The sequence below is a fragment of the Pseudomonas sp. 58 R 3 genome, from assembly GCF_900006605.1.
In the GTDB taxonomy this organism is placed as follows: Bacteria; Pseudomonadota; Gammaproteobacteria; order Pseudomonadales; family Pseudomonadaceae; genus Aquipseudomonas; species Aquipseudomonas salomonii.
The window spans coordinates 1-55,122 of sequence record NZ_CVTT01000032.1; the positions used below are offsets into that span (position 1 = coordinate 1).

General features: G+C 61.6%; 58 protein-coding genes and 2 pseudogenes (1 of these 60 only partly in view). 26 read left to right on the forward strand and 34 right to left on the reverse strand.

The window, feature by feature from the left end; translation table 11 throughout:
* Window positions 1-387 (forward strand): annotated as a pseudogene (locus tag BFP92_RS04505) (DEAD/DEAH box helicase); the annotation flags it as partial.
* Between the two features lie 61 nt (window positions 388-448).
* On the opposite strand, the gene BFP92_RS04510 reads toward BFP92_RS04505, so the two are convergent.
* Window positions 449-823 (reverse strand): nuclear transport factor 2 family protein, encoded by a 375-nt coding sequence (locus BFP92_RS04510; RefSeq protein WP_065912160.1) that lies wholly within the window; start codon window positions 821-823, stop codon window positions 449-451.
* A gap of 127 nt (window positions 824-950) precedes the next feature.
* On the opposite strand from BFP92_RS04510, the gene BFP92_RS04515 reads away from it, so the two are divergent.
* Window positions 951-1,835, forward strand: coding sequence for a LysR substrate-binding domain-containing protein (locus BFP92_RS04515; protein ID WP_065912162.1), 885 nt, complete (start codon window positions 951-953; stop codon window positions 1,833-1,835).
* A gap of 61 nt (window positions 1,836-1,896) precedes the next feature.
* Here BFP92_RS04515 and BFP92_RS04520 read toward each other — a convergent pair whose 3' ends face one another.
* Both BFP92_RS04520 and BFP92_RS04525 read right to left on the reverse strand, forming a co-directional pair.
* A complete protein-coding gene (locus BFP92_RS04520; protein WP_065912164.1) occupies window positions 1,897-2,493 on the reverse strand; it encodes a YceI family protein in 597 nt (198 codons plus the stop codon).
* A 32-nt stretch (window positions 2,494-2,525) separates the two neighbouring features.
* Window positions 2,526-3,077: a cytochrome b gene (locus BFP92_RS04525; RefSeq protein WP_065912166.1), complete on the reverse strand. Its 552-nt coding sequence runs from the start codon at window positions 3,075-3,077 to the stop codon at window positions 2,526-2,528.
* Window positions 3,078-3,350: 273 nt separating this feature from the next.
* Between BFP92_RS04525 and BFP92_RS04530 the strand changes: the two genes are divergently transcribed.
* Both BFP92_RS04530 and BFP92_RS04535 read left to right on the forward strand, forming a co-directional pair.
* The gene (locus BFP92_RS04530; protein WP_065912168.1) at window positions 3,351-4,757 is read left to right on the forward strand and encodes an adenosylmethionine--8-amino-7-oxononanoate transaminase; all 1,407 of its coding nucleotides are present in this window, start codon (window positions 3,351-3,353) and stop codon (window positions 4,755-4,757) included.
* A 153-nt stretch (window positions 4,758-4,910) separates the two neighbouring features.
* Window positions 4,911-5,630, forward strand: coding sequence for a 16S rRNA (uracil(1498)-N(3))-methyltransferase (locus tag BFP92_RS04535; RefSeq protein ID WP_065912170.1), 720 nt, complete (start codon window positions 4,911-4,913; stop codon window positions 5,628-5,630).
* A 131-nt stretch (window positions 5,631-5,761) separates the two neighbouring features.
* Here the strand turns inward: BFP92_RS04535 and BFP92_RS04540 are convergent, their stop codons facing one another.
* From BFP92_RS04540 to BFP92_RS04550, 3 genes are read right to left on the reverse strand one after another with little or no spacing between them, the layout of a single operon-like run.
* The gene (locus BFP92_RS04540) at window positions 5,762-6,664 is read right to left on the reverse strand and encodes a transporter substrate-binding domain-containing protein (protein ID WP_065912171.1); all 903 of its coding nucleotides are present in this window, start codon (window positions 6,662-6,664) and stop codon (window positions 5,762-5,764) included.
* A gap of 24 nt (window positions 6,665-6,688) precedes the next feature.
* On the reverse strand, window positions 6,689-7,039 hold the full coding sequence (locus BFP92_RS04545; protein WP_017139422.1) for a RidA family protein: 351 nt from the start codon (window positions 7,037-7,039) through the stop codon (window positions 6,689-6,691).
* Between the two features lie 10 nt (window positions 7,040-7,049).
* The gene (locus tag BFP92_RS04550; protein ID WP_065912172.1) at window positions 7,050-8,291 is read right to left on the reverse strand and encodes a D-amino acid dehydrogenase; all 1,242 of its coding nucleotides are present in this window, start codon (window positions 8,289-8,291) and stop codon (window positions 7,050-7,052) included.
* A gap of 108 nt (window positions 8,292-8,399) precedes the next feature.
* Between BFP92_RS04550 and BFP92_RS04555 the strand changes: the two genes are divergently transcribed.
* On the forward strand, window positions 8,400-9,302 hold the full coding sequence (locus BFP92_RS04555; protein WP_065912174.1) for a LysR family transcriptional regulator: 903 nt from the start codon (window positions 8,400-8,402) through the stop codon (window positions 9,300-9,302).
* Window positions 9,303-9,358: 56 nt separating this feature from the next.
* Here the strand turns inward: BFP92_RS04555 and BFP92_RS04560 are convergent, their stop codons facing one another.
* Window positions 9,359-9,976: a PAQR family membrane homeostasis protein TrhA gene (locus BFP92_RS04560; protein ID WP_017139425.1), complete on the reverse strand. Its 618-nt coding sequence runs from the start codon at window positions 9,974-9,976 to the stop codon at window positions 9,359-9,361.
* 350 nt (window positions 9,977-10,326) lie between these two features.
* Between BFP92_RS04560 and BFP92_RS04565 the strand changes: the two genes are divergently transcribed.
* Window positions 10,327-11,241 carry a LysR family transcriptional regulator gene (locus tag BFP92_RS04565; RefSeq protein WP_017139426.1) on the forward strand — a complete coding sequence of 305 codons (915 nt, stop codon included), beginning with the start codon at window positions 10,327-10,329 and terminating at the stop codon, window positions 11,239-11,241.
* Between the two features lie 137 nt (window positions 11,242-11,378).
* Here the strand turns inward: BFP92_RS04565 and madM are convergent, their stop codons facing one another.
* From madM to pilG, 17 genes and pseudogenes are all read right to left on the reverse strand, one after another.
* The gene (madM, locus tag BFP92_RS04570) at window positions 11,379-12,143 is read right to left on the reverse strand and encodes a malonate transporter subunit MadM (RefSeq protein WP_056857769.1); all 765 of its coding nucleotides are present in this window, start codon (window positions 12,141-12,143) and stop codon (window positions 11,379-11,381) included.
* A 5-nt stretch (window positions 12,144-12,148) separates the two neighbouring features.
* Window positions 12,149-12,541, reverse strand: a complete 393-nt coding sequence (gene madL, locus BFP92_RS04575; RefSeq protein WP_065912176.1) for a malonate transporter subunit MadL — start codon at window positions 12,539-12,541, stop codon at window positions 12,149-12,151.
* A gap of 67 nt (window positions 12,542-12,608) precedes the next feature.
* The gene (mdcH, locus tag BFP92_RS04580) at window positions 12,609-13,508 is read right to left on the reverse strand and encodes a malonate decarboxylase subunit epsilon (RefSeq protein ID WP_065912177.1); all 900 of its coding nucleotides are present in this window, start codon (window positions 13,506-13,508) and stop codon (window positions 12,609-12,611) included.
* Window positions 13,505-14,101 (reverse strand): malonate decarboxylase holo-ACP synthase, encoded by a 597-nt coding sequence (locus BFP92_RS04585; RefSeq protein WP_065912178.1) that lies wholly within the window; start codon window positions 14,099-14,101, stop codon window positions 13,505-13,507. The genes mdcH and BFP92_RS04585 overlap by 4 nt, the downstream gene beginning before the upstream one ends.
* Window positions 14,095-14,865 (reverse strand): biotin-independent malonate decarboxylase subunit gamma, encoded by a 771-nt coding sequence (gene mdcE / locus BFP92_RS04590; RefSeq protein WP_065912179.1) that lies wholly within the window; start codon window positions 14,863-14,865, stop codon window positions 14,095-14,097. The genes BFP92_RS04585 and mdcE overlap by 7 nt, the downstream gene beginning before the upstream one ends.
* Window positions 14,862-15,704, reverse strand: a complete 843-nt coding sequence (locus tag BFP92_RS04595) for a biotin-independent malonate decarboxylase subunit beta (RefSeq protein WP_065912180.1) — start codon at window positions 15,702-15,704, stop codon at window positions 14,862-14,864. The genes mdcE and BFP92_RS04595 overlap by 4 nt, the downstream gene beginning before the upstream one ends.
* Entirely contained in the window at window positions 15,697-15,996 is a 300-nt protein-coding gene (locus BFP92_RS04600) for a malonate decarboxylase subunit delta (protein WP_056857713.1), read from the reverse strand. The genes BFP92_RS04595 and BFP92_RS04600 overlap by 8 nt, the downstream gene beginning before the upstream one ends.
* Entirely contained in the window at window positions 15,996-16,829 is an 834-nt protein-coding gene (locus tag BFP92_RS04605) for a triphosphoribosyl-dephospho-CoA synthase (protein WP_065912181.1), read from the reverse strand. The genes BFP92_RS04600 and BFP92_RS04605 overlap by 1 nt, the downstream gene beginning before the upstream one ends.
* A complete protein-coding gene (gene mdcA, locus BFP92_RS04610) occupies window positions 16,830-18,500 on the reverse strand; it encodes a malonate decarboxylase subunit alpha (RefSeq protein ID WP_065912182.1) in 1,671 nt (556 codons plus the stop codon).
* Window positions 18,501-18,777: 277 nt separating this feature from the next.
* Window positions 18,778-19,008 (reverse strand): DUF6124 family protein, encoded by a 231-nt coding sequence (locus BFP92_RS04615; RefSeq protein WP_065912186.1) that lies wholly within the window; start codon window positions 19,006-19,008, stop codon window positions 18,778-18,780.
* 513 nt (window positions 19,009-19,521) lie between these two features.
* Window positions 19,522-19,638: pseudogene (locus BFP92_RS30155) on the reverse strand (chemotaxis protein CheW); the annotation flags it as partial.
* A gap of 140 nt (window positions 19,639-19,778) precedes the next feature.
* On the reverse strand, window positions 19,779-20,234 hold the full coding sequence (locus BFP92_RS04625; protein WP_065912199.1) for a chemotaxis protein CheW: 456 nt from the start codon (window positions 20,232-20,234) through the stop codon (window positions 19,779-19,781).
* Window positions 20,227-26,061, reverse strand: coding sequence for an Hpt domain-containing protein (locus BFP92_RS04630; RefSeq protein WP_065912200.1), 5,835 nt, complete (start codon window positions 26,059-26,061; stop codon window positions 20,227-20,229). The genes BFP92_RS04625 and BFP92_RS04630 overlap by 8 nt, the downstream gene beginning before the upstream one ends.
* A 178-nt stretch (window positions 26,062-26,239) precedes the next feature.
* Complete coding sequence (locus BFP92_RS04635; RefSeq protein WP_065912201.1) at window positions 26,240-28,291, reverse strand: methyl-accepting chemotaxis protein; 2,052 nt, start codon at window positions 28,289-28,291, stop codon at window positions 26,240-26,242.
* Window positions 28,288-28,812, reverse strand: a complete 525-nt coding sequence (locus BFP92_RS04640) for a chemotaxis protein CheW (RefSeq protein ID WP_065912202.1) — start codon at window positions 28,810-28,812, stop codon at window positions 28,288-28,290. Before BFP92_RS04640 ends, BFP92_RS04635 begins: the two co-directional genes overlap by 4 nt.
* A gap of 12 nt (window positions 28,813-28,824) precedes the next feature.
* Window positions 28,825-29,190, reverse strand: coding sequence for a twitching motility response regulator PilH (gene pilH / locus BFP92_RS04645; RefSeq protein ID WP_017139442.1), 366 nt, complete (start codon window positions 29,188-29,190; stop codon window positions 28,825-28,827).
* Between the two features lie 45 nt (window positions 29,191-29,235).
* A complete protein-coding gene (gene pilG, locus BFP92_RS04650) occupies window positions 29,236-29,643 on the reverse strand; it encodes a twitching motility response regulator PilG (protein ID WP_010564379.1) in 408 nt (135 codons plus the stop codon).
* A gap of 239 nt (window positions 29,644-29,882) precedes the next feature.
* Between pilG and gshB the strand changes: the two genes are divergently transcribed.
* The 7 genes from gshB to BFP92_RS04685 all read left to right on the forward strand — a co-directional run bounded on the left by gshB (window position 29,883) and on the right by BFP92_RS04685 (window position 35,881).
* The gene (gene gshB / locus BFP92_RS04655) at window positions 29,883-30,836 is read left to right on the forward strand and encodes a glutathione synthase (protein ID WP_056857702.1); all 954 of its coding nucleotides are present in this window, start codon (window positions 29,883-29,885) and stop codon (window positions 30,834-30,836) included.
* 77 nt (window positions 30,837-30,913) lie between these two features.
* The gene (locus BFP92_RS04660) at window positions 30,914-31,819 is read left to right on the forward strand and encodes an energy transducer TonB (protein WP_065912204.1); all 906 of its coding nucleotides are present in this window, start codon (window positions 30,914-30,916) and stop codon (window positions 31,817-31,819) included.
* A 169-nt stretch (window positions 31,820-31,988) separates the two neighbouring features.
* Complete coding sequence (locus tag BFP92_RS04665) at window positions 31,989-32,558, forward strand: YqgE/AlgH family protein (RefSeq protein ID WP_065912206.1); 570 nt, start codon at window positions 31,989-31,991, stop codon at window positions 32,556-32,558.
* Window positions 32,558-32,995 (forward strand): Holliday junction resolvase RuvX, encoded by a 438-nt coding sequence (ruvX, locus tag BFP92_RS04670; RefSeq protein ID WP_003213744.1) that lies wholly within the window; start codon window positions 32,558-32,560, stop codon window positions 32,993-32,995. Before BFP92_RS04665 ends, ruvX begins: the two co-directional genes overlap by 1 nt.
* A gap of 82 nt (window positions 32,996-33,077) precedes the next feature.
* Window positions 33,078-33,584, forward strand: coding sequence for a bifunctional pyr operon transcriptional regulator/uracil phosphoribosyltransferase PyrR (pyrR, locus tag BFP92_RS04675; RefSeq protein WP_017139446.1), 507 nt, complete (start codon window positions 33,078-33,080; stop codon window positions 33,582-33,584).
* Window positions 33,585-33,608: 24 nt separating this feature from the next.
* Window positions 33,609-34,613, forward strand: coding sequence for an aspartate carbamoyltransferase catalytic subunit (locus BFP92_RS04680; RefSeq protein WP_056857699.1), 1,005 nt, complete (start codon window positions 33,609-33,611; stop codon window positions 34,611-34,613).
* Window positions 34,610-35,881, forward strand: a complete 1,272-nt coding sequence (locus tag BFP92_RS04685) for a dihydroorotase (protein WP_065912208.1) — start codon at window positions 34,610-34,612, stop codon at window positions 35,879-35,881. Before BFP92_RS04680 ends, BFP92_RS04685 begins: the two co-directional genes overlap by 4 nt.
* Window positions 35,882-36,024: 143 nt before the next feature.
* Here BFP92_RS04685 and BFP92_RS04690 read toward each other — a convergent pair whose 3' ends face one another.
* A complete protein-coding gene (locus tag BFP92_RS04690) occupies window positions 36,025-36,453 on the reverse strand; it encodes an NINE protein (protein WP_065912210.1) in 429 nt (142 codons plus the stop codon).
* Window positions 36,454-36,702: 249 nt separating this feature from the next.
* Here BFP92_RS04690 and BFP92_RS04695 point away from each other — a divergent pair, with 249 nt between their 5' ends.
* Window positions 36,703-37,338 carry a C40 family peptidase gene (locus BFP92_RS04695; RefSeq protein ID WP_017139450.1) on the forward strand — a complete coding sequence of 212 codons (636 nt, stop codon included), beginning with the start codon at window positions 36,703-36,705 and terminating at the stop codon, window positions 37,336-37,338.
* Window positions 37,339-37,476: 138 nt separating this feature from the next.
* On the opposite strand, the gene BFP92_RS04700 is transcribed toward BFP92_RS04695, so the two are convergent.
* Entirely contained in the window at window positions 37,477-38,511 is a 1,035-nt protein-coding gene (locus BFP92_RS04700; protein ID WP_065912211.1) for a type IV pilus twitching motility protein PilT, read from the reverse strand.
* A gap of 57 nt (window positions 38,512-38,568) precedes the next feature.
* On the opposite strand from BFP92_RS04700, the gene BFP92_RS04705 reads away from it, so the two are divergent.
* The 9 genes from BFP92_RS04705 (at window position 38,569) to BFP92_RS04745 (ending at window position 45,281) form a co-directional block, all read left to right on the forward strand.
* The gene (locus BFP92_RS04705) at window positions 38,569-39,255 is read left to right on the forward strand and encodes a YggS family pyridoxal phosphate-dependent enzyme (protein WP_065912213.1); all 687 of its coding nucleotides are present in this window, start codon (window positions 38,569-38,571) and stop codon (window positions 39,253-39,255) included.
* A 33-nt stretch (window positions 39,256-39,288) separates the two neighbouring features.
* On the forward strand, window positions 39,289-40,107 hold the full coding sequence (gene proC / locus BFP92_RS04710) for a pyrroline-5-carboxylate reductase (protein ID WP_065912215.1): 819 nt from the start codon (window positions 39,289-39,291) through the stop codon (window positions 40,105-40,107).
* Window positions 40,108-40,131: 24 nt separating this feature from the next.
* Complete coding sequence (locus tag BFP92_RS04715; RefSeq protein ID WP_065912217.1) at window positions 40,132-40,719, forward strand: YggT family protein; 588 nt, start codon at window positions 40,132-40,134, stop codon at window positions 40,717-40,719.
* 204 nt (window positions 40,720-40,923) lie between these two features.
* Window positions 40,924-42,063, forward strand: coding sequence for a homoserine O-succinyltransferase MetX (locus BFP92_RS04720; RefSeq protein ID WP_065912218.1), 1,140 nt, complete (start codon window positions 40,924-40,926; stop codon window positions 42,061-42,063).
* Window positions 42,064-42,070: 7 nt separating this feature from the next.
* Window positions 42,071-42,691, forward strand: coding sequence for a methionine biosynthesis protein MetW (gene metW / locus BFP92_RS04725; RefSeq protein ID WP_016972957.1), 621 nt, complete (start codon window positions 42,071-42,073; stop codon window positions 42,689-42,691).
* 21 nt (window positions 42,692-42,712) lie between these two features.
* Window positions 42,713-43,147 (forward strand): DUF4426 domain-containing protein, encoded by a 435-nt coding sequence (locus BFP92_RS04730; RefSeq protein WP_056857692.1) that lies wholly within the window; start codon window positions 42,713-42,715, stop codon window positions 43,145-43,147.
* Complete coding sequence (rdgB, locus tag BFP92_RS04735; protein WP_043206037.1) at window positions 43,144-43,740, forward strand: RdgB/HAM1 family non-canonical purine NTP pyrophosphatase; 597 nt, start codon at window positions 43,144-43,146, stop codon at window positions 43,738-43,740. Before BFP92_RS04730 ends, rdgB begins: the two co-directional genes overlap by 4 nt.
* Entirely contained in the window at window positions 43,737-44,939 is a 1,203-nt protein-coding gene (hemW, locus tag BFP92_RS04740) for a radical SAM family heme chaperone HemW (protein ID WP_065912219.1), read from the forward strand. Before rdgB ends, hemW begins: the two co-directional genes overlap by 4 nt.
* A gap of 18 nt (window positions 44,940-44,957) precedes the next feature.
* Window positions 44,958-45,281 carry a DUF3392 domain-containing protein gene (locus tag BFP92_RS04745; RefSeq protein ID WP_056857690.1) on the forward strand — a complete coding sequence of 108 codons (324 nt, stop codon included), beginning with the start codon at window positions 44,958-44,960 and terminating at the stop codon, window positions 45,279-45,281.
* Between the two features lie 142 nt (window positions 45,282-45,423).
* On the opposite strand, the gene trmB is transcribed toward BFP92_RS04745, so the two are convergent.
* The 4 genes from trmB to BFP92_RS04765 form a co-directional block, all read right to left on the reverse strand.
* Complete coding sequence (gene trmB / locus BFP92_RS04750; protein ID WP_056857689.1) at window positions 45,424-46,149, reverse strand: tRNA (guanosine(46)-N7)-methyltransferase TrmB; 726 nt, start codon at window positions 46,147-46,149, stop codon at window positions 45,424-45,426.
* A gap of 9 nt (window positions 46,150-46,158) precedes the next feature.
* The gene (locus BFP92_RS04755) at window positions 46,159-46,953 is read right to left on the reverse strand and encodes a thiazole synthase (protein WP_017139461.1); all 795 of its coding nucleotides are present in this window, start codon (window positions 46,951-46,953) and stop codon (window positions 46,159-46,161) included.
* A 65-nt stretch (window positions 46,954-47,018) separates the two neighbouring features.
* A complete protein-coding gene (gene thiS, locus BFP92_RS04760) occupies window positions 47,019-47,219 on the reverse strand; it encodes a sulfur carrier protein ThiS (protein WP_065912283.1) in 201 nt (66 codons plus the stop codon).
* Between the two features lie 71 nt (window positions 47,220-47,290).
* Complete coding sequence (locus tag BFP92_RS04765) at window positions 47,291-47,668, reverse strand: DUF423 domain-containing protein (protein WP_056857688.1); 378 nt, start codon at window positions 47,666-47,668, stop codon at window positions 47,291-47,293.
* Between the two features lie 74 nt (window positions 47,669-47,742).
* On the opposite strand from BFP92_RS04765, the gene mtgA reads away from it, so the two are divergent.
* Window positions 47,743-48,465, forward strand: a complete 723-nt coding sequence (gene mtgA / locus BFP92_RS04770) for a monofunctional biosynthetic peptidoglycan transglycosylase (RefSeq protein WP_065912221.1) — start codon at window positions 47,743-47,745, stop codon at window positions 48,463-48,465.
* A 137-nt stretch (window positions 48,466-48,602) separates the two neighbouring features.
* Here mtgA and rpoH read toward each other — a convergent pair whose 3' ends face one another.
* The 4 genes from rpoH to ftsY form a co-directional block, all read right to left on the reverse strand.
* Window positions 48,603-49,457 (reverse strand): RNA polymerase sigma factor RpoH, encoded by an 855-nt coding sequence (gene rpoH, locus BFP92_RS04775; protein WP_065912223.1) that lies wholly within the window; start codon window positions 49,455-49,457, stop codon window positions 48,603-48,605.
* Between the two features lie 129 nt (window positions 49,458-49,586).
* A complete protein-coding gene (ftsX, locus tag BFP92_RS04780; RefSeq protein WP_065912225.1) occupies window positions 49,587-50,609 on the reverse strand; it encodes a permease-like cell division protein FtsX in 1,023 nt (340 codons plus the stop codon).
* The gene (gene ftsE, locus BFP92_RS04785; RefSeq protein WP_003213784.1) at window positions 50,606-51,277 is read right to left on the reverse strand and encodes a cell division ATP-binding protein FtsE; all 672 of its coding nucleotides are present in this window, start codon (window positions 51,275-51,277) and stop codon (window positions 50,606-50,608) included. Before ftsE ends, ftsX begins: the two co-directional genes overlap by 4 nt.
* Window positions 51,274-52,674 (reverse strand): signal recognition particle-docking protein FtsY, encoded by a 1,401-nt coding sequence (gene ftsY, locus BFP92_RS04790; protein WP_065912226.1) that lies wholly within the window; start codon window positions 52,672-52,674, stop codon window positions 51,274-51,276. Before ftsY ends, ftsE begins: the two co-directional genes overlap by 4 nt.
* A gap of 338 nt (window positions 52,675-53,012) precedes the next feature.
* On the opposite strand from ftsY, the gene BFP92_RS04795 reads away from it, so the two are divergent.
* Window positions 53,013-54,368, forward strand: a complete 1,356-nt coding sequence (locus tag BFP92_RS04795) for a M16 family metallopeptidase (RefSeq protein WP_065912227.1) — start codon at window positions 53,013-53,015, stop codon at window positions 54,366-54,368.
* Window positions 54,361-55,122, forward strand: partial view of a M16 family metallopeptidase gene (locus BFP92_RS04800; protein ID WP_065912228.1) — the 5' portion only. It continues 729 nt past the right edge of the window; 762 of the gene's 1,491 nt are visible here — the first part of the coding sequence; its start codon is at window positions 54,361-54,363; the stop codon falls past the right edge of the window. Before BFP92_RS04795 ends, BFP92_RS04800 begins: the two co-directional genes overlap by 8 nt.

Sequence of the window (55,122 nt, forward strand, 5' to 3'; positions counted from 1 at the left end):
CGCCCAGGTGCCCCGGCACAGGGTGCGGGCGCAGGCACCGGCGCTCCACGTGGCGGCCAGCCACAGGGCGGTCGTCAGAATGGCCCACGCAACAGCAGCGGCGGTACCACCGGTACGCCACCTGCCAAGCGCAACGGCCCGCGCAATGGCGCACCCCGTGACGGCCAAGCCCGTCGTGAAGACTCGCGCAGCAACAACCGCCGCCCGGCCCGTGACGACCAGCCACGCTTGTCGGAACCCGCCGTGCAGAACCCGCGCGGTGGCCCGGCGCCGAAAATCATCCACAAGGAGTCGAAAGCGGATCGCTTCCCGACACCTGAGCAGCTGGATCAACTGCCAGGCCGCCCTCGTGGTGAAAAACCTGCGTTGCTGACCCGCAACCGCTGAGTTTTAGACGCAAACAAAAACGCCCCGATTAGTCGGGGCGTTTTTGCATCCAGGCAGAAGCTTATTGATCAGCCACTTCACCGGCCTTATGAAAAAGTTTGGCGAAGATCATCCAGCGACCCTCAACTTTCATCAGGTTCAAGTAATCAACCATCACGTTATTGAACAAGCGCAAACGCACTTTGACGATGGCCATTTCCGGCGACATCACGTCGATCATCAATACCTCATCCAGCTGCGGAAAACCGCCTTCCTGTGGCGACTTACGGCCTTGAACCATGGCCCGGTATTCATCGAACGGCCGCACGACCACGGCCGAGTTCTGTGCGCTGTATAACACGCAGCCACGATGAAAGACTTGATCGAATGTATTCAAGTCCTGCGTTTGCAGCACACTAAAGTAATCGTTCAGAAACGCTTGAATCTCATCAATCATGGTTCACAACTCCCGACAGTTTCAGCACGGTGTTATTTGAATAAATAACTTGTCGCCATTATCGGTAGCCCGCTCATTTCACGTATAGCGGCTATTATTAGGCTTTTCTGTGAAAGGAATTCACACATTGAAACTGCCACCACTCGCCGCGCTGCGGGCCTTCGAGGCCTTGGCCCGATTGGGCAAAGTGAACCTGGCCGCCCTCGAACTGCACGTGACCCACAGTGCCGTCAGCCATCAGATTCGCGCACTTGAGGAGTACCTGGGCCTCGCGTTGGTCATGCGCAACAAGCGCACGCTGATGCTGACGGATGAAGGCCGCGTGTATGCCTACCAGATCCGGCAGGGGCTGGGCGAGATCGCCGGGATCACCGAAAAACTCATGGCTAAAACCCGGCACCCACAGCTGACCGCTTCGGTGCTGCCTTCCTACGCCATGCATTGGTTGTTGCCGCGCCTGCATGATTTCAGGGCGGCTCACCCCGAGCTGCACTTGCGGCTGGAGTCGAGCATGGAGTTCGCCAGCTTCGAGCAAGGCCCGCTCGATTGCGCGATTCGCTTCGGCCATGGCCAGTGGCCGGATGTGCATTGCGAAACGTTGATGGGCGACTCATTGCTGGTGGTCGCCGCGCGCGGCTTCAACCACGGCGTGCTGCCGGACACGGCGCAAGCCGTCCTTGAGCAGCCATTGCTGCATGCCAGTGAGAGTTGGCCGATCTGGCTGGGCGCTGCCGGTATCGAAGGGCAACGTCCGCAAGCGCCGCTGGAGTTCACCGATTCCACATTGATGCTCGAAGCCGTACGGCTGGGGCACGGCGTCGCGCTGACCCGCCGCTCCATTGCCCACGCGCTGATTCAACGGGGGGAACTGGTCCGGCTCACCGACATTGAACCGGCACACACTTCACGCTACTACCTGGTCTGGCCCGCCGGCAGCAAACCTTCGGCGCAACTGACGTTGTTGCATAACTGGCTCAAGGACCAAGTGAAGACGTATCAAGAAAGCCTTTAAACACGGCACAGCAAAACGCCGACCCTGAGGTCGGCGCTTGGCGTTTGAAGCAGCGAAATAATTACTTCGCTTTCACACCTTCAAAAGTCACGTACAGCTCAACAGTGTTGGACGCTGGGCCCAGGTCCATCTGCTTGCCGAAGTCCTGACGGTTGAAGCTGGTGGTGCCTTCAAAGCCGGCACGGTAGCCGCCCCATGGATCCTTGCCTTCGCCCAGGAACGTGGCCTTGACCACGATCGGCTTGGTCACACCGTGAAAGGTCAGGTCGCCGGTCACGTCGGCAGTGACTTGGCCCGCAGCATTTTTACCGGTGGTTTTGACACTGGTGGAGACGAACTTGGCATCGGCAAACTTGCCAACGTCCAGGAAGTCTTTGCTGGCGATGTGCTTGTCACGTTCGGCGTGGTTGGTGAATACGCTGGCGGTACGGACGTTGAACTCGATTTTGCTGTCTTCAGGCTTGGCGGCGTCAAAGCTGAACTTGCCGTCCAGGTCCTTGAACGTACCGGTGATGAAGCTGTAGCCCAGGTGGCTGATCTTGAAGTCAACGAAGGCGTGCTGGCCTTCCTTGTCGACAACATAGTCAGCGGCCATCGCCGAACCTGCGGACAGCAGAGCAGTACCGATTGCCAGAGCGGCGAGAGTCTTTTTCAACATGCTTTCTATTCCTTGTGAGTCGAGGTTGAACATCAGGCTTTGCGTCCCAGCATTCGCGTCAGGGTCGCATCACGATCGATAAAGTGGTGTTTAAACGCAGCTACGCCATGCAAACCGGCGAAGACCACCAACACCCAGGCGAGGTACAAATGCACCACACCGGCGGTGTCTGCCTGGTCCGGTAGCCCGGAAACCACGGCAGGAATCTCAAACAGGCCAAACACCGGGATACCGACACCATCTGCGGTGGAAATCAGGTAACCGGCGATCATCACGGCAAACAGCCCGAGATACAGGAACGCGTGGCCGAACGCAGCCCCAATACGCGTCATTCGGCTGTAGCTGGCCAATGGTGGTGGCGGCGGGCTGACAATGCGCCAGACGATACGCACCAGCATGATGGCGAACAGCGTAATGCCAATGCTCTTGTGCAGGTCGGGCGCGTCTTTGCGCCACGCACTGTAGTAGTCGAGGCCGACCATCCACAGGCCCAGCGCGAACAAACCGAACACCACCAGGGCTACGCCCCAGTGCAAAACAATGCTGACCCAACCATAACGGGCCGATGAATTACGTAGCTGCATGTCCCAAATCCCGTAAGAGCTGTGCCCAAGACTAGCGATTTACCTATCGAATTAAAGCGGAAAATTTCGCTTTGAAATATCGAGAAATACGATCAAGAGAGTATGCACAGTACGTTAACAATGGATTAAGGACTATTCCCAAGAAACGTGACAGATCGTCCTGCGTTTACTGCCAATTCATCCGTAATGGGTTGTGACGCCGCCTGGCATTGCATAGGCTTGCGCGATTGTTTCGCCTGCGCCGGGCGCAGGGCCGCTTCGAGGAGATAACCGATGGGCTTGAATAACCAGTGGATGCAACGCGACCTCGCGGTGCTGTGGCATCCCTGCACCCAGATGAAAGACCACCAGCAACTGCCGCTGATCCCGATCAAGCGCGGCGAAGGCGTATGGCTGGAAGACTTCGAAGGCAAGCGCTACCTCGATGCCGTCAGTTCCTGGTGGGTGAATGTGTTCGGCCACGCCAACCCGCGCATCAACCGGCGCATCAAGGACCAGGTGGATCAGCTGGAGCACGTGATTCTCGCCGGTTTCAGCCACCAGCCGGTGATCGAGTTGTCGGAGCGCCTGGTGGCGATGACGCCCGAGGGCCTGACGCGCTGCTTCTACGCCGACAACGGCTCGTCGTGCATCGAAGTCGCGCTGAAGATGAGCTTTCACTACTGGCTCAACCGTGGCCTGCCGAACAAGAAGCGCTTCGTCACCCTGACCAACAGCTACCACGGCGAAACCATTGCCGCGATGTCGGTGGGCGATGTGCCGTTGTTTACCGAAACCTATAAAGCCTTGCTGCTGGACACCATCAAGGTGCCGAGCCCGGATTGCTACCTGCGCCCCGAGGGCATGAGCTGGGAGGAGCATTCGCGCACCATGTTCCTGGCCATGGAGCAAACCCTGGCCGAAAACCACGCCAGCGTCGCCGCCGTGATCGTCGAGCCGCTGATCCAGGGCGCCGGCGGCATGCGCATGTACCACCCGGTGTACCTCAAGCTGTTGCGCGAAGCCTGCGACAAATATGGCGTGCACCTGATCCACGACGAAATCGCCGTAGGCTTCGGCCGCACCGGCAGCATGTTCGCCTGTGAGCAAGCCGGCATCCGCCCGGACTTCCTGTGCTTGTCCAAGGCCCTCACCGGCGGCTACCTGCCGCTGGCCGCTGTGGTCACCACCGACGATGTGTACGACGCGTTCTACGACGACTACCCGACCTTGCGCGCCTTCCTGCATTCCCACAGCTACACCGGCAACCCGCTGGCGTGCGCGGCAGCCTTGGCGACCCTGGATATTTTCGAAGAAGACAACGTCATCGAGAACAACAAGGCCCTGGCCCAGCGCATGACCACCGCCACCGCGCACCTGGTGGACCACCCGCACGTGTCGGAAGTACGCCAGACCGGCATGGTGCTGGCCATCGAGATGGTCCAGGACAAAGCCACCAAAACCGCCTACCCGTGGCAGGAACGCCGTGGCTTGAAGGTGTTCGAGCATGCACTGGAACGCGGCGCGCTGTTGCGGCCGTTGGGCAGCGTGGTGTATTTCCTGCCGCCGTATGTGATTACGCCGGAGCAGATCGACTTTTTGGCTGAAGTGGCCAGTGAAGGCATCGATATCGCCACCAACAGCAACGTCAGTGTTGCCGTGCCGAAGGACTTCCACCCAGGCTTTCGCGATCCGGGTTAATTGAGTTCACTCAACTGACCGGGTGCCGGGTCTACCGCTATCGCGGGCAAGCCCGGCTCCCACAGGTTTTGTATGATCGTTCCCACGCTCAGCGTGGGAATGCAGCCCTGGACGCTCCGCGTCCGCTCTGCACACCACTTCCAGAGAACAGAAATGAGACTGTCCCGCTTTTTCACCGACACCCCGCTCAGCATCGGCGAGCATGAATTGCCCGAAGCCCAGGCGCACTACATCAGCCGCGTATTGCGCATGGGCGAAGGTGATGCCGTGCAATTGTTCGACGGCTCCGGCCAGGAGTTTCGCGGCGCCTTGCTGGAGGTCGGTAAAAAACGCGTCACCGTGCAACTCACCGAAAGCTTTGCGGGCCAGGCCGAATCACCGCTGCACATCCACCTCGGCCAAGGCCTGTCCCGGGGCGAGCGCATGGATTGGGCGATTCAGAAAGCCACCGAATTGGGTGTGAATGAAATCACGCCGATCTTCAGCGACCGCTGCGAAGTGCGCTTGAAGGATGAACGCGCCGACAAACGCCTGTTGCATTGGCGCCAAGTGGCGATCAGCGCCTGCGAGCAATGCGGGCGCTCGACGGTGCCGGTGATTCACCCGCCGCTGTTGCTGGCCGACTGGTTGAAGCAAGCCGAGGCGGATTTGAAGCTGGTGCTGCACCCGGTGGCCGAGCCGATGGTCAGCCACGCCAAGCCATCAAGCCTGGCGTTCCTGATCGGGCCGGAAGGCGGGTTGACCGACCCTGAAGTACAAGCGGCCCAAGGCGCCGGCTTCCACGCCGCCCGCCTCGGCCCGCGGGTGCTGCGCACCGAGACGGCACCCGTGGTGGCATTGGCCGTGGCCCAGCAACTCTGGGGCGACTTCTAACCCGCGCCCGATCGTTCCCACGCTCTGCGTGGGAATGCCTCCTGTGACGCTCTGCGTCACGACCTCAAAACGGACGCAGAGCGTCCAAGGCGGCATTCCCACGCGGAGCGTGGGAACGATCATTGCGTCTATCATTCCACCGGGTCACTCACCGGCCTGGCAATAATCGCCTTCAACTCGCTGGTCATCGGGAACTCCAGGTTCAGGCCCTTGGGCGGAATCGGCTGTTCAAACCAGCGCTGATAAATCCCGTTGATCTCCCCGGAGCGGTACAGGTCGGCGAGCGTTTCGTTGACCACGGCGAGAAACTGCGGGTCGTCCTTGCGCAGCATGCAGCTGTAGATCTCCCGCGACTGTTCCTTGCCCACGACGACCCAATGGTGCGGGTCACGGGCCTTGGCCCGCTCGCCGTAGAGCAGCGCATCATCCATGTAGAACGCCACTGCGCGGCCGGTCTCGAGCATTTTGAACGCTTCGCCATGGTCCTTGGCGCTGATCACAAACATATTGGCCTTGTGGTCAGCGTTGTAGCTCTTGAGAAAGCGTTCATTGGTGGTGCCGGCCGTGGTCACCACGTTCTTGCCCGCGAGGTCTTCAAAACCCTGGATGCCGCTGTCTTTGGCGGTCAGCAGTTGGCCCTTCACATAGATAAACCCGTAGGAAAACGCCACCTGCTTCTGCCGCTCGGCGGTCACACCGGTGGAGCCGCATTCCAGGTCGACGGTGCCGTTTTGCACCAGCGGAATACGGGTCTGAGAGGTCACCAGGTTGTACTTCACATTGAGTTTGGCCACCCCGATTTTCTGCTGGATGCGCTCAACGATCTTGTTCGCCAACTCCACCGAATAGCCCATGGGCGTACCGCTGCTATCGCCCACATAGGAAAACGGCACCGAGGCATCGCGATACCCCAAGGTGATCGACTTGGCATTCGCGATCTTGCTCAAGGTGCCGTCCAGCGGGGCTTGATTGGCCTGAACCTGTGCGCCAAACAACAGCCCCAGGGTGCAGCCGGTCAACAGGATTTTTTTCATTGTTATTCTCCGTTGGTCTTTTGGTTATTTACGTACAGCAATCACGCTGATTTCCACCAGCACCGTCGGGCGCGCCAGTTCGGCCTGCAAGGTGGTGCGTGTCGGCGCCATGCCCGGCGACAACCACGCGGACCACACTTCATTCATGGGTGCAAAACCGCTGCCGATGTCTTTGAGGTAAATCGTGGCGTTGAGTACGTGATCCTTGTCGCTGCCTGCTTGCGCCAGCAATGCGTCGATCCTGGCCAGTACTTCGCGGGTTTGCGTGGCCACATCCTGGCCGTCGCCCGGCACCTGGCCCGAGAGGAACACCAGGTCCTTGAAGGTGACGGCGCCAGAGAGGCGCTCGTTGCTGCTGATTCGAGTGATGGTCATGGCTGTATCCTTAAGCGGCGCGGGGCGTGAGGCCCTGCATATCGATGGAAGGCGCGTGTTCACTGATCAGTTCGGCCAGCAATTGGCCGCTGCCGCAGGCCAGGGTGAAGCCCAGGGCGCCGTGGCCCAGGTTCAGCCACAGGTTGCGATAGGCGCTGGCGCCGATCAGCGGCACGCCGGTGGGTGTTGCCGGGCGCATGCCGGCCCATTCGACGGCGTGGGTGTAATCGCCGGCCGTTGGGAATGTCTCCATGGCCTGGCGCTTCATCAGCGCCAGGCGCTTGGGCTCAAGGCCTGCATCAAAGCCGACGATATCCACCATGGCCGCCACCCGCAGTTGCTCGCCGATGCGCGCATACACGATCTTGCGGTCATAGTCGGTGACACTCACGTTCGGCGCCTGGTGATGCGCGCCAATCGGCACGTTCAGGCTGTAACCCTTGAGCGGATACAGGGGCAATGACAACCCAGGCACACCCAATTGCGCGCTGCGATGCCCGGCCGCCAGCACCAGTTGATCCACCGCCATCACCTCGTCACCCAGCTCGATGGCCTGCACCGCGCCGTCGGCGTGGCGAATACGGGTGACCTTGCGGCCCAGCAAAAACCTGCAGCGCCCCGAGGCTTCGAGCCGGGCCGCCAGCCGTTGGCAGAAGGCGTGACAGTCAGCCACCTCCTCGTTCGGCGTGTAGATGCCACCAAGAAAGTCGGCGCCCATTAACGCTGGCTCCAAGTGCGCACAATCGGCCATGGACATCACCTGCTGCTGCACGCTATGGGTGACCTTGCTGCGCGCATGCTCAAAGGACGCGGCGTTACGAAACGTCACCAGTTTGCCGTTGCGCCGCCAATCGAAGCCCTCCAGGCGATCGCATTCGCGCCATTGCTCCAGCGTGGCCTGGCTCAAGGACGCCAGGCGCAGCAGGTGCGCAGCATTGCGTTTGTTCACCGAGCCACGGCAGGCGCCGATAAAGGCCGCCATCCAGCGCCATTGCTGCGGGTCGAGGCGTGGGCGCAGCTTCAGCGGCGAATCACCGCGCAGCAACCAGCCGATGGCTTGCAGCGGCACACCTTTGTCGGCCAACGGCGCGACATAACGGTAGGAGAGCTGCCCGCCGTTGGCGAAACTGGTCTCGCTGCCCAGGCTGTCCCGCGCTTCGATCACTGTCACTTCATGGCCTGCACGCACCAGGGCGTAGGCACTCGCCAAGCCGATAACGCCACCACCGATGATGCAAACCTGCTTGGCCATTGCTGCCACCCGCTGTTGAATTGACTGGCCCCAAGCCTAGGGCCAGGTGACAGGCCGCCGACAATGAATAAAGATGGGTCACCTATAAACAAAGGTTATGGACTTGCCATGCGCCTGCGTCATATCGAAATCTTCCAGGCGATCCGCCAGACCGGCTCCGTCAGCGCCGCCGCGCAGCTGTTGCACGTCTCGCAACCGGCGGTGACCAAGGTGCTGCAGCACGCCGAGTTGCAGTTGGGCTTTCCGTTGTTTCTGCGGGTGCGCGGCAAACTGCAGCCCACACCGGAAGCCCTGGCGCTGGAAAGCGAAGTCGAAAAAGTCACCGAAAGCCTGCAAGGCGTGCGGCGCCTGGCCAAGAGCCTGCGCCGCAAGCCGGGCCAAAGTGTGCGTATTGGTGCGATTCCAGCCCTGGCCCTGTCGTTGCTGCCGCCGGCCATTCTGGAATGGAAGCGCGACTACCCGGACATTGCCTGTGAACTGTCCAGCGACCATAGCCGCGAGCTGGTGCAGAAGCTGTTGATGCGTGAGATTGACCTGGCGCTGACGCTCAACTTCTCCGGCCATCCGGGGCTGACCACCCAGGTGCTGGCCAACGGCGTGTTGGTGGCGCTGGCGTCCAAGGGTTATTGGTCGGATGCCGAGCTGAGCAAGCCACTGCCCTTGGCTGACCTGGCGGGTGCGCCACTGGTAGGCTTGTCCAGTGCCGACCCGTTGGCCGCCAAGCTCGACAGCTACCTGGAAAACGTCGACCCACCGCCACGGGTGAGCATTGCCGTACAGACCTATTCCCTGGCCCGGGCGATGGTGGAGTCAGGTGCCGGGTTGACGGTGATCGACCCGTTTACCGCCCTCGGCGCGTCGACCGCGACCACCTGCATTCGCCCGCTGACGCCGCCATTGCCGATCACCCTGTACGCCCTGACGCGCGCTGATGAGCCGCCGCCGCATATGTTGGCGAACTTGCTGCAGATCTTCGGCAAGCGCGCCCGCGAATTGCTCGAACGCCTCTAAAAACACCACCTATCCAATGTGGGAGCTGGCTCCCAAAAAAAGCCAGCGTCCACAGGTCACAGCACGTAATGCATGATCGCCACAAAGTGCAGCAAACTGCCGCCGATCACAAACAAATGCCAGATCCCGTGGGAATGGCGCAGGCGATCCTCCAGGGCAAAAAAGATGATGCCGACGGTGTACAACACCCCGCCCGACGCCAGCCAGATAAACCCCGCTGTGCCCAGCGCGGCAATCAATGGCTTGACCGCCACCAGCACAATCCAGCCCATCACCGCATAGATCACAATCGACAGAATCCGCGCCTCAGACCTTGGTTTGATCTCCTGCAAAATGCCGATCACCGCCAGCCCCCACACGATTCCAAACAGCGTCCAACCCCACGGCCCGCGCAGCGTCACCAGGCAAAAGGGTGTGTAGCTGCCCGCAATCAGCAGGTAGATCGAAAAGTGATCAACCTTCTGCATGATCTCTTTTCGCCGCCCCTGCACGCTGTGGTACACGGTGGACGCGCTGTACAGCACCAGCAGGGTAAAACCATAAATCGCCACACTGACGATCTTCCAGGGGCTGCCGTCCAGGCTCGCCACCACCAACATCCACACTGCGCCGACAAAAGCGGCAACCGCCCCGGCCAAGTGGCTCCAGGCGTTGAATCGTTCCCCGTGATACATGTGTCACTCACCTCGAATAACCGTTACCACATGGTTGTGCCAGAACCATTCTGACGCTACCGGCACTGTTGCAGGTAACACGCATGTCTTCATTTGCCCAAACACACACGCCGATAGCTCATTCACGTCATCCTGTGGGAGCTGGCTTGCCTGCTCCCACATACGGCAATCTCCATGGCCCGGCCCCAATATCGCCATCTGCATGGCTCGCCAGGTGCGGTTGTGACCGTGCGCGGGCTGTACCTGTTCCCTTCGGTACACCCGCCTGGTGCTGGGCCTGTGCAGCGCATGGCTGGGAGTGAACGGGTTTTAGGGGCACAATCGACGGCATTCGAACCCGAGCCACGGCCATGCTGATCGACGAAGAATTCACCCTCAAGAAACTGGAAATCTTCCTGGCGTTCATGCGCACCGGCAACCTCGCCCGCGCCGCTGCCGAGTTGCAAACCAGCAACGTCAGCGTGCACCGTGCTATTCACTCGCTGGAAAATGCGCTGCGCTGCCCGTTGTTCAAGCACGAAGGGCGCAACCTCACCCCGCTGGAAAGCGCCTACGTGCTGGAAGAACGCGCCCAAAAGCTGGTGGCCGACGTGGTCGACAGCGTGCGCCTGACCCGCGAAGCCGCCGGCTTCTCCGCCGAGCGTTTCAAGCTGGGCTCGCTGTATTCGCTGACGGTCAAAACCGTGCCGCAACTGATCATGGGCCTGAAAATCAGGCGCAGCGAACTCAATATCGACCTGATTCTGGGCTCCAACTTCGACCTGCTCTACAAGCTCAAGAACATGGAGGTGGACGCGATCCTGATCTCCCTCGACGACCACGCCAACGACCCCGACTGCGAACAGATTGCGCTGTTTTCCGACGACATCTTCCTCGCCACACCGGCCGATTCACCCTTCGACCGCGAGCAGCAGATCGACCTGGCGGATGTGCGCGACGCGACCTTCATCACCCTCACCCAAGGCTTCGCCACCCATCAGGACGGCAACCGGGTGTTCAAGCAGGCGGGGTTCGAGCCGAAGGTGGCGATGCAGGTGAACGACATTTTCACGCTGCTGAGCATGGTCAGCTCGGGTGTGGGTTATGCGTTGCTGCCAGGGCGGATCGCGGCGGTGTATGAGAACCGCGTGAAGCTCATACCGCTGCAGCCGCGGTATCGGTTGCAGCAGCATATTGGCGTGGTGTTCTTGAAGGCCAAGGAGCGTGATCCGAACTTGCTGGCGTTGCTGGCGGAGTGTCGGATGTATGCCAATCGCCAAACCTGACACCGATCGTTCCCACGCTCTGCGTGGGAATGCCTCATGTGACGCTCCGCGTCACGCCTTTAAGAGCAGACGCGGAGCGTCCAGGGCTGCATTCCCACGCGGAGCGTGGGAACGATCATTAATGAGGCCGGCTCAGGTCAGCCCACCAACCCGCGCATCAGCAAAAACAGCAACGACGGCCCCAGCAGACAGCCCAGCGCCGTATAAAACGCCGCCGTCAGGCAACCATATGGCACCAGCTTCGGATCAGTCGCCGCCAAGCCACCGGCCACACCGCTGGACGTGCCCATCAGCCCGCCGAAGATCACCGCACTGCGTGGGTTATTCAGCCCGATCAACGGCGCTACAAACGGCGTCATCACCATCACCAGAATGGCCTTGATCAACCCGGCGGCAATCGACAGCGCCATAACCTCGGAGCTGGCACCAATCGCCGCGCCCGTCACCGGGCCAACGATGTAGGTTACGGCGCCCGCACCAATGGTGGTGAGGCTCACGGCATCGGTATAACCAAACGCCATCGCCACTCCGACGCCAGCCACGAACGATGAACCCACGCCGACAAACAGCGCCAGCACGCCCACATAACCGGCGCGTTTAAGTTCATCCACACTCACGCCAAACGCCGTGGCAACAATGGCAAAGTCCCGCAGCATGGCGCCGCCCAGCAAGCCGATGCCCGACAGCAGCGGTATATCCACAACCCCCTTGGCGCCGCCGGTAAATGCGCCGCCCACATACGACAGCACCAGCCCGAGCAAAATGGCGATGGCCGAACCGTGCAGACGGCCTTTGGTGAAGGTGTCGGAGATCCAGTAGGACACCCACATGGTCAGGCCGATTACGGCAAAACCACTGATCAGGCCGTAGCCGGTGATCACTTTCATCATGGATTCGTACATGGCGATCACCCGGCTTCTTTAGTGGGAACAGCCGCAACTGGCTCACGGTTGCCGATGCGTACCAGCACCGGCACCAGGGCAAAGCCCAGCACCACCGCGAGCGTGCCGGCCAGTATTGCCATAGGCCCGCCCTTGATCGCGCCGTACACATTTTGTTGGGCCGCCATCGCTACCACAATCGGGATATATACCGCCGCCCAGAAGCTCACGCCCTGCTCCGACTTGCCGGTAAACAGCCCACGTTTGCTGAGGTAACTGCCCAGGCCGATCAACAGCAACATGGCGATACCCACCCCGCCGACGTTGGCCGGGATACCCATCCATTTGCCCAGCAATTCACCGATAAACAGGCCGGTCAACGTACACAGCGCCAGAAACGCCACACCGTAAATAATCATGGTTGTTGTCCTCAAAGTGCTTCATCGAAATTGTTGTTTTTGTGCTTCGAAAGCCTTGGGTGCTGCTTTATCGGTGGCGGCGCTCCTCCTCTTGCAGCAGGGCCTGCAAGGTGTCCAGGCGTGCGCCTTCATAGGCGATTACGCTGCCTTGCTCGAAGACACGCCGGGACAGGCCGGTGAGTACCGCGCCAGGCGGCAGTTCGATTTGCAGGCGCACGCCGCGCTCGTAGGCGCTTTGCACGGTGCCGCGCCAGTCGACGATGCGGCACATGTTGAAAGCCAGGTCGTCGCGCAGTTGCTCGGGGTTGTGGATAGGTCGCGCGCGGGTGCTGCTCAGGTAGGTGATGCGTGGCGCCTTGAGCGTTACAAACGCCTGCGCCAATGCCTCGGCGGGTTCGTTCAGCAGCATGCAATGGGATGGCACGCTCACGGCCAGGCGTTTGGCCACGCCGTTGCCTTTGATGCGTTGTGCCACACGCTGCATGGCTTCGTCACTGCCGGCGATGACGGTCTGGTTGTCGGCGTTGATATTGGCCAGGTACACCGGGGTTTGCGGGCTGTGGATTTCGGCCAGCAGCGTTTCGACTGTGGATAACTGCGGGCCGATGATCGCGGTCATGCCAAAGCCTTGTGGATAAGCGTTTTGCATCAGTTCGCCGCGCAGGCTCACCAGCTTTACCGCATCGGCAAACTCCAGCGCACCGGCGATGACGGCTGCCGGGTAGGCGCCGATGGACAGGCCCGCCACGTAATCGGGCGTGTGTTGCAATTGGCGGGCATGAGCCACGCCGGTGATCAACAGGCAGAGTTGCACCGCACGCGTACTGGCCAGGGCTTGGGCCGAATCGAGCAGGCTTGCGTCTTCGCCCAGTGCATCACTGGCCTCTTCCAGGACGTGGGCAGGCAATGCTTGCAGCATGCCCGCGCGCTGGGCGCCCTGCCCTGGAAATACCAGAAGGCTGCTCATGCCACGGCCTGCCAGGGGTCGAGTACAAGGTGCGCGCCGTGGGTGGTTTTAAGCAGCACCCGGCGTGATTCACCTGCCCACTCGCGCAAAGCGACAGCACCGAATGGGGTTTGCAATTGCAGGTCGACGGCGCATTCGGCCGCGTCCAACAACGCCAGCAGAGTGCGTGCAGCGATGCGCTCAAGTGGCTCGGGCGTGCACAGCATCAAATCCAGATCGCTTTGGGCATGCAGTGCTTCAATGCCGCTGGCCAGCTCGAAACCCGCACTGCCGGTGACGCCCCAGTCTTGTTGCACCAACACCGGGCGCAGTTGATCCAGTGCGCGCAGTGCCGGCAAATCCCGTGACGAGATCACACTGCGCAAGTCTTGCGGCTTCACACGTCGTTGCACCGCCAAAAGGGGCATCACCGCCGCAAACCGCTGTTCACGCAAGCGCCCGCGCACACCGACGGCCACGTAACCCGGCTCGGCCATGGCGCGACGCACCACCACCGGGTGACCGGCGCTGATCGCGTCGTGTACCCAGGCTGGCGCGTCAACAGGCAGATGCGCCGGGGTCATGCCCCAGAGCAAGTCGTGGGCGTTCACCATTGCTCCCGCAGCAGTTGGCGTACATGGCTGGAAGCTGCACGATTGCTCGCACCGAGGCGCCCTTTCAGATCCGGGCTGTGGATATCTTCAATGGCGTGCAACAGGCAATCGCTGACCCGTGTTACGTCGTCCGCCGTGGGCTGTTCAATCCGGCTGACCGACAGGGTTTCCCAAAGCAAACCGAGGCTGGCGTAGCTGTCGATGTCATAGGCCATGGGCGGCACGCTGGCGGCCAAGGCTTCGAGTTCTTCAACACTGCGCAAGGTCACCCGCGCCGCCGAGGCTTTGCCCATGGCGTGCACCATCACGCCAGGGTCACGCAGGGCGATCATGCGGTTGGCCTGATAGCCGTGGGCGAGAAACGCACCGGACATGGCTTTGCCCACCAGCAGCGCAATCACCGGGTGCCCGGCCAAGCGCGCGCGGGCATAGCTGTCGGCGGCCGCAGCCAGTGCTTGATGGATGCCGAGGGCTTCTTCGCGACGGCCATAAGCCTGGCTCGGCACATCGACGATCGCGATGATCGGGCGTTTGTCGCCCTTCTCGATGGCGTCGTCGACAGCCTTGGCAAGGCCCCAACCCTCCAGTAAACCGACTTCACCGTTGCGTGCACGCGGGAAACGATTTTGTGGGTCGGTGACCACGGCAATAAAACGCACGGCCTGCTCACCCACTACGCCGTCTGCAACCTTCAATGAGTCGGGCAACCCTTCGACAGGCGTTGCACCGGCGCTCAATGCGTTGAACCACTGCAAGCCTCTCATGGGCGATCTCCTTGATACAGGTCGCGCACCGTCGCGGGGTCTATTTGCGGCGTTGCGTCCAGCTCGGTAAGGCGCGCCAGGTAGAAGTCGATCTGACGGCTGCGCTGTTGCTCGGGCAAACCCTGTTGCAGCAAAGCGCTGACGGTCTGTTGGATCTGCGCCACATCGTCGGCCACATAACGGTCGGCCAGGCCGCTGTTGAAGCGTTGCTCGCCGCCGGTAAGGCTCCAGATAAACGGCCGGTCGCGGGAGTCGTACTCTTCCAGGCCCGCTTCCTGCTCGATCACTTGCGGGCCATTCAAGCCCAGGCGTGCTTCACGGGTGACCACCAGATAACTGCACAACCCGGCGGCGATGGACATGCCACCAAAACAACCGACGCTGCCCGCCACCACGCCGATCACCGGCTGGTACTGGCGCAGGTCGACAATCGCCGCATGGATATCGGCAATCGCCGCCAGCCCAAGGTTGGCTTCCTGCAAGCGCACACCGCCGGTTTCCAGCAGCAGCACGGCACGGGTCGGAACACCGTTGCGGTTGTCTTCAGCCGCCAGTTCGAGGGCACCGGCGATTTTTGCGCCGCCCACTTCACCGAGGCTGCCGCCCTGGAAATTGCCTTCAATGGCAGCAATCACCACCGGCAACCCGGCGATGCTGCCCTTGGCGATCACCACGCCGTCATCCGCTTGCGGCACCACGCCTTGACGGCTGAGCCACGGCGACATCACGCGTTGGAACGGGTCGATCAGTTCGCGGTAAGTGCCGCTGTCCAGCAGCGCCTTGGCCCGCTGCCGGGCGCCGAGTTCGACGAAGCTGTGCTTGTTGAGTAAATCAGTCATGGCCGATCTCCTCGAAACCCTGTTCCAGGCGCAAACGCACCACGCCGGGGGTGGCGCCGAAGTCGTGGATATCAATCTTCAAGGCCGGCGGCGTGTGTTCCTGGAAGATCCGTTCGAACAGGTGCTGCCAGCGTTGCTCGGCGCCATTCACGGAGGTCTGCACTTGAATGGTCAGTGTGCCGGGCGTGCCCGGCTCCAGCAGCACTTCCAGGTCGCCGGAGCCGACACAACCCACCAGCGCACGGCCTTTGGGCGGCTGCCCGGCGGGGAATTCAAAGGATAAGGTTTCCATCACAACGCTCCGTCGAGGCGGTCGATAAACAGGCAGGCGGCCAACAGGTCGGCGGCGCCGCCAGGCGAGGCATTCAGGGCCAGGAGTTGCTGGTCGAGGTCGTGCAATTGGCGGCGCCCGGCGAGGCTTGCGCTGCCGCCTGCATCCAGCACCGCCTGGGCGCCGCGCTGCATGGCGAACAAGCCTTCGGTGCCGGCGCGGTAGAGCACGCAGGTGTCGGCAAGGTCGGTCATGATGGCGAGCAAGGCGTCCAGGCGCGCATTCTGTTCACCGGCGTTTTGCCGGCGGCTTTTGTGCAGTTGCGGCAGGCCGCGTTGCACCACGGCAGGGAAGCCCAATTGCGCTTCCTCACGGGCGCCGCGTGCGCCGTAGCGCTGCGCGACTTGGGCGCCATGGCTCAGCGGTTGCGGGGCGAAACGGTCGTTGAGCAAGGCCAGTCTGGCAGCCGTGAGCGTGACGGCGCGTGGTTGCAGAGCCGCTGCGGCAGTGAGCAAACCGAGTGCCCAGATTGCCCCGCGATGGGTATTCACGCCGTTGGTGGTGGCGAGCATGGCTTGCTCACCTTCGCGACCGATGCGCCCGAGGGCTTCGCGCAAGGGCAAGCCGACCTCTCCAAACTCAAGCGCCGCTTCGGCCATTTCCTTGAACATCGGCCACAACGACAACGCGGAGGCGTGCATCAGGCCCAGGTGCAAATCGCTGTGGGCGCCATTGCCGCGACGGTCTACCAATGCGGGTTTGGGCGACAGGTCAGCCTCATCAATCAAGGCATCCACGGCCATATCCGCCAGGCGATCAGCGAGGCTCAATTCATGCAGTTTGAGGGCGCGCATTCACCAGCTCCTGAACTTGGCAGGCGGGTTGTACAGGCCACCGGACCAGTCCACCAGGTCGGCCACGCTCTTGGCGGCGAGCAGCTCGCGGGTGGCGTCGGTGCGGCGGATGCCGAGGTCTTCGGGCAAGGCGATCAAACCTTCGCGGCGCATGCGCGCGGTGTCCTTGGGGTTGTGGCGCAGGCCGATGGCGGTAACGCCTGCAACCGCGGCGATCATCGCCTGGCGCTCTTCCAGCGAGCGCGCCTTATACAGATAGGCGATGCCTTCTTCGGTAAGCAGGTGAGTAACGTCGTCACCGTAGATCATGATCGGCGCCAGCGGCATGCCGCTTTTGCGCGCCACTTCCACGGCGTCGAGGGTTTCGACGAAGGTGGGTTTGCCGCCTTCCTGGAAGGTCTCGACCATTTGCACCACGAGCTTTTTGCCGCGCTCAAGCAAGGCTTCCGGCGCGTCGTCGTGGCGCATATCGAGCCAGGCCGGCGTACCGTGGCGGCGGCCGCGTGGGTCGTGGCCCATGTTCGGCGCGCCGCCGAAACCGGCGAGACGGCCACGGGTCACGGTGCTGGAATGGCCGTCGCCGTCCACTTGCAGGGTGGCGCCGATAAACAGGTCCACCGCGTATTGGCCGGCCAGTTGGCAGAACATCCGGTTAGAACGCATAGAGCCGTCGCGGCCGGTAAAGAACACATCCGGGCGGGCGGCGATGTAATTCTCCATGCCCAGTTCGGTGCCGAAGCAATGCACGCTTTCCACCCAGCCGCTTTCAATCGCGGGGATCAACGTTGGGTGCGGGTTGAGGGTCCAGTTGCGGCAGATTTTGCCCTTCAGGCCCAGGGATTCGCCGTAGGTCGGCAGGATCAACTCAATGGCCGCAGTGTTGAAGCCAATGCCGTGGTTGAGCGACTGCACATTGTGTTTTTCGTAGATGCCACGGATCGCCATCATCGCCATCAGCACGTGCACCGGCTTGATATGACGCGGGTCGCGGGTAAACAGCGGTTCGATGTAGAACGGTTTGTCGGCCACCACCACAAAATCCACCCAGCTGGCCGGGATGTCGACGCGGGGCAAGTCCGTGACGTCATCCACCAACTGGTTGACCTGCACGATGACGATGCCGTCGCTGAACGCAGCGGGCTCGATCAGTGCCGGCGTGTCTTCGGTGCTGGCGCCGGTGTAGATATTACCGGCGCGGTCGGCCATGAAACCGGCCGAAAGCACCACGTTGGGGATCAAGTCCACCACCAGCCGTGCGTAGAGTTCGATGTAGGTGTGGATCGCGCCGATTTCCAGCAGGCCGTCTTCGAGCAACTGGCTGATGCGCAGGGATTGGGTGCCGGCAAACGAGAAATCCAGTTTGCGCGCGATGCCTTTTTCAAACAGGTCCAGGTGCTCGGAACGGCCGACACTGGGCATGATCATGTGCAAATCGTGGAGCTTGGCCGGGTCGGCCTTGGCCAGGGAGCGCGAGAGAAAATCGGCCTGCTTTTGGTTATTGCCTTCCAGCACCACACGGTCGCCGGGCAGGATCAGTGCTTCCAGCGCCTCGACGATTTTGTCACTGGGCAACACCGCCCCGTCTGCGTATTTTTTGACCAGCCCGAGCCGCCGCTGCTTCTCGTCGCGCCGCCGCGTCCAGCGCGAATCGGGGGTGATGGTTGTTGTCATGGTCGCTCCACGGGGTTTGCTGTCGTGGGCTGTACCTTAGGAGTGAATGTGGGGGGCATCAATCAAGCCCGGCGGTGGATCGTTACGGTTGGAGTAACGGACCATCAGCTGATGCTCGATTCGAGCCAAATTAAACTCAAAATGTGGGAGCGGGTTTGCTCGCGAATGCAGGGTGTCAGGCGGTACATCTCTAACTGACCCACCGCATTCGCGAGCAAGCCCGCTCCCACATGTGTTCGGTGGTGCTAGTTAGATAGCGGTCCCTTTTCGGGAACGTTTAGGCAGGGCTGACTTGTTCCAGTGCTCTATCGACCAACAGCTGGCTCAGCTCTGCCATTTGCTGAATCGCCAACATGCTTGCGCGTTGGGCGGGGTCCAGGTCGAAGGCCAGGTTGGAGGTCAGTGCGTTGAGGGAGCACAGGGTTTCGCTGGCGTTGGCCAGTAGAGCTTCGGTGTTTTGGTGGGGGTTTACGGTGAAGAGGGGCGGATTAGGGGTAGGTTTAACCATGATTTACAGCTCCGATATGTGATGGAGGCTGCCCTCTTCCGCTTGCACGCGAATAAAGGTGGCAGCTGTGCGCAGGTGTGCAAGACCGGGCATATCGGACCCCGGCAGACCCCGAGGGATCTCCCGCGCACAGCCGCCATAACAACTACAGCGAGCATAAAAAACGCCCGTTGAATGGCTATGGGCGTTGGTGCGCCGATATGTAACCGGACTTGCACGTCCGTGTCACCGTTTTTCGATGACGGGACGAAGACTAGCCGCCATGACTACCCACAACAAGTTCATGCACAGCTCGAAATCTTGCAGGAAAATTCCGAAGGCTGGACACAACGCTCACGGCAAAAACGCTTCCTGTGGCGAGCGGGCTTTCGATCGTTCCCACGCTCCGCGTGGGAATGCCGCCTGGGACGCTCCGCGTCCCGCCAGGCAGTGCAAGGCTCAAGACCAGCGCAGGGGTGACGCGGAGCGTCACGGGATGCATTCCCACGCGGAGCGTGGGAACGATCATCGCCGTCAGGCCAGGCCAGATTCGACCAACAACGCCTCCAACCCCATCAAGTCCGACACCTTCGCCACGTGCTCGCCCACCTGCACTGCCGCAAGTTCCAGCGGGCACAGTGGCACGTCGATCGTTCCCACGCTCCGCGTGGGAATGCCGCCTGGGACGCTCCGCGTCCCGCCAGGCAGTGCAAGGCTCAAGACCAGCGCAAGGGTGATGCGGAGCGTCACGGGATGCATGCCCACGCGGAGCGTGGGAACGATCATCGCCGTCAGGCCAGGCCGGACTCGACCAACAGCGCTTCAAGCCCCATCAAATCCGGCACTTTCGCCACGTGCTCGCCCACCTGCACCGCCGCCAGTTCCAGCGGGCACAGTGGCACGTCTACGTAGCTCAATTCGCTGTCGAGCTTGTACGAGCGGGGAATGCCCTGGATCACCAGCGCAATAAACTTCAACGTCGGCCGCCCGCCCAGTGCGTTCAGCACCACGATGCGCGAGCGCTCGGCGGTCAGGATCGCTTCGCCGCACACCGCTTCGAAGCTGATCAGGGGTATTTGCCGGTCGCGCCAGGTCACTTGCCGCAAGTACCACGGCGGCGCATCGCTGGCCGGTTCGCCGCGCTGGAAGTCGATCAGCTCGGCCACGGCCACATTGGGCAACACCAGATGCCGGTCGGCCAGGGGCAACAACAGGCCGGTGAGTTGGCTGGTGCGGTGGTCAAGCATGGGACTTGCTCCAGTAGGCGATGCTCTCCAGCAGCACCGACTCCTGGTACGGCTTGCCGAGGTAGTCGTTGACGCCGATGGCCATGGCGCGGTCGCGGTGTTTTTGCCCGGTGCGCGAGGTGATCATGATGATCGGCAGGCGCATCAGGCGCGGGTCATTGCGCACCTGGATCGCCACTTCGAAGCCGTCCATGCGCGGCATTTCGATGTCGAGCAGCATCAGGTCCGGGGTGTGTTCTTCGAGCAAGGCGATAGCGTCGATGCCGTCTTTGGCGGTGAGCACGTTCATGCCGTTGCGTTCCAGCAGGCGGCTGGTGACTTTGCGCACGGTGACCGAATCGTCCACCACCAGCACCAGCAGCGGGCGTTTTTTCAGTGGGTCGTTGAGGACCAGCGGCGCATCGACCGCCTGGGCCGGCAACGCTGGTTGGCGTGCACGGATGTGCGCGAGCAAATCGATGATCAGCACCACGCGGCCATCACCCAGGATGGTCGCACCGGACAAGCCCTGCACGCCCGCAAACTGCGGCCCCAGGCCCTTCACCACTATCTCCCGCGTACCGACCATGGCATCCACATGCACCGCCACGCGCCGTTCGTTGTATTGCACCAGCAGCATCGGCACCGGCTGGTATTGGCCGAGCAATTTGGGGCGGCTGACGGTATGCAGCAGGTCGCCAAGGTAGAACAATTCGTAACGCTGGCCGCCATATTCATAACGCGGCGGGTCTTGCTGATAGTGCCCGGCCAACTCGTGGGGCAGCACACGCACCAGGCCTTCGATGGTGTTGAGCGGGATCGCATATTGATCGTCCGCGCACTGCACCATCAGCGCCCGGTTGACCGACACGGTAAACGGCAGGCGAATACGAAAGTGCACGCCCGCTCCGGGCGTGGAGTCAATCACCATCGAGCCGCCAAGCTGGCGCACTTCTTCGTGCACCACGTCCATGCCCACGCCGCGCCCGGAAATCTGAGTGATTTTCTCCGCCGTCGAGAAGCCCGGTTGCAGGATGAACTGCAACACGTCACGGTCGCTGATCTCTTGATGGGGGCCGAGCAGGCCGCGCTTGATCGCCTTGCGCCGCACCGCGTCCAGCGGCACGCCGGCGCCGTCGTCACGCATGTCGAACACGATATCGCCGCCTTCGTGGGTCAGGTCCAGGGTGATACGACCCTTTTCCGGTTTGCCCGCCAGCACACGTGCTTCGCGGGACTCAAGGCCATGGTCGACGGCGTTGCGCAGCATGTGTTCCAGCGGCGCGGCCATACGTTCCAGCACGTTGCGGTCCATCTCGCCTTCGGCATTGCCGACCACGAACTCCACGTCCTTGCCCAACTCCTGCGCCACCTGCCGCACGATGCGCTTGAGGCGCGGCAGCATACGTTCAAACGGCACCATGCGCGTGCGCATCAGACCTTCTTGCAACTCGGTGTTGATACGCGCCTGTTGCTGCAACAGGTTGTGCGCATCCTGGTTGCGGCAGTCGAGGGTTTCCTTGAGGTCCAGCAGGTCGGAAGCGGACTCGGACAACGCACGGGACAATTGCTGCAACTGCGAATGGCGGTCCATTTCCAGCGGGTCGAATTCTTCATAACCCAGGCGCTCAGCCTCGGCCTGCTGACGGCTGAGGATACGGCCCTGGGTTTCGCTGTCGAGGCGGCGCAGTTGGTCGCGCATGCGCTCAATGGTGGTTTCGACCTCGTTGAGGGCCGTGCGCGCATCATTGACCTGCTGCTCGATGCGCCCCCGGAAGATCGAGGTTTCGCCGGCCAGGTTGACCAGATCGTCGAGCAAATCGGCGGAGATTTTCACCATGTCCGCAGCCGGGTCGACCGCCGCTTCGGCCTTGCCGGCGGGCAGTGCAACCGGCGCCAGCGGCTCATCACTCGGGTGCACCAGGCTTTTGATCCGCTCGATCAGCTTGTCCACCGAGCCCACCGGCAAACCGTCCGCCACGGCATCGATCATCTGCGCCAAGCGGTCGTGGCAACCTTGCAGCAGCGAAAACAGTTCCGGCGACGGCGCCAGCAAACCGGCCGACAACCCTTCGTAGAGAAATTCCAGCTCATGGGCCAGGTCGCCAATCGGCCCGATTTCGACCATGCGCGCGCCGCCCTTGAGGGTGTGCAGGTCGCGCAGCAGGGTTTCCACTTCCTGGCGATTGTTCGGCTCGGCTTGCCAACGCACCAGCGCGCTGCCGGAGCTGTCGAGAATATCGGCGGCTTCTTCGAGGAAAATTTCCAGCAACTCGGGGTCGGCGGTCGCTACTTCGGATGCTGCGACGGGGGCCGCTGGCGTGCTGCTGTGGCGCAACTCGCGCAGTTGCGCGATCAAGTCGCTGGAGTCGCTCAGGGGTTGTTGGTCTTGCAGTTGATCGAGCTGCAAGGCCAGCCGCTCGTGACTGGCCATCAACACGTGGGACAACTCGGTGGAGTAGCTGTAACGGCGGTCCACCAAACCTTCGTAAAGGCCTTCCAGCTCATGGGCCAGGTCGCCAATCGGGCCGATTTCGGCCATGCGCGCGCCACCCTTGAGGGTGTGCAAGTCTCGCTGCAATGAAGACAACGGCGCGGCGCTGTCGGGCTCCAGCAGCCAGCGCTTGAGCGACTGCCCGGCGCTGTCGAGGATGTCCACGGCTTCTTCGAGGAAGATCTCGACGATCTCATCGTCCATCGCCGTGTCCTGGCTCAACTGCGCCGTGGCCGCACCCAATTCAGCGATGCTGAAGGTACGGCTGCCGTCGCTTTTGATCAGGCCGGTGGCCGACGGGTCGAGGGCTCCATCGAGCAATTCGCGCAGGGCCTGCACCCGCGCCGGCGCCGGGCTGATTTCCTGCCCCGCCGCCAACTGGTCGAGCATGTTGATCAGTGCGTCATGGGCCTGTTCAGCCTCGTGGAAAAACCGCTCGCTGACCGCCAGGCTGCTTTCCTCCACCGCGCCGTAGAGGTCAAGCAAGGCTTCGCAGAGTTCGTCGATGCTGTGCAGGTCGGCGATATGCGCGCCCTCGCCCAAGGTGGTCAACTCGTCCAGCAGTGCGGTGAGTTCCTGACGTTCGCCGGGGTGCTGCTGCCAGCGGCGCAACAGGCTTTCGGCGTCGAGCAGGATATCCATGCCTTGGGCCAGGAAATTGGCGATCAACTGCGGGTCGCGTTTGATGCGCAGGCCCGTGCTCGGCGCGTCGAGCAAGGCTTGCAGTTGTTGGTCAAGCAGGCGTTGGGTGCGGCTGATCAGGTCCGGCGCACCTTTGATCGGCACCAGCGGGTCGCTGTCCAGTTGACGCAGGCCGCGCTGGAACAGGCCTTCGGCTTCCAGCAGCAGTTCCACTTCGTCCAGGTCCAGCGGCAGGCGGTGGGCCTTGTACTCACGGGTCAGGTGATCCAGCGGCCGCGCCAGTTCGGCAATCGGCAATACGCCGGCCATGTAGGCACTGCCTTTGAGGGTGTGCAGGGCGCGTTGCAGCTCATCGCTGACTTGCAGCGGCACATGCTCGGCGGCCTGTTGCAGGAAGTGGTTGATGCTCTCCAGGTGGCTCTGGGCTTCGTTGCGGAAGATCTCCAGCAGCATCGGGTCGTGGGGCTCGGCCTTTGCACTGCCACTGGTCTCTGTTGCACTGCCACTGGCGAGGGCATGGGCACGGGCGGCCAGGGCGTCGACTTCATCGCGCTGGTGTTGGTCGTCGGTGGCGAAGTCGGCGATCAATTCGGGCAGCAGGGCCACCGCTTCATCCAGCACGTGTTGCACGTCGGGGTCGAGGGCCACGCTGCGTTCGAGCACGCGATTGAGCAGGTTTTCCACGGCCCAGGCCAGCTCGGCCAGCACCAGCGCGCGGACCATGCGGCCACTGCCTTTGAGCGTATGAAAGGCCCGTCGCATTTCGCCCTGGGCGGTTTTGTCGGCGCTGTTGGGCAGGTGGCGGTGCAGCACGTCGAGGACTTCGTCGGTCTCTTCAAGGAAGACTTCGCGCAGCTCATCGTCGATGGGTTCTTCATCGGCCGGCGGCGGCAGCAAACTGCCGGGGCGATGCAGCGCCGGCGGGTTCAAGCGCGTGATCGGGCTGGCCAGGGCATCGAACTGGGACTGGCTCGGCGTGCTGTCGGCCGACAATGCACCCTCTGGCGCAACCAGCGCCTGACGCCAGGGTTTCTCGGCGGGCAGGTAACCCAGCGCGGCCAAGCCTTGGGTGGCCAGTTCCAGCACGCGTTCGCCCGCAGCGTCAGCGTCCTGGAGCATGCGTTCCAGGTAGTACTCAAGGCTGCTGATCACCTCGGCAAAATGCGCCAACTGCGCCTGGGTCGGCGGCGTGTCGTTGACCATCAACTGTTCGTCGACGTAATCGGTGCAACCCCGCATCAGGCTCGCTGCGCGTGGCAGTGGAATCATCGCCAAGGCGCCGCGCACCTGGCTGAGCAGCTCCGGCAGGGATTCCAGGCGTTGGCGGTCCCAGTCGGCTTCGATGCAGTCGATCACCAGTTCTTTGGCTTGGCGCAGGCATTGGCACGACTCGCGGATCACCAGTTGATGAATCTGCGTCAGGTCGGTGGTGGGCAGGCGGCTTTCTTCGCGGCTTTCCGGTTCGACGGTGCCGACCATGCCGGCCAGTGTGGCCTCGACATAGAGCAAGGCGCCGGCGACGTCCATCAGTACGGCGTCATTGGGTTCGCGGTGACCTTGCACCAGGCTCAGCACCACGGCGAGCTGGTCGATGATCACCTTGCGCGGCTGGCCGAAGCCCAGCACGGCCAAGGTATCGGCGATCTGCCGCAATGGCGCCAGCAGCGTATCCAGGTCGTCGGTGTGTTGGCGGTCGCTGCGCACGAATAAGTCGAGGCGCTCCTTGACCCGCACCAGCTCCTCACACAATGCGCCGAGTACCGAGCCCATGGCATTGCGGTCCGGCCCGGCCAGGCGCGCCCGCTCGGCGTCGACCACGGCACTGTCGGGCAACGCCTCATCCAGGCCATAACGCTCCTTGAGGCTTTGCATGCGCGGCGTCGGCCGGGTGACCTTGGCCACATAGAACAGCAGGCTCTTGAGCAACTCGTCCGGCGCAGGCTGATTGATACCGCCAATGCCCTGGGCCAGCAGACGCTTGAGTTGCTTGTCGCTGGCCTTGAGCAGGCTGCGCAGCGCCGGGCTGTTGGCGATCACGCCAGTGAGCATGCCTTCGACCAGCGCCGAGGTGACTTGCCACAAGGGCAACAGCGGCGCGCCCTGGCACAGCGCTTCGAGGCGCGCGAACACCCGCGCCATGTCTTCCAGGTTGCTCGGGCCATGGTCTTCGCGCAGCAGGCCGGCCAAGGCTTGTTGCAAAAGGTGGTGCCACTGGCGCAGTTGTTCGTGCAGTTCCGGCACTGCGCGCCGGGCCAGGGCTTCGTCGGGCAACGGTGCAATCGACAGCAGTTGCGGGCTGAACAGGCTGGTTTCCGACAACAGGCTTTCGCCGCGCGCACTGCGCAGGTCATTGAGCAGCGGCAACACCACCAGCGGCAGGTCGCGGCGGGCGCTGTGCACGCGGTCCAGATACAACGGCAATTGGCTGAGGGCTTGTTGCAGCAGACGGATGCTTTCATCGCGCTGGCCGACGCGCTCGGCTTGCAGGGCCAGGGTGAGTTCTTCGATCTCTTCGGCGAGCAGGGCTGCGCCGTAAAACTCCACCATCTGCAGCGCGCCATGCACTTGGTGGATGGCGGCCAGGCACTCGGCGATGGCGTCGCTGTCGTGGGTTTCGACAAACGCATCCAGCGCCGAACGGGCCTGTTTCAGGGTTTCGGCAATGTCGCCCTTGACCCATTCGAGGGCCACGTAGTCGTGCCGATCAACCATAACTGCTCCGCTTAAAATTCATGAGTTGCTGGTGTTGCCAAAAAACAATGGAAATCACCTGTGGGAGCTGGCTTGCCTGCGATGGCGGACTGTCAGTTGATACCTATGCAACTGACCCACCGCTATCGCAGGCAAGCCAGCTCCCACATTTGGACTGTGGTGTTTTCCAGATAGCATTTCAATCATCGGCCTGTTTAGGCGGCGGCAGGGTGAAACCCGACACCGACCGGCGCAACTGGCTGGCCATTTTTGCCAAATTGCCGATGCTTTCCGCCGTGGCCGTAGAACCCGACGACGTTTGCGTGGTGATCTGCTGAATCACATTCATCGTCAGCGAAATCTGCCCCGCCGATGAGGTCTGTTGCTGCGCCGCATTCGAGATGCTCTGAATCAGCGCCGCCAGGGTTTTCGACACGCCTTCGATCTCTTCCAGCGCCACGCCCGCGTCCTGGGCCAGCCGCGCGCCGCGCACCACTTCGGTGGTGGTCTGTTCCATGGAGATAACCGCTTCGTTGGTGTCGGCCTGAATCGCCCGCACCAGGGTTTCGATTTGCCGGGTGGCGGCGGATGAACGCTCGGCCAGCCTTTGCACCTCATCGGCCACCACCGCAAAACCGCGCCCGGCGTCACCGGCCATGCTCGCCTGGATGGCGGCGTTGAGGGCGAGGATGTTGGTCTGGTCGGCAATGTCGTCGATCAGGCTGACGATGTCGCCAATCTCCTGGGAAGATTCGCCCAGGCGTTTGATACGTTTGGCGGTGTCCTGGATCTGTTCGCGAATGTTGTCCATGCCATGGATGGTGTTGTGCACCACCTCGTTGCCCTTGTTGGCGATTTCCACAGAGCGCTCCGCCACGGCCGAAGATTCGGCGGCGTTGGCCGACACTTGATCGATGGACTGCGCCATCTGGTTGATCGCCGTAGAGGCTTCGGCGATCTGCTGGGCTTGGTGCTCAGAAGCCTGGGCCAGGTGCATGGCGGTGGCCTGGGTGTCCTGCACCGCACCGGCCACTTGCCCGGCGGTGAGGTTGATGGTGGCAACCAGATCGCGCAGTTGGTCCACGGAGTAGTTGATGGAATCGGCGATGGTGCCGGTGAAGTCCTCGGTGACCGAGGCGGTCACGGTGAGGTCGCCGTCGGCCAGGTCTTCGATTTCATCGAGCAGGCGCATGATCGCATTCTGATTGCGCTCGTTCTTCTCGGCGGTTTCATGCAGTTGGCGGTTGGTTTCGCGCACCATCACCAGGCCGATCAGAATGATCGAGGCCAACGCCAGCAAACCCAATACATAACCGCCAATGGTGTCGAAACTGCGCCCGCTGGCGAGGTTTTCAAAACCTGTGGCCAAGTGCGAGGCTTCATCGAGCAGGGTTTGCGACAGGTTGAAGATATTGCTCGCCGAGGCCCGTACCTGGAACAGTTGCGGCGAGGTTTCGAGGATTTCATCCACGGAGCCGGAGACAAACTCGAACAGCTCCGAAATTTCCGCCAGCCGCGCGCGGGCGTCATGGTCTTCGACCTGGGTGATGCGCAAGCCCGGGTTGCCATTGAGCATGCCGTTGAGCACCACACCGAAGCGGCTGGCATCGCGGCCAAAGGCATCGGCGGCTTGCACGGCGGTTTCGTCGCCCGCCAGCACGGTGTTGACCGCGCCTAAAATGCGCTCGGCCAACAGCGACTGGCGTTGCGCCAAGGCTACCTGGCCGGCCGGCGCGCCACGTTGCAGCAGGATATCCACGACCTTTTCCGACTCCATCTGCAATTGCGGCACGGTTTCGGCGAGGGTCGCGGCCACTTGATGCAGGGACAGCACGGTTTGTTCGCTGGCGAGAATCGCGTCGGTGTTTTTCAGCAGCGCTTCCCAGTCGGTCTGCACCGCGCGCATTTCCGCCCGAACCGCACTGGGCGCGGCGGGCAGACCGGTTTCGGTATCACCTTTTTTCAGGTAGCCCCAACGCTGGGCAAAGTCGTTGCGCGCATCGCCCAGCAATTTGAACGCGGCGGCCTTGCCGGCAGCGGCCTCGGTGGCGTTTTTGGCGATGCGTTGGGACAGCACACGCAGCTCACCGGCGTGGCCGATGTACTGCTTGTCATAGGTGGACTGGGTGTTGAGGTACGCGAAGTTGGCAAACAGCAGCATGATGAACACGATCAGCGCGATAAACAGCACGATGATCTGTGAGCGGCTGCGCGACGCGGCCTGGGGTTTGGGCGTGGTGACGGTGGTCATGCGGCAACATCCATAAAGCCCGGGGCCTGGGCCAGAGCGAAGGGGCTGAAGACTTGCCACAACTGATCGCTGTCGAACTCACCCTGGATAAACGGCGCGGCTGGGGCAGTGCTCACCAACAATGCGTCTTGTGCGAAATGCTGCATGCCCACTACCTCGTCTACCAGCAGCCCGACAAACAGGTCGTTGTACTCGACCACCAGTACCCGCCGCTGCTTGCGTGCCTTGGACAGTTCCAGGCCAAGAAAACCGCCCAGGTCCATCACCGGCAGCAAACGCCCGCGCAGGTTGGCCACGCCCTTGACCCACGGCTTGACGCCGGGCATCAGCGTGCAACGCGGCTCATGCAGCACTTCGGCGACTTCGCCCATCGGCGCCACGTACCAGTGGGGCCCCAGGCGAAAGCCGATCCCGCTCCAGCGTTGCAGGCGAGCTTCCTGGGACGGCAGGTCGGCGGCCAGCAGGCGGCAGCGGCGGTCGATGTCCAGCAGCAGCTCGAAGGCGGTTTGCGACTCGGTCATGATCGCGAGCCTTTAGCCGGCCAGTACCTTGTTCAAGGTGGCGATCAGGGTGTCTTCGTCCACCGGCTTGGTCAGGTAATCCTTGGCACCCTGGCGCGCGCCCCAGATCTTGTCGGTTTCCTGATCCTTGGTGGTGATGATGATGATCGGAATGCCGTTGGTTTCCGGCTCCTTGGACAGCTGGCGGGTAGCCTGGAAGCCGTTGAGGCCCGGCATCACGATATCCATCAGCACGGCGTCAGGTTTTTCCTGACGGGCCAGGGCCACGCCGTCCGCGCCGTTTTCGGCTTTGAGCACCACGTGGCCGTGCTTTTCGAGCATGCCGGTGAGTTTGTACATTTCAGTCGGCGAATCGTCGACGATCAGAACGCGTGCCATGGTTTTCCCCACTACATTGGTGGCGCCGGCCCTTGTGAGGCGGCGTCAGTGTGCTTGTTCTACTGCGGCGAACCCAGGCACGTAAGCCTTGATTGCACCCAGCAGTTCTTCCTTGCTGAAAGGCTTGGTCAAAAACTGATCGACACCCACGATGCGCCCCTTGGCCTTGTCGAACAGGCCGTCTTTGGACGACAGCATGATCACCGGTATCGACTTGAACGCCGGGTTGTTCTTCACCAGGGCGCAGGTCTGGTAGCCATCCAGGCGCGGCATCATGATGTCGACAAAGATAATGTGCGGGTGATGATCAACAATCCGGGCCAGGGCATCGAAACCGTCGATGGCCGTGATCACATCGCAGCCCACGTTCTTCAACAGCGTCTCGGCGGTGCGGCGGATCGTTTTCGAATCGTCGATCACCATCACTCTCAAGGCGTTGGAATGCTGTTCCATATCTGCTCTACCATCGCCACAGCGAATCGGTTTTCGGTGTGTACTGCCTGATGTTGCACAGGATGAGTGCCGCAAGCCTTGGAATTCAAGGGCTGCTGCGCCGTGGCAGTCTTTTTAGCACAGTCTCCGGGCGCAATCTATCGAGCAACCGGCCAGGTGGTTTTTCCTTGACCCACAACAGCCGCAGCGCCACTCTGACGCCACTTTTATGCGCCCTAATTTGCTAGAGGAAATCCCCCATGAGCGTTCGCGTCGGCATTGTCATGGACCCTATCGCCAGCATTTCCTATAAAAAGGACAGCTCGCTGGCCATGCTCCTGGCCGCCCAGGCCCGCGGCTGGACCCTGTTCTATATGGAGCAGCGCGATCTTTACCAGGGCGACGGCGAAGCCCGCGCACGCATGCGCCCGCTGCAGGTGTTTGCCAACCCTGAGAAGTGGTTTGAGCTGTCGGACGAAATCGACAGCCCGTTGAGCGATCTGGACGTGATCCTGATGCGCAAAGACCCACCGTTCGACATGGAATTCGTCTACTCCACGTATCTGCTGGAACAGGCCGAGCGCGCCGGTGTGCTGATCGTCAACAAGCCGCAGAGCCTGCGCGACTGCAATGAAAAGCTGTTCGCCACGCTGTTCCCGCAGTGCACGCCGCCGACCGTGGTCAGCCGCCGTGCCGACGTGCTGCGTGAATTCGCCGCCAAACACGGTGATGTGATCCTCAAACCGCTGGACGGCATGGGCGGTACGTCGATCTTCCGTCACCGCGCCGGTGACCCGAACCTGTCGGTGATCCTGGAAACCCTGACCGCGCTGGGCACCCAGCAGATCATGGGCCAGGCTTATATCCCGGCGATCAAGGACGGCGACAAGCGCATCCTGATGATCGACGGCGAGCCGGTGGATTATTGCCTGGCGCGTATTCCGGCGGCAGGCGAGACCCGTGGCAACCTGGCGGCCGGTGGTCGTGGTGAAGCACGCCCCTTGTCGGACAAAGACCGTTGGATCGCCTCTCAGGTTGGCCCGACCTTGCGGGAAAAAGGCCTGCTGTTTGTAGGACTAGACGTAATTGGCGAGAACCTCACCGAAATCAACGTCACCAGCCCGACCTGTATTCGCGAGATCGACAACGCATTTGGCACGAACATCGGCGAAATGCTGATGGCAGCCATTGAGCGCAAGCTACAAGCCAAGTGACATAGAACAGCCGGACACACACCAACATTGCGTTATCATGCGCCACCTGTGAAACGCGCGATGTTGGTTTTTTTGTCATGACACTCCCGTCCGATCTGCCCCCCGAACTCTCCCCCAGCGGCGTGCGCCCGGCTGATCGGCTCGGATTTACCCTGTTCCTGGCCGCCTTGATCCACCTCGCCCTACTCCTGGGCCTGGGCTTCACCTACGTCGAGCCCAAGCAGATCACCAAAACCCTGGAAATCACCCTCGCTACGTTCAAGAGCGAAAAGAAGCCCGAAAAGGCCGATTTTCTCGCCCAGGACAACCAGCAAGGCAGTGGCACCCTCGACAAGAAGGCCGTGCCCAAGACCACCGAAGTGGCGCCCTTCCAGGACAACAAGGTCAATAAAGTCACGCCGCCACCTGCGCCCAAGCCTGAGGTCAAACAGGCCGCGCCCAAGGCTGCCGTGACCACCGTCGCGCCGAAACCGCAAAAAGCTGCGACCCAGCGCGAGAAAACCAAGACCGAGCCGACGCCGGAGCCCGTCAAACCGGCGCCGACCTTCGACAGTTCGCAGCTTTCCGACCAGATTTCCAGCCTCGAAGCCGAACTGGCCAATGAACAACAGCTATACGCCAAACGCCCGCGCATTTACCGGCTGAATGCCGCCTCGACCATGCGCGACAAAGGCGCCTGGTATAAGGACGAGTGGCGCAAGAAGGTCGAGCGCATCGGCAACCTCAACTACCCGGATGAAGCACGACGCCAGCAGATCTATGGCAATTTGCGTCTTTTGGTGTCGATCAACCGCGACGGTTCGCTTTATGAAGTGCAGGTGCTGGAGTCGTCCGGCCAGCCGCTGCTGGACCAGGCTGCCCAGCGCATCGTGCGCCTGGCTGCGCCTTTCGCACCGTTTACCGGTGACTTGAACGACATCGACCGCCTGGAAATCATCCGCACCTGGAAGTTTGCCAGGGGCGATCGGCTGTCCAGCAATTGATGACAACGGATCGTTCCCACGCTCTGCGTGGGAACGCATCTCAGGACGCTCCGCGTCCGCTTTTAAGAGCGTGACGCGGTGCGTCACAGGCGACACTCCCACGCAAAGCGTGGGAGCGATCACTAACTCCAGCTTGTCAGTTCGCCCCTCCAACGCCACACTAGTGGACATGAAAAATGTCAGCCCGACCTACCTCAAGCACCAATTCCTGATCGCCATGCCCCATATGGCCGACCCGAACTTTGCGCAGACCTTGACCTACATCGTCGAGCACACGGCCAATGGTGCCATGGGGTTGGTGGTCAACCGCCCGCAAGCGCTGAACCTGGCCGATATCCTTGAGCAACTGCGCCCCGAGATCGACCCGCCGGCGCGTTGCCAGGGCGTACCGATCTACATTGGCGGGCCGGTGCAGACCGATCGTGGTTTTGTGCTGCACCCCACCGGGCCGAAGTTTCAGGCCACGGTAGACCTTGAAGGCGTGTCGCTGTCCACCTCCCAGGACGTGTTGTTCGCCATCGCCGACGGCGTCGGCCCCGAGCAAAGCGTGATCACCCTCGGCTACGCCGGCTGGGAAGCCGGGCAACTGGAAGCCGAACTGGCCAGCAACGCCTGGCTGACCTGCCCGTTTGACGCCGACATCCTGTTCAACACCGCCAGTGAGCTGCGCCTGGAAGCGGCTGCCGCCAAGCTTCGGGTCAACCTCAGCCTGCTGACCAGCCAGGCGGGGCACGCCTGATGGCTTTGCGCTTGATCCTCGGTTTTGACTACGGCACCAAACAGATCGGCGTAGCGGTCGGCCAGGTGATTACCGGCCAGGCCCGCGAGCTGTGCACCTTGAAAGCCCAGAACGGCGTGCCGGACTGGAACCAGGTCGAAGCCCTGATTAAAGAGTGGAAGCCTGATGCGGTCGTGGTCGGCCTGCCGTTGAACATGGACGGCACTCCCAGCGAGATGTGCCTGCGCGCGGAAAAATTCGCCCGCCGCCTCAATGGCCGTTACAACCTGCCCTTCTATACCCACGACGAACGCCTGACCACCTTCGAAGCCAAGGGTGAGCGCCGCGACCGTGGCGGGCAAAAAGGCAGCTACCGCGACAACCCGGTGGACGCCATTGCCGCCGCCCTGTTGTTACAGGGTTGGTTGGATGAAAACACCGCTTTATTTGAATCCTGACTGACGCGGCTTGCCGCGTCTTTTTACGTTTGAGTCCGGACCTTGCCGCGCCCTCGCCGCGCAAGGCCTTGAAGGAGCCACCATGAGCCTGCCCAATCCCGCCGAACTGATCAGCCAGATGGCGATTCGCCTTAAGGCCCACCTGGAACACCGCGCCATCAGCGAGCCGCGTTTTATCGGGATCCGCACCGGCGGTGTGTGGGTGGCCCAGGCGCTGCTGGAAGAACTGGGCAGCGATTCGCCGCTGGGCACCCTGGACGTGTCCTTTTACCGTGACGACTTCAGCCAGAATGGCCTGCACCCGCAAGTACAGCCCTCGGCACTGCCATTCGAGGTCGAAGGCCAGCATCTGGTGCTGATCGACGACGTGCTGATGAGCGGCCGCACCATCCGCGCCGCCCTCAACGAGCTGTTCGACTACGGCCGCCCGGCCAGCGTGACCCTCGTATGCCTGCTGGACCTGGACGCCGGCGAATTGCCGATCAGCCCGGACGTGGTTGGCGCAACGCTGTCGCTGCAAGCCCATCAACGGGTAAAATTGTCCGGTCCCACGCCGCTCGAACTCGAACTGCAAGACCTTGCCCTTTAAACCGCCTTGTACAGAGTCCCCGCGATGACGCCTCTAGATGCCAAGCGCCCGCTGCAGCTCAATGCTCAGGGCCAGTTGCAACACTTCTTGTCCCTCGACGGTTTGCCCCGCGAACTGCTCACCGAAATCCTCGACACCGCCGACTCGTTCCTCGAAGTCGGTGGCCGGGCGGTGAAGAAAGTCCCGCTGCTGCGCGGCAAAACCATCTGCAATGTGTTCTTCGAGAACTCCACGCGCACCCGCACCACCTTTGAACTGGCGGCCCAGCGGCTGTCGGCCGACGTGATCACACTGAACGTGTCGACCTCGTCGGCGAGCAAGGGCGAAACCCTGCTCGACACCCTGCGCAACCTGGAAGCCATGGCCGCCGACATGTTCGTGGTACGCCACGGCGACTCCGGCGCCGCACACTTTATCGCCGAGCATGTGTGCCCGCAGGTGGCAATCATCAACGGCGGCGACGGCCGCCACGCACACCCGACCCAGGGCATGCTCGACATGCTCACCATTCGTCGGCACAAGGGCAGCTTTGAAAACCTCTCGGTGGCCATCGTCGGCGACATCCTGCACTCGCGGGTGGCGCGTTCGAACATGCTGGCCCTGAAAACCCTGGGTTGCCCGGATATCCGCGTGATCGCGCCGAAAACCCTGCTGCCGATCGGCATCGAGCAATACGGCGTGAAGGTCTACACCGACATGACCGAAGGCCTCAAGGATGTGGACGTGGTGATCATGCTGCGCCTGCAGCGCGAGCGCATGTCCGGTGGCCTGCTGCCGAGCGAAGGCGAGTTCTACCGCCTGTTCGGCCTGACTACCGCACGTTTGGCCGGTGCCAAGCCGGACGCCATCGTGATGCACCCAGGCCCGATCAACCGTGGCGTGGAGATTGAATCGGCGGTGGCCGATGGCCCGCAGTCGGTGATCCTCAACCAGGTGACTTATGGCATCGCCATCCGCATGGCTGTGCTGTCCATGGCCATGAGCGGGCAAACCGCGCAACGTCAATTCGAGCAGGAGAACGCCCAGTGAAGCTCAGCATTCTTGGCGCTCGCGTTATCGATCCGGCCAGTGGCCTGGATCAAGTCACCGACCTTCACCTGGAAGCCGGCAAGCTCATCGCCATTGGCGCCGCGCCCGCAGGCTTCAGCGCCAGCCAGAGTATCGATGCCTACGGCCTGGTGGCCGCACCTGGCCTGGTGGACCTGAACGTCGCCCTGCGCGAGCCGGGTTACAGCCGCAAAGGCAGCATCGCCAGTGAAACCCGCGCCGCCGCTGCCGGTGGCGTCACCAGCCTGTGCTGCCCGCCACACACCAAGCCGATCCTGGATACTTCGGCGGTGACCGAACTGATCCTCGACCGCGCCCGTGAAGCCGGTAATTGCAAAGTGTTCCCCATCGGCGCCCTGAGCAAAGGCCTGGAAGGCGAACAACTTGCCGAGCTGATCGCCCTGCGCGATGCCGGTTGCGTGGCGTTCGGCAACGGCCTGGAGAGTTTTCGCAGCACCCGCACGCTGTGCCGTGCCCTGGAATATGCGGCTACGTTCGATCTGACCGTGATCTTCCACTCCCAGGACCGCGACCTGGCCGAAGGCGGCCTGGCCCATGAAGGCGCCGTGGCCAGCTTCCTCGGCCTGCCGGGCATTCCGGAGACTGCCGAGACCGTGGCCCTGGCCCGTGACCTGCTGCTGGTGGAACAAAGCGGTGTACGCGCGCACTTCAGCCAACTCACGAGCGCACGTGGTGTGGCGTTGATCGCCCAGGCCCAGGCGCGCGGCCTGCCGGTAACGGCGGATATCGCGTTGTATCAGCTGATTTTGACCGATGAGGCATTGATCGACTTCTCCAGCCTGTATCACGTGCAGCCACCGCTGCGCACCCTGGCAGACCGTGAGGGTTTGCGGGCGGCGGTGAAGTCGGGTGTGGTTTCGGCGATTTCCAGCCATCACCAGCCCCACGAACGGGATGCCAAGCTGGCACCGTTTGGCGCGACAGAGCCAGGCATCAGCAGCGTAGAGCTGTTGTTACCACTGGCGATGACCCTGGTGGAAGACGGTTTGCTGGACTTGCCGACACTGCTCGCTCGCCTGAGCGCTGGCCCTGCCGAGGCGTTACGCCTGCCGGCGGGCAAGTTGGCGGTGGGTTCGCCGGCGGATCTGGTGGTGTTTGACCCTGCCAGCTCCACGGTTGCCGGGGAACACTGGCTGTCCAAGGGCGAGAACTGTCCGTTCATCGGCCATAGCCTGCCGGCGACGGTGCGCTACACCTTGGTGGATGGGCGGATTACCTATCAGGCCTGACTCCAGTCTGGAGTGGCCGCAGTAAATGTGGGAGCGGGCTTGCTCACGAATACGGTGTATCAGCTGGCAAATATGCTGACTGATCCACCGTTTTCGCGAGCAAGCCCGCTCCCGCATTGGGCTCTCTAATAGGCTTGAGAGACTTAGCGCCCGCTATTGCGCTCGGCATTGCGGATCGAAATCTGCGTATTCAACGTCCAGAAGTCATACAGCACCCCGATCAGGAACAAACCGCCGGTCAGCAGGTAGATCAGGCCGGTGATCCATTTGCCCTGGTACATGCGGTGCAAACCGAATACACCCAGGAACGCCAACAGAATCCAGGCCACGTTGTATTCGATCGGCCCGGCGGTAAAACGCAGGTCCGCTTCACGGTCCATGGCCGGGATCAGGAACAGGTCGATCAGCCAACCAATACCGAACAGGCCGAAGGTGAAAAACCAGATCGTCCCGGTCACGGGCTTGCCGTAATAGAAGCGATGCGCCCCGGTAAAACCGAAAATCCAAAGCAGGTAACCGATCACCTTGCTGTGGGTGTCTTGCTGCGTAACAACCTGTCGATAGGTGTTCATGGAGTACCTCTTTTGCCTCGATAGATAAATTTTTTCATTTTCTTTGTGACTTTTTTACGGGCGCCCGACGCACGGCAAATGGTATCTTCCCTCCCGCAAAGCCTTATGCCACCTGACCTCTGTAGGACAATTGCGGCAATTCGTCGCGTTTTTCCAGAGTTTGACCCCAGAGTTCAGTCGACAAACGGCCTGAGAACGACACAAAAAGCTGTTATAAAGTTGCGCGCAAACCTAAAAGAGCCACGCCTAATGCGACCATTTTTCAAGACATGGCTAACCATCTGCCTATTAATGCCACTGGCCGCCCACGCCACCAATCGTGAGCAACGTCTTCCTAACGTTAACGGTTTCACCCCTAAAGTTCACAGCACACCCAGCACTGCCAAGTCGGTAAAGCTGACCGTCAACCGCCCGACTCAAGTGAGCAAGGCCCACGGTAAAGCGATCCACACCCAACTGGCCGTCAACACCAAACAAAGCAGCAATGTCCTAAGCCGCGCCGTTAACGTGCTCGGTACTCCTTATCGTTGGGGCGGCAGCAGCCCAAGTAAAGGGTTCGACTGCAGCGGTTTGGTGAAATATGCGTTTAATGATGTAAAAGCGGTGGATTTGCCTCGCACCTCCAACGCCATGGCTGCTGGCCACGGCTTGAAGGTTGATCGCAAGGATTTGAAACCGGGCGACCTGTTGTTCTTCAAACTGAAGAGCCGCCAGGTCAACCACGTTGCCATCTACCTGGGCAACGACCGCTTTATCCACGCACCGCGCCGTGGCAAGTCGGTGAGCATCGACACGCTGAAAAAGCCGTTCTGGGACAAGAACTACGTGATTGCCAAGCGTGTTCTGCCTAAAGAGCAGAATAACCTGCGGGTTGTTCAGCGCTGATTAGAGCTATAACGCGATACAAAATGTGGGAGCGGGCTTGCTCGCGAATGCGGTGGTTCAGTCACCTAAGATATTGACTGACACTCAGCATTCGCGAGCAAGCCCGCTCCCACATTTGTTTTGCGTCGATCTTCAGACCTATATACCCCCAGGCACCCGCGCCAGCCCCCGCGCATCCTCCCGGCTGATCAGCCCTTCGCTGACCAACGCCTTCAAGCTCATATCCAGGGTTTTCATCCCCAACGCCCCACCGGTCTGTATCGCGGAAACCATCTGCGCCACCTTGTCCTCGCGGATCAGGTTACGAATGGCTGGCGTGCCCAGCATGATCTCGTGCGCCGCCACCCGGCCGCCGCCGAGCTTTTTGACCAGCACCTGGGACACCACCGCCTGCAACGACTCCGACAACATGGCGCGCACCATGGCTTTTTCCCCCGCCGGGAACACGTCCACCAGTCGGTCCACGCTCTTTGCCGCTGAAGAGGTGTGCAGCGTGCCCAATACCAAATGCCCGGTCTCTGCGGCCGTCAGCGCCAGGCGGATGGTTTCGAGGTCACGCAGCTCGCCCACCAGAATCACATCCGGGTCTTCACGCAGGGCCGACCGCAGCGCCGCCGAAAAACTATGGGTGTCGCGGTGCACCTGGCGCTGGTTGATCAGGGCCATTTTCGGCCTGTGGATAAATTCGATCGGATCTTCCAGCGTGAGGATGTGCTGGCGTCGGTGCTGGTTGAGGTGGTCGATCATCGCCGCCAGCGTCGTCGACTTGCCGGAGCCGGTCGCGCCGGTTACCAGCACCAGGCCGCGCGGCAGCTGCGCGATACGGCGCAAGACCTCGCCTAATCCGAGGTCTTCCAGGCTTTGCACTTCGCTGGGGATGGTGCGAAACACCGCGCCCATGCCGCGATCCTGGCGGAACACATTCGCGCGGAACCGCGCCAGGCCCGGCAGCGTGAAGGCAAAATCCGTTTCAAGAGATGTTTCGAAATCCTTTTGTTGGTGCTGATTGAGCAAAGGGCTTAATAGGTCCGCAACTTGCGTAGGCGAAAGTACCGGGCCCTCCAATGGCCAGATTTCGCCATCGACACGCAGCATCGGCGCCAGGCCAGCCGACAAATGCAGGTCGGAGGCGCCACGGCGCACGCTGGCCGTCAGCAGTTCAGTGATATCCATAGGGCTTTCCATTTCCAGTAGAATGCCGCGGACTCCATATCCACGGGTGCATCTTGAATGTCGACGATAGCAGACAACATCGGCCAGGTTAGCCAGCGCGTCCGCGCCGCGGCCCACGCCGTGCAACGTGACGAAAGCAGCATCCACCTGCTGGCCGTGAGCAAAACCAAACCTGCCCAGGCCGTACGCGAAGCCTATGCCGCCGGCCTGCGCGACTTTGGCGAGAACTACCTGCAGGAAGCCCTGGGCAAACAGGCCGAATTAACCGACCTGCCCTTGAGTTGGCACTTCATCGGCCCCATTCAATCGAACAAGACGCGTGCGATCGCCGAAAACTTCGCTTGGGTACATTCCGTGGACCGCTTGAAAATTGCTCAACGCCTGTCCGAACAACGCCCGGCCGACCTGCCGCCACTGAACATCTGCATTCAGGTCAACGTGAGTGGCGAAGCCAGCAAGTCCGGCTGTACACCCGCCGACCTGCCGGCCCTGGCCGCTGCAATCAGCGCCCTGCCACGTTTGAAGCTGCGTGGCTTGATGGCGATCCCCGAGCCGACTGAAGATCGCGCGGCACAAGATGCAGCCTTTGCAGCGGTCAGCGATCTGCAAGCCAGCCTGAACCTGCCGCTGGACACACTTTCCATGGGCATGAGCCACGACCTTGAATCGGCTATCGCCCAAGGCGCCACCTGGGTGCGGATCGGTACCGCCCTGTTTGGCGCCCGCGACTACGGCCAGCCGTGAAATGGCTGACATCCATCTGAGTAAGGACCTGTCATGAGCAACACGCGTATTGCCTTTATCGGCGCCGGGAACATGGCGGCCAGCCTGATCGGCGGCCTGCGGGCCAAGGGCCTGGAAACCTCGCAGATCCGCGCCAGTGACCCCGGCGCCGAAACCCGCGCCCGCGTCAGCGCCGAGCACGGTATCGAGACCTTTGCCGATAACGCCGAGGCCATCCAGGGTGTCGATGTGATCGTGCTGGCGGTAAAACCGCAAGCCATGAAGGCCGTGTGCGAAAGCCTGCGCCCGAGCCTGCGACCGCACCAACTGGTGGTGTCGATCGCTGCCGGTATCACCTGCGCCAGCATGAACAACTGGCTTGGCGCCCAGCCGATCGTGCGTTGCATGCCCAATACGCCGGCACTGCTGCGCCAGGGCGTGAGCGGCTTGTACGCCACCGCCGAAGTGAGCGCCGAACAGCGCGACCAGGCTCAAACGCTGCTGTCCGCCGTGGGCATTGCCGTATGGTTGGAACAGGAGCAGCAACTGGACGCGGTCACCGCCGTCTCCGGCAGCGGCCCGGCTTACTTCTTCCTGCTGATCGAAGCGATGACCGCCGCCGGCGTGAAACTGGGCCTGCCACACGACGTGGCTGAGCAACTGGCCGAGCAAACCGCCTTGGGCGCGGCGAAAATGGCCGTCGGCAGCGACGTGGATGCCGCCGAGTTGCGCCGCCGCGTGACCTCGCCAGGCGGCACCACTCAAGCTGCCATCGAATCGTTCCAGGCCGGGGGCTTTGAAGCCCTGGTGGAAAAAGCCCTCGGCGCCGCCGCGCATCGCTCGGCAGAAATGGCCGAACAACTGGGCAAATAGTCGTCTCTTACGAAGGAAACAATGATGCTCGGACTCAATGACGCTGTCATTTTCATCATCAAGACCCTGGGCAGCCTGTATCTGCTGATCGTACTGATGCGCTTTATCCTGCAAGTGGTGCGGGCGAACTTTTACAACCCGCTGTGCCAATTCGTGGTGAAAGCCACGCAACCGCTGCTCAAGCCACTGCGCCGCGTCGTGCCGAGCATGTTTGGCCTGGACATGTCTTCACTGGTGCTGGCGTTCCTGTTGCAACTGGCCCTGTTCGCGGTGGTGCTGGTGCTCAAGGGCTTCCGGCCTGACACCGTGCTGATGGTGCCTTGGGCGCTGATCGGTATCTTGTCGCTATTTTTGAAGATCCTGTTCTGGTCCATGATCATCAGCGTGATTTTGTCCTGGGTCGCTCCGGACAGCCGCAGCCCGGGCGCGGAACTGGTCAAGCAGATCACCGAACCGGTACTTGCGCCGTTTCGTCGCTGGGTGCCTAACCTGGGTGGCCTCGACATCTCGCCGATTTTTGCGTTTATCGCGCTGCAATTGCTGCAAATCTGGGTGATCCCCTACCTCGCCGAGTTCACCGGCATGCCGCCGCTGCTGTACAGCTTGATCTGATTGGTGATTCGCATGATCGTTCCCACGCTCTGCGTGGGAATGCCTCTTGGGACGCTCTGCGTCCCCTCATGCAGTGTGCGACGCGGAGCGTCACCGGCTGCATTCCCACGCGGAGCGTGGGAACGATCGTCTGGCTCAGGGTTTGCTTGCCGCTGGGGTCACCGCTCTTTAGACTTACGCCTCATTTAAACGAGAGCAGGGTCGATGCCAGCTGCCTTCCCCCCCGATTCTGTTGGACTGGTCGTGCCCCAAGTGGCGCACTTCAGCGCACCGCTGGCCCTGGCCTGCGGCCGTTCGCTACCGGCCTATGACCTGATCTATGAAACCTACGGCCAGTTGAACGCCACGGCGAGCAACGCCGTGCTGATTTGCCACGCCTTATCCGGCCATCATCACGCCGCTGGCTTTCACAGTGCCGACGAGCGCAAGCCCGGCTGGTGGGACAGCTGCATCGGCCCCGGTAAGCCCATCGACACCAGCAAATTCTTTGTGGTCAGCCTGAACAACCTCGGCGGCTGCAACGGTTCTACCGGCCCCAGCAGCCTCAACCCGGAAACCGGCAAACCGTTCGGCGCCGACTTCCCGGTGCTGACCGTGGAAGACTGGGTGCACAGCCAGGCGCGTCTTGCCGACCTGCTGGGCATCAAGCAATGGGCCGCCGTGATCGGCGGCAGCCTGGGCGGCATGCAGGCGCTGCAATGGACCATCTCCTACCCGGATCGCGTGCGCCATTGCCTGGCCATCGCCTCGGCACCAAAACTGTCGGCGCAGAACATTGCCTTCAACGAAGTGGCACGCCAGGCCATCCTCACCGACCCCGAGTTCCACGGCGGTTCGTTCCAGGAAGCCGGTGTGATCCCCAAACGCGGCTTGATGCTGGCGCGGATGGTCGGGCATATCACCTACCTGTCCGATGACTCCATGGGCGAAAAATTCGGCCGCGGGCTCAAGAGCGAAAAGCTCAACTACGACTTCCACAGTGTCGAGTTCCAGGTCGAAAGCTACCTGCGTTATCAGGGCGAGGAGTTCTCGGGGCGTTTCGACGCCAACACTTACTTGCTGATGACCAAGGCGCTGGACTACTTCGACCCGGCCGCCAACCACGACGACGACCTGGCGAAAACCTTCGAGCACGCCACGGCCAAGTTCTGCGTGATGTCGTTCACCACCGACTGGCGCTTCTCGCCAGCGCGCTCCCGTGAGCTGGTGGACGCCTTGATGGCCGCACGCAAAGACGTCTGCTACCTGGAGATCGATGCTCCGCAAGGCCATGACGCCTTCCTGATTCCGATCCCGCGCTACCTGCAGGCCTTCAGTAACTACATGAACCGAATAGCACTGTGAGAACGCCATGAGAGCCGACCTGGAAATCATCCAAGACTGGATCCCCGCCGGCAGCCGCGTGCTCGACCTGGGCTGCGGCGATGGCGAACTGCTGAGCTGGCTGCGCGACAACAAGCAAGTCACCGGTTATGGCCTGGAAAACGACCCGGACAATATCGCCCAGTGCGTGGCCAAGGGCATCAACGTGATCGAGCAGGACCTGGACAAGGGCCTGGGCAACTTTGCCAGCAACAGTTTCGATATCGTGGTGATGACCCAAGCGCTGCAGGCGGTGCACTACCCGGACCGCATCCTCGACGAGATGCTGCGCGTGGGCCGCCAGTGCATCATCACTTTCCCCAACTTTGGGCACTGGCGCTGCCGCTGGTACCTGGCCACCAAGGGCCGGATGCCAGTCTCGGACTTCCTGCCGTACACCTGGTACAACACGCCGAACATCCACTTCTGCACCTTTGAAGACTTTGAAGCCTTGTGTGGCGAGCGTGAAGCCAAGGTGATCAACCGCCTTGCCGTCGATCAACAGCACCGCCACGGCTGGGCGAGTAAACTATGGCCCAACCTGTTGGGCGAAATTGGTATTTACCGGGTCAGCAGCCCTGGCCTGACCGACCACAAGATTGCCGTCTAATCATTATCAAGAGGCACGATCATGAGTCGTTTGGCTGTTTTTTTATTGACTGCATTGCTGGGCGCCAACGCTATGGCCGCCGATGTTATCGACCCTAATCGCACCAAGGAATTTGGTGATATCACCGTGCGTTACAACACCTTTACCTCCAGCTTCCTGCAGCCCGAAACCGCTCAAGCGGTGGGCGTTGTACGCAGCAAGAACAAAGGGTTGATCAATGTGTCGGTGTTTAAAGGTGTGACGCCTGTGGTGGCGCAAGTGACCGGCACCATCAAGGACTTGAGCGGCAAGAGCGAAGTGCTGACGTTCAAGCAAATCACCGAGAAAGGCGTGACCAATTACCTGGCCCCTTACTCAGTGCCGCAACAGGAATTCAAGACCTTCACTATCAACGTTGAAACTGGCGGCAAGGCCCACGGTTTCAGTTTTGTCCAAGAACTTTTCCCGGCCGAATGATGAACCTCACCCAACTCGTACTGGCCAGCCATAATGCCGGCAAACTCAAAGAACTCCAGGCCATGCTCGGCGACTCCGTGCAACTGCGCTCGATCGGCGAGTTCAGCCAGGTCGAGCCGGAAGAAACCGGCCTGTCGTTTGTCGAAAACGCCATCCTCAAGGCCCGCAATGCCGCACGCATCTCCGGCCTGCCGGCGCTGGCGGATGACTCGGGCCTGGCCGTGGATTTCCTCGGCGGCGCGCCGGGCATCTATTCGGCGCGGTATGCCGACGGCAAGGGTGATGCGGCCAACAACGCCAAGTTGCTGGACGCCCTCAAGGGCGTGCCGGACGCCGAGCGCGGTGCACAGTTCGTCTGCGTGCTGGCGCTGGTTCGCCACGCTGATGACCCGTTGCCGATTCTGTGCGAAGGCCTGTGGCACGGGCGCATTCTGCATGCGGCCAGTGGCGAGCATGGCTTTGGCTATGACCCGCTGTTCTGGGTACCGGAGCGCAATGTCTCCAGCGCCGAGTTGAGCCCGGCCGACAAGAATCAGATCAGCCACCGCGCCCGCGCAATGGATTTGCTGCGCCAACGCCTGAGCCTGAAATGACCCAAAACACCTCTGCGCAGCCGCTGATCCACGGCGGCGCGCAAACACCGCGGGCGGCTCTGCCGGTGCTGCCGCCTCTGGCGCTGTACATCCACATTCCATGGTGTGTGCGCAAATGCCCGTATTGCGACTTCAACTCCCACACCGCGAGCAAAGTGCTGCCGGAAGAAGAGTATGTGGACGCACTGCTGGCCGACCTTGATCAAGACCTGCACGCGGTTTACGGCCGCGAACTGAGTTCGATCTTCTTCGGTGGCGGTACGCCGAGCCTGTTCAGCGCCGCCGCACTGGGCCGCCTGCTCAAGGGTGTGCAGGCCCGTATTGCGTTTGCAGGCGACATCGAAATCACCCTGGAAGCCAACCCCGGCACCTTCGAACAAGAAAAGTTCGTGGCGTACCGCAAGCTGGGGATCAATCGCCTGTCCATTGGCATCCAGAGCTTCCAGCAGCAAAAGCTTGAGGCGTTGGGCCGCATCCATAATGGCGATGAGGCTGTGCGCGCCGCTGGTATGGCCCGCCAGGCCGGGTTCGATAACTTCAACCTGGACCTGATGCACGGCTTGCCCGATCAGTCGCTGGACGATGCCCTGAGCGACTTGCGCCAAGCCATCGCGCTGAAGCCCACGCACTTGTCGTGGTATCAGCTGACGCTGGAACCCAACACCGTGTTCTGGAACCAGCCGCCCGCGCTGCCGGAAGACGACACGCTGTGGGACATTCAGGAAGCCGGCCAGGCGCTGCTGGCCGAACACGGTTACGCGCAATATGAAGTCTCGGCCTATGCCCAACCGGGCCGCCCGGCGCGACACAACCTGAACTACTGGAGCTTCGGCGACTTTATCGGCATCGGCGCCGGTGCCCACGGCAAGCTCAGCCACCCGGACGGGCGCATCATCCGCACCTGGAAGACCCGAGCACCCAAGGACTACCTCAACCCGGCCAAAAGCTTTCAGGCCGGGGCGAAAGAACTGACCAATGAAGAGCTGCCGTTCGAGTTCCTGATGAACGCTTTGCGCCTCACCGAAGGCGTTGAATCCAAGCTGTACGCCGAACGCACCGGCCTCGACCTGGCCAGCCTCGACGAAGGCCGCCGGGAGGCAGAACAAAGTGGCTTAATGCAGGTCGAACCGTCACGCCTGGCGGCCACCGACCGTGGGCAACTGTTTCTCAATGACCTGTTGCAGAAGTTTTTGAGCTGATCGCTCTAAGGAAATCACATGGATTTGGTACTCGACCTGCTCGCCACCGTGTCCCGCTGGAGCCGTAGCAACCTGTCGGAAATCTCCCTGGCCCTTGTCGGCTGCCTGCTGGTGTTGTTTGGCGCGGATATCAAAGGCTGGATCGAAGGCCGCCTAGGCAGCCTCGCCGGGGCCTTGCGCGTACCCTTGATGGCGCTGGTATGCATGATCGGCAGCGGCGCGGCCTTGCTGTATGCCACGCCGTGGATTGTTCGGGGGCTGAGCCAGTTTAATAACTACAGCCTGGCGCCGGTGCTGGTGGTGGTGCTGGTGTTGATTGGCGTAGTAGCCGACCGCCGCTGATTTAAAGCGCGCTGCAAAACAACTGTGGGAGCTGGCTTGCCTGCGATGCTGGCACCTCGGTGTATCTGTGATACTGAGGTGATGCTATCGCAGGCAAGCCAGCTCCCACAGTTGATTGCATTCCAAGCCGGCTATTAGCTTGTCAGTCGACCTTCTCGAACTTCAAATCCCAAACCCCATGCCCCAGACGCTCGCCACGGCGTTCGAACTTGGTGATCGGGCGCTCGGCCGGGCGTGGCACGCATTTGCCGTCTTCGGCCAGGTTGCGGTAGCCAGGCGCTACGTCCATCACTTCCAGCATGTATTCCGCGTAAGGCTCCCAGTCGGTGGCCATGTGCAGGATGCCGCCCACCTTGAGCTTGCTGCGCACCAGCTCCGCGAAGGAAGCCTGAACGATACGGCGTTTGTGGTGACGGGATTTGTGCCAAGGGTCCGGGAAGAACAGCATCAGGCGATCGAGGCTGTTGTCAGCGATGCAGCGGTTGAGCACTTCGATCGCATCGCAGTCGTAGACGCGCAGGTTGGTCAGGCCTTGGGTCAGCACGCCGTTAAGCAGCGCGCCGACACCTGGGCGGTGCACTTCCACACCGATGAAGTCCTGGTCCGGCGCGGCCGCGGCCATTTCCAGCAGGGAGTGACCCATGCCGAAACCGATTTCCAGGGAACGCGGCGCCGAGCGGCCGAACACCTGGTCGTAGTCCACCGGCGCGTCGGCCAATGGCAACACGAACAGCGGCGTACCTTGCTCCAGGCCCTTTTGCTGGCCTTCGGTCATGCGGCCGGCGCGCATCACAAAACTCTTGATGCGGCGGTGCTTGGACTCGTCGCCTTCTTCCACGGGGTTCGGCGTTTCGTTTGATTCAGTCATCAATGGCTCTTACTTGATCAGACCATCCAGCGGCGAGGAGGCGCTGGCGTACAGTTTTTTCGGCATGCGACCGGCGAGGTACGCCAGGCGGCCCGCGACGATTGCGTGTTGCATGGCTTGGGCCATCATGACCGGCTGCTGGGCATGGGCGATGGCCGAGTTCATCAGCACCGCGTCGCAACCCAGCTCCATGGCGATGGTGGCGTCGGAGGCAGTGCCCACGCCCGCATCCACCAGTACCGGAATCCTGGCTTCTTCGAGGATGATTTGCAGGTTGTACGGGTTGCAGATCCCCAGGCCGGAACCGATCAGGCCGGCCAGCGGCATCACGGCGATGCAGCCGATTTCGGCCAATTGGCGCGCGATGATCGGGTCATCACTGGTGTAGACCATCACGTCGAAGCCTTCCTTGACCAGGGTTTCGGCGGCCTTGAGGGTTTCGATCACGTTGGGAAACAGGGTTTTCTGGTCGGCCAGCACTTCCAGTTTTACCAGGTTGTGGCCGTCGAGCAGCTCACGGGCCAGGCGGCAGGTGCGCACGGCTTCGATGGCGTCGTAGCAACCGGCAGTGTTCGGCAGGAAGGTGTAGCGATCCGGCGACAATACTTCGAGCAGGTTCGGCTCGCCCTCGATCTGGCCGAGATTGGTGCGGCGCACGGCAAACGTCACGATCTCGGCACCCGAGGCTTCGATGGCCAGGCGCGTTTCTTCCATGTCGCGGTACTTGCCGGTGCCGACCAGCAGGCGGGACTGGTAGGTACGACCGGCCAGGACGAAAGGCTTGTCGCTACGAACGATGCTCATGGGAAATCCTCGAGTTGGGGTGAGGTTCTGCAGAATGCGGGTTGGCGCCCTTGAGCGCCGGGCGGCTAGCCGCCGCCGATGGCGTGGACCACTTCGACCTGATCACCTTCGGTGAGCGCGGTTTCGGCATGCAGGCTACGCGGGACGATATCCAGATTGAGCTCTACTGCGACACGGCGTCCGGTGAGGTCCAGACGGGTCAGCAGGGCCGCAACGGTTTCACCGTCGGGCAGTTCAAAGGGTTCGCCGTTCAACTGAATGCGCATGCCACGGGCCGCCATCGTTTTTAGGGGCCAGCATTCTAGCCCGATCAGCGCGGCTGACCCAAGCCCCTTGGTCAGGCGACCTGTAGACGCCACGCAGTCAAACCGAGGAAGAACCAGCCGAGCAGGAAGGCCAGCCCCCCAAACGGCGTGATGATGCCCAGCTTGCTGATGCCCGTGAGAGTCAGCGCATACAGACTGCCCGAGAACAGCAGGATGCCGACGGTAAAGGAGATGCCCGCCCAACTGACCAGTCGGCCAGGAATATGCGCGGCCAGCAGCGCCACGCCGAACAGCGCCAGGGCGTGCACCAACTGGTAGGTGACGCCCGTATGGAAGATCGCCAGGTACTCGGCGCTCAAGCGGTTTTTCAGGCCGTGGGCGGCAAAGGCGCCCAGGGCGACGCCGGTAAAGCCGAAAAAGGCAGCCAGCATCAGAAAGCTACGCAGCATGAGGAACTCCAGTCAGACTCGAGGGGCAGGGTCTGTATAATGGCCCGCTCAACGGGTTCGGCCAAGCCATCTCTATGCTGCGTCTCCTCTTCAAGCGCTTTCTTAATGTCATTAAATGGTTTGCCATCGGCAGTGTGCTGCTGGTGCTGCTGTTTCGTGTGGTGCCGCCGCCGTTCACTGCGTTGATGGTGGAACGCAAGATCGAATCCTGGGTCGACGGCGAACCGATCGATGTGCAGCGCACCTGGGTGCCGTGGGATGAGATATCTGACGAGCTGAAAGTGGCGGTAATGGCCGGTGAAGACCAGCGTTTCCCGCAGCACTGGGGTTTTGACTTTGGCGCGATCCAGGCGGCGCTGGCGCATAACGAGCGCGGCGGTTCGATTCGCGGCGCCAGTACCTTGAGCCAGCAAGTGTCGAAGAACCTGTTTTTGTGGACCGGCCGCAGTTATCTGCGCAAAGGCCTGGAAGCCTGGTTTACCGCACTGACCGAGGTGCTGTGGCCCAAGCAGCGGATTCTTGAGGTGTACCTCAATAGCGTGGAGTGGGATGAAGGCGTGTTTGGCGCAGAGGCAGCCGCGCGGCATCACTTTGGCGTGAGTGCCAAGGCGTTGTCCCGCCAGCAGGCCAGCTATCTGGCGGCGGTTTTGCCTAATCCACGGGTGTGGAGTGCCAGCCATCCGACGGCGTATGTGGCACGACGGGCAGCGTGGATTCGGCAGCAGATGAGCCAGCTGGGCGGGGATGGTTACTTGGCGGAGTTGAACAACTCCCGCAAAGCCCCGTGGGCTGACTGACACAACACACAAACAAATGTGGGAGCGGGCTTGCTCGCGAATGCGGTGGTTCAGTCAATATCTACAGTGACTGACACTCCGCTTTCGCGAGCAAGCCCGCTCCCACATTCGATCGTGCTGTTTTCGATACCCGCGTTTTAAGCGGCGATCGACAACTTCAGCTTGTTCATCGCGCTTTTCTCAAGCTGACGAATCCGCTCGGCCGACACGTTGTACTTCTGTGCCAGGTCGTGCAGCGTGGCTTTGTCTTCAGCCAACCAGCGCTGATAGAGGATGTCACGGCTGCGGTCGTCCAGCACTTCCAGCGCTTCGTGCAGGTTCTGGTTGGAGTTGTCGCTCCAGTCGGCGTCTTCCAGTTGACGCGCCGGGTCGTACCGGTGGTCTTCCAGGTAGTTGGCCGGCGATTGGAAGGCGCTGTCGTCGTCCGCTTCAGCGGCCGGGTCGAAGGCCATGTCATGGCCGGTCAGGCGACTTTCCATCTCGCGCACTTCACGCGGTTCCACGCCGAGGCTTTCGGCCACACGGTGGACTTCCTCGTTGTTCAGCCACGCCAAGCGTTTTTTCTGGCTGCGCAGGTTAAAGAACAGCTTGCGCTGAGCCTTGGTGGTCGCGACTTTCACGATGCGCCAGTTGCGCAGGATGAACTCGTGGATTTCCGCCTTGATCCAGTGCACGGCAAACGACACCAAACGCACGCCCATCTCAGGGTTGAAGCGCTTTACAGCCTTCATCAGGCCGACGTTGCCTTCCTGAATCAGGTCAGCCTGGGCCAGGCCGTAGCCGCTATAGCTACGGGCGATATGTACGACAAAACGCAGGTGGGCGAGCACCATCTGCCGAGCCGCCCCCAAATCCTGCTCATAGTAGAGACTCTCGGCCAGTTCACGCTCCTGCTCGGGCGTCAGCAATGGAATGCTGTTGACCGTGTGCACATAGGCCTCCAGGTTCGCACCTGGGACCAGAGCATAAGCAGGTTGCAAAGAAGTGGTCATACGAAAAAACCTCCGACTCACATAACTCGTGCAGTTCAGCACTGCGAAAATTGACCGGGAACCGTAGGACAAGTTCCCTAAACCACCAATACGGTCAATACAAACGAAACCACATTAATCTGACATTAACTACTTCGGTGCCAGCTCACGTAAATGACGAGCGACCGCAATCCAGGCACCGATATACCCCAACAAGACGGCGCCAAGCAAGAGACTCAGACCGTCGGCGACCGGCACACCGGCCAGGGCAAAATCGCTGCCGTACAAGCCGGCCAGCCCGACTACCGCGTCGTTCAGCCAGTTCAAGCCAAAAGCCAGCACGCCCCAGGACAAAATCCCGGCACCGAAGCCATAAAGCGCGCCCATGTACAGAAAAGGCCTACGCACATAGCTGTCTGTGCCGCCGACCAGTTTAATCACTTCTATCTCGGTGCGGCGGTTTTCAATATGAAGACGAATGGTATTACCTATCACCAAAAGTAATGCAGACACCAACAATACCGTCAGACCGAACACGAAGCGGTCGCCCAGCTTGAGAATCGCCGCCAGGCGCTCCACCCAGACTAGATCAAGTTGTGCCTGTTGCACCTTGGGCATCTCTGCGAGTTTTTGTCGCAGGGCCTCAAGCGCCGGCTTGTCGACTTCGTTCGGCGTCACCAGCACCACGCCCGGCAGCGGGTTCTGCGGCAACTCTTTAAGCGCCTCACCCAGGCCCGATTGCTGCTGGAACTCTTCAAGGGCCTGATCGCGGCTGATGTATTCGGCCTCCGCCACGCCCGGCAGGTTTTTGATGTCGTCGCGCAGGTTCTCGCCGTCTTTGGCGCTGGTGTCGAGGTCCAGGTACAGGGAAATCTGCGCCGCGCGCTGCCAGGAACCGCCCAGGCGCTCCACATTATTAAGCAGCAGCGACAAACCCATCGGCAGGCTCAGTGCCACGGCCATTACCAGGCAGGTGAAAAAGCTGCCGATCGGCTGTTTGCCCAGGCGGCGCAGGCTGTCGACCAAGCTGGCGCGATGACTTTCGATCCAGGCGCGCAGCAGCGTGGCGAAATCCGGACCATCATCGTCGTCGCGTTTTTTCTTCGGCGGTTGCGGGTCGGCGGCTTTTGGCGCCACACGCTCGGAAACCTTGGGGCTGCGAGTCGCACTCATACGCCAGCCTCCCCGTCGCCGATCAGGCGGCCGCGTTGCAAGGTCAGCATGCGGTGGCGCATGCGGGCGATCAGTGCCAGGTCATGACTGGCGATCAGCACGCTGGTGCCCAGGCGGTTGATGTCTTCGAACACGCCCATGATCTCAGCCGCCAGACGCGGGTCAAGGTTACCGGTAGGCTCATCCGCCAGCAGCAAGGCCGGGCGGTGGACGATGGCGCGGGCGATGCCGACACGCTGTTGCTGGCCGGTGGACAGGTCGCCCGGATACAGGTCGGTCTTGTCCGACAGCGCCACGCGCTCCAGAGCCGAATCCACGCGCTTGACGATTTCAGCCTTGGACAGGCCGAGAATCTGCAACGGCAAGGCAATGTTGTTGAACACCGTGCGATCGAACAGCAACTGATGGTTCTGGAACACTACGCCGATCTGGCGGCGCAGGAACGGGATCTGCGCATTGCTGATGGTCGCCAGATCCTGGCCGGCCAGCAGCAGCTTGCCGGTGGTCGGGCGCTCCATCGCCAGCAACAGGCGCAGCAGCGTACTTTTACCGGCACCCGAGTGGCCGGTTACAAACAGAAACTCGCCACGCCGTACTCGAAAGCTCAGCTCATGCAAGCCCACATGCCCGTTGGCGTAGCGTTTACCGACCTGTTCGAATCGAATCATGAACGCTCCCGCTCGGCGAAAAGTGCCTGTACAAAGGGTTCGGCTTCAAAGGTGCGCAGGTCGTCGATACCTTCACCGACACCGATATAACGAATCGGCAACCCGAACTGTTTGGCCAGGGCGAAGATCACGCCGCCTTTGGCCGTGCCGTCGAGCTTAGTCAATGCCAGGCCGGTCAGTTGCACCGTCTGGTTGAATTGTTTGGCCTGGCTGATAGCGTTCTGACCGGTACCGGCGTCGAGCACCAGCAGCACTTCGTGCGGGGCGTCAGCGTCGAGCTTGCCGATCACGCGGCGCACTTTCTTCAGCTCTTCCATCAAGTTGTCTTTGGTGTGCAGACGACCGGCGGTATCAGCGATCAACACGTCGATGTTACGGGCCTTGGCAGCTTGCACGGCATCGAAGATCACCGAGGCGGAATCGGCGCCCGTGTGCTGGGCGATGACCGGGATCTTGTTGCGCTCACCCCAGACCTGCAGCTGCTCCACGGCAGCGGCACGGAAAGTGTCACCAGCGGCGAGCATGACTTTTTTGCCTTCGGACTGCAGCTTCTTGGCCAGTTTGCCGATGGTGGTGGTTTTGCCGGCGCCGTTGACGCCGACCACCAGAATCACGAACGGCTTGTTCGGCGTGATCACCAGCGGGGCTTCTACAGGTTTAAGCATCGCGGCCAGTTCGGCCTGCAGGGACTTGTAGAGTGCATCGGCGTCGGTCAGCTGCTTGCGCGCAACCTTCTGGGTCAGGCTCTGGATGATCACGGCAGTGGCTTCAACGCCCACGTCGGCGGTGAGCAGACGGGTTTCGATGTCTTCCAGCAGCTCGTCATCGATGACCTTCTTGCCCAGGAACAGGCTGGCCATGCCTTCGCCGATGCTGGCACTGGTTTTGCTCAGGCCTTGCTTGAGGCGGGCGAAGAACCCGGTTTTGCTGGTTTCAACGGCAGCCACAACAGGCTCCGGGGCAACCGGCGGCTCGATAATGGCGGGAGCGGCAACCACAACAGGTGCAGGCGCAGGCGCAGGCTCAACAGTGACGGGCGCAGGCGCTTCAACGACCACTGCAACCGGCTCAACAACCGCTGGAATCGGCGGCGTGACGTGCTCGGCCTGTACATCTTCAACCAGTGCCACAGGCTCTTCAGCCACCGGCAGTTCCAGCCACGGCGTGTGCTCGGGCGCAGGCTCCGGCTCAACCACCGGTTGCAACACCGGCTCGGCCATCGGCAGCACCACCGGCGCGGGCGGCTCAGCGTCTATGACCGGTTCTGGAATCGGCTCAGGCTGAACCTGTGGCTGTTCGACGACGGTTTCCTGCGGCTTTTTGCGCAGCCATCCGAACAGGCCTTTTTTCTCGCCAGCCGCAGCTGGGCTCTTCTTGTCGTCGTTGGAACCAAACATGGAGGACGGCTATCTCAAAGTAGCGATGCGCCAGGGCGCCTCGGTAAATAAATTCGATGCAGAACAGACTGCGTTAACGCTCGCTTGTTCATGCGCAACATTTTGTAAGGCGTAAATAAAGGCCTCAACAAATCGTTTCAATAAAGGACTGAAGCGACAAAATCGGCGAAAAGTAGAAGATTGTCGGGGAAACCCAGCGCCAACTCCTACATTCCTACGACTCGATCCGGAACCATATGACCGCCGCAGTGGCCGCCCCTGAATCGGATCAGTATCCTAGCACCTCCTCGCCCGCCGACGCTAAGACCAAGCGGGTAGCCCAACAGGTTAAAACACGAATGATTGCTCTAGCCCGCCGCGCCGCAGGCCTGCTGCTCAGCACAGTTTGTCTGCCTCTTTCAGCCTTGGCTGCCGACCCACAACCCACCCATGAATTCACCCTCGATAACGGCCTTAAAGTGGTCGTGCGCGAAGACCATCGCGCGCCGGTGGTGGTTTCCCAGGTCTGGTACAAGGTCGGCTCGAGCTACGAAACCCCGGGCCAGACCGGTTTGTCCCACGCTCTGGAACACATGATGTTCAAGGGCAGCGCCAAAGTAGGTCCCGGCGAAGCCTCACTGATCCTGCGCGACCTGGGCGCCGAAGAAAACGCCTTCACCAGCGACGACTACACCGCGTACTACCAGGTACTGGCGCGTGACCGCCTGGGCGTCGCTTTCGAGCTGGAAGCCGACCGCATGGCCAGCCTGCGCCTGCCGGCCGATGAGTTCAGCCGCGAAATCGAGGTGATCAAGGAAGAACGCCGCCTGCGCACCGACGACAATCCGATGTCCAAGGCCTACGAGCGCTTCAAGGCGATGGCCTACCCAGCCAGCGGTTACCACACGCCAACCATCGGCTGGATGGCTGACCTTGAGCGCATGAAAGTCGAAGAGCTGCGCCACTGGTACCAGTCCTGGTATGTGCCGAACAACGCCACACTGGTGGTGGTCGGCGACGTGACGCCGGATGAGGTCAAGAAACTCGCCCAGCGCTACTTCGGCCCAATCCCCAAGCGTGACGTGCCACCGGCCAAGATCCCGCTGGAGCTGGCCGAACCTGGCGAGCGCTTGCTGACCCTGCACGTGCAGACCCAACTGCCAAGCGTGATCCTCGGCTTCAACGTGCCGGGCCTGGCGACTGCCGAAGACAAGCGCTCGGTGCAAGCCTTGCGCCTGCTCTCGGCCCTGCTGGATGGCGGCTACAGCGCACGTATCTCGGAGCAACTGGAGCGCGGTGAAGAGCTGGTCTCCGGCGCCTCCACCAGCTACGACGCCTATACCCGTGGTGACAGCCTGTTCACATTGAGCGCCACGCCGAACCAACAGAAGAAAAAGACCATTGCCCAGGCCGAAGCCGGCCTGTGGCGTTTGCTCGACGAGCTGAAAGCCAAGCCGCCGACCACCGAAGAACTGGAGCGTATCCGCGCCCAAGTGATTGCCGGTGTGGTTTACCAGCGTGATTCCATCACCAGCCAGGCCACGGCCATCGGCTCGCTGGAAACCGTCGGCCTGTCGTGGAAACTCATGGACACCGAGCTTGCCGACCTGCAAAGCGTGACCCCGGAAGATATCCAGAAAGCCGCACGGACTTATTTCACCCGCGAACGTTTGAGCGTCGCCCATGTTTTGCCCGAGGAGACCGCTCATGAGTAATCGCAAAAGCAGCCGCCTGATCTTCCCCGGCCTGGTCGTCGTCACCCTGATCGCCGCCAGCGCCGTGTACTTCCTGCGCCCGAGTGAATCGGTGGCCAGCCAGGCCCTGGACAAGGCGCAATCGGCCAACAAATTGCAATCTTTGGCGGAACTGGACGGCAAGGCGCCGACCAACCGCAAGCTCGACGTGCAAACCTGGACCACCGCCGAAGGCGCCAAGGTGCTGTTCGTCGAAGCTCACGAACTGCCGATGTTCGACATGCGCATCCTGTTCGCCGCCGGCAGCAGCCAGGACGGCAACACGCCCGGCGTGGCGCTGCTGACCAACGCCATGCTCAACGAAGGCATACCGGGCAAGGATGTCAGCCAGATCGCCAGCGGCTTTGAAGGGCTGGGCGCCGACTTCGGCAATGGCGCTTTTCGCGACATGGCGTTGGTGTCCCTGCGCAGCCTGAGCGACAGCGACAAGCGCGACGCGGCCCTGGCGCTGTTTGACCAAGTGATCGGCAAGCCGACTTTCCCGGCCGACTCCCTGGCGCGCATCAAGAACCAGATTCTTGCCGGTTTTGAATATCAGAAACAGAACCCCGGCAAGCTGGCCAGTCTTGAGCTGTTCAAGCGTTTGTACGGCGACCACCCTTACGCGCACCCAAGCGAAGGCACGCCCGAGAGCGTTCCGGCGATTACCCTGGCGCAGTTGCAGGCGTTCCACGCCAAGGCTTATGCGGCGGGCAACGCAGTGATCGCCGTGGTG

Bases quoted from the DNA above. Each gene is read 5' to 3' on its own strand.
- gshB (WP_056857702.1), top strand. From the start codon at position 29,883: ATGAGCGTTCGCGTCGGCATTGTCATGGACCCTATCGCCAGCATTTCC.
- proC (WP_065912215.1), top strand. From the start codon at position 39,289: ATGAGCAACACGCGTATTGCCTTTATCGGCGCCGGGAACATGGCGGCC.
- BFP92_RS04560 (WP_017139425.1), bottom strand. From the start codon at position 9,976: ATGTATCACGGGGAACGATTCAACGCCTGGAGCCACTTGGCCGGGGCG.
- BFP92_RS04605 (WP_065912181.1), bottom strand. From the start codon at position 16,829: ATGCGCGCCCTCAAACTGCATGAATTGAGCCTCGCTGATCGCCTGGCG.
- BFP92_RS04535 (WP_065912170.1), top strand. From the start codon at position 4,911: ATGAGACTGTCCCGCTTTTTCACCGACACCCCGCTCAGCATCGGCGAG.
- BFP92_RS04630 (WP_065912200.1), bottom strand. From the start codon at position 26,061: ATGGTTGATCGGCACGACTACGTGGCCCTCGAATGGGTCAAGGGCGAC.
- BFP92_RS04595 (WP_065912180.1), bottom strand. From the start codon at position 15,704: ATGACTGATTTACTCAACAAGCACAGCTTCGTCGAACTCGGCGCCCGG.
- mdcA (WP_065912182.1), bottom strand. From the start codon at position 18,500: ATGACAACAACCATCACCCCCGATTCGCGCTGGACGCGGCGGCGCGAC.
- BFP92_RS04625 (WP_065912199.1), bottom strand. From the start codon at position 20,234: ATGCTTGACCACCGCACCAGCCAACTCACCGGCCTGTTGTTGCCCCTG.
- ftsE (WP_003213784.1), bottom strand. From the start codon at position 51,277: ATGATTCGATTCGAACAGGTCGGTAAACGCTACGCCAACGGGCATGTG.
- pilH (WP_017139442.1), bottom strand. From the start codon at position 29,190: ATGGCACGCGTTCTGATCGTCGACGATTCGCCGACTGAAATGTACAAA.
- rpoH (WP_065912223.1), bottom strand. From the start codon at position 49,457: ATGACCACTTCTTTGCAACCTGCTTATGCTCTGGTCCCAGGTGCGAAC.
- ftsX (WP_065912225.1), bottom strand. From the start codon at position 50,609: ATGAGTGCGACTCGCAGCCCCAAGGTTTCCGAGCGTGTGGCGCCAAAA.
- hemW (WP_065912219.1), top strand. From the start codon at position 43,737: ATGACCCAAAACACCTCTGCGCAGCCGCTGATCCACGGCGGCGCGCAA.
- BFP92_RS04730 (WP_056857692.1), top strand. From the start codon at position 42,713: ATGAGTCGTTTGGCTGTTTTTTTATTGACTGCATTGCTGGGCGCCAAC.
- pilG (WP_010564379.1), bottom strand. From the start codon at position 29,643: ATGGAACAGCATTCCAACGCCTTGAGAGTGATGGTGATCGACGATTCG.
- BFP92_RS04715 (WP_065912217.1), top strand. From the start codon at position 40,132: ATGCTCGGACTCAATGACGCTGTCATTTTCATCATCAAGACCCTGGGC.
- mdcH (WP_065912177.1), bottom strand. From the start codon at position 13,508: ATGAGCAGCCTTCTGGTATTTCCAGGGCAGGGCGCCCAGCGCGCGGGC.
- ftsY (WP_065912226.1), bottom strand. From the start codon at position 52,674: ATGTTTGGTTCCAACGACGACAAGAAGAGCCCAGCTGCGGCTGGCGAG.
- BFP92_RS04635 (WP_065912201.1), bottom strand. From the start codon at position 28,291: ATGACCACCGTCACCACGCCCAAACCCCAGGCCGCGTCGCGCAGCCGC.
- BFP92_RS04795 (WP_065912227.1), top strand. From the start codon at position 53,013: ATGATTGCTCTAGCCCGCCGCGCCGCAGGCCTGCTGCTCAGCACAGTT.
- mtgA (WP_065912221.1), top strand. From the start codon at position 47,743: ATGCTGCGTCTCCTCTTCAAGCGCTTTCTTAATGTCATTAAATGGTTT.
- BFP92_RS04745 (WP_056857690.1), top strand. From the start codon at position 44,958: ATGGATTTGGTACTCGACCTGCTCGCCACCGTGTCCCGCTGGAGCCGT.
- BFP92_RS04585 (WP_065912178.1), bottom strand. From the start codon at position 14,101: ATGGTGAACGCCCACGACTTGCTCTGGGGCATGACCCCGGCGCATCTG.
- BFP92_RS04615 (WP_065912186.1), bottom strand. From the start codon at position 19,008: ATGGTTAAACCTACCCCTAATCCGCCCCTCTTCACCGTAAACCCCCAC.
- thiS (WP_065912283.1), bottom strand. From the start codon at position 47,219: ATGCGCATTCAGTTGAACGGCGAACCCTTTGAACTGCCCGACGGTGAA.
- BFP92_RS04540 (WP_065912171.1), bottom strand. From the start codon at position 6,664: ATGAAAAAAATCCTGTTGACCGGCTGCACCCTGGGGCTGTTGTTTGGC.
- BFP92_RS04765 (WP_056857688.1), bottom strand. From the start codon at position 47,668: ATGCTGCGTAGCTTTCTGATGCTGGCTGCCTTTTTCGGCTTTACCGGC.
- BFP92_RS04600 (WP_056857713.1), bottom strand. From the start codon at position 15,996: ATGGAAACCTTATCCTTTGAATTCCCCGCCGGGCAGCCGCCCAAAGGC.
- BFP92_RS04700 (WP_065912211.1), bottom strand. From the start codon at position 38,511: ATGGATATCACTGAACTGCTGACGGCCAGCGTGCGCCGTGGCGCCTCC.
- madL (WP_065912176.1), bottom strand. From the start codon at position 12,541: ATGATTATTTACGGTGTGGCGTTTCTGGCGCTGTGTACGTTGACCGGC.
- pyrR (WP_017139446.1), top strand. From the start codon at position 33,078: ATGAGCCTGCCCAATCCCGCCGAACTGATCAGCCAGATGGCGATTCGC.
- BFP92_RS04755 (WP_017139461.1), bottom strand. From the start codon at position 46,953: ATGAGCATCGTTCGTAGCGACAAGCCTTTCGTCCTGGCCGGTCGTACC.
- BFP92_RS04510 (WP_065912160.1), bottom strand. From the start codon at position 823: ATGATTGATGAGATTCAAGCGTTTCTGAACGATTACTTTAGTGTGCTG.
- BFP92_RS04545 (WP_017139422.1), bottom strand. From the start codon at position 7,039: ATGACCATCACTCGAATCAGCAGCAACGAGCGCCTCTCTGGCGCCGTC.
- BFP92_RS04660 (WP_065912204.1), top strand. From the start codon at position 30,914: ATGACACTCCCGTCCGATCTGCCCCCCGAACTCTCCCCCAGCGGCGTG.
- BFP92_RS04520 (WP_065912164.1), bottom strand. From the start codon at position 2,493: ATGTTGAAAAAGACTCTCGCCGCTCTGGCAATCGGTACTGCTCTGCTG.
- BFP92_RS04525 (WP_065912166.1), bottom strand. From the start codon at position 3,077: ATGCAGCTACGTAATTCATCGGCCCGTTATGGTTGGGTCAGCATTGTT.
- ruvX (WP_003213744.1), top strand. From the start codon at position 32,558: ATGGCTTTGCGCTTGATCCTCGGTTTTGACTACGGCACCAAACAGATC.
- BFP92_RS04565 (WP_017139426.1), top strand. From the start codon at position 10,327: ATGCTGATCGACGAAGAATTCACCCTCAAGAAACTGGAAATCTTCCTG.
- madM (WP_056857769.1), bottom strand. From the start codon at position 12,143: ATGTACGAATCCATGATGAAAGTGATCACCGGCTACGGCCTGATCAGT.
- BFP92_RS04550 (WP_065912172.1), bottom strand. From the start codon at position 8,291: ATGGCCAAGCAGGTTTGCATCATCGGTGGTGGCGTTATCGGCTTGGCG.
- BFP92_RS04530 (WP_065912168.1), top strand. From the start codon at position 3,351: ATGGGCTTGAATAACCAGTGGATGCAACGCGACCTCGCGGTGCTGTGG.
- BFP92_RS04665 (WP_065912206.1), top strand. From the start codon at position 31,989: ATGAAAAATGTCAGCCCGACCTACCTCAAGCACCAATTCCTGATCGCC.
- BFP92_RS04690 (WP_065912210.1), bottom strand. From the start codon at position 36,453: ATGAACACCTATCGACAGGTTGTTACGCAGCAAGACACCCACAGCAAG.
- trmB (WP_056857689.1), bottom strand. From the start codon at position 46,149: ATGACTGAATCAAACGAAACGCCGAACCCCGTGGAAGAAGGCGACGAG.
- BFP92_RS04720 (WP_065912218.1), top strand. From the start codon at position 40,924: ATGCCAGCTGCCTTCCCCCCCGATTCTGTTGGACTGGTCGTGCCCCAA.
- mdcE (WP_065912179.1), bottom strand. From the start codon at position 14,865: ATGAGAGGCTTGCAGTGGTTCAACGCATTGAGCGCCGGTGCAACGCCT.
- BFP92_RS04555 (WP_065912174.1), top strand. From the start codon at position 8,400: ATGCGCCTGCGTCATATCGAAATCTTCCAGGCGATCCGCCAGACCGGC.
- BFP92_RS04640 (WP_065912202.1), bottom strand. From the start codon at position 28,812: ATGACCGAGTCGCAAACCGCCTTCGAGCTGCTGCTGGACATCGACCGC.
- BFP92_RS04705 (WP_065912213.1), top strand. From the start codon at position 38,569: ATGTCGACGATAGCAGACAACATCGGCCAGGTTAGCCAGCGCGTCCGC.
- BFP92_RS04680 (WP_056857699.1), top strand. From the start codon at position 33,609: ATGACGCCTCTAGATGCCAAGCGCCCGCTGCAGCTCAATGCTCAGGGC.
- rdgB (WP_043206037.1), top strand. From the start codon at position 43,144: ATGATGAACCTCACCCAACTCGTACTGGCCAGCCATAATGCCGGCAAA.
- BFP92_RS04695 (WP_017139450.1), top strand. From the start codon at position 36,703: ATGCGACCATTTTTCAAGACATGGCTAACCATCTGCCTATTAATGCCA.
- metW (WP_016972957.1), top strand. From the start codon at position 42,071: ATGAGAGCCGACCTGGAAATCATCCAAGACTGGATCCCCGCCGGCAGC.